Consider the following 57671-nt stretch of genomic DNA (forward strand, 5'->3'; position numbering starts at 1 on the left):
GCCTTGTACACACCGCCCGTCACACCATGGGAGTGGGCTGCACCAGAAGTAGATAGCTTAACCTTCGGGAGGGCGTTTACCACGGTGTGGTTCATGACTGGGGTGAAGTCGTAACAAGGTAGCCCTAGGGGAACCTGGGGCTGGATCACCTCCTTACTGACGCTATTCTTGCGAGTGTTCACACAGATTGCACGGTCAAAATTAAAGAGAGCATCATTGCTTATGATGGGTCTGTAGCTCAGGTGGTTAGAGCGCACCCCTGATAAGGGTGAGGTCGGTGGTTCAAGTCCACTCAGACCCACCAACACATCCCCAAATGTGTTGGTCAAAGCAATATCAATGTGGGGCTATAGCTCAGCTGGGAGAGCGCCTGCTTTGCACGCAGGAGGTCAGCAGTTCGATCCTGCTTAGCTCCACCACTCTTTAAAGGTTTTTCCTTAAGAATCTTTAAAAAGTGGCTTGCCTGATGGCAAACCCATGCTCTTTAACAATCTGGAAAGCTGACAAGTCATTCTTNGCCTTGTACACACCGCCCGTCACACCATGGGAGTGGGCTGCACCAGAAGTAGATAGCTTAACCTTCGGGAGGGCGTTTACCACGGTGTGGTTCATGACTGGGGTGAAGTCGTAACAAGGTAGCCCTAGGGGAACCTGGGGCTGGATCACCTCCTTACTGACGCTATTCTTGCGAGTGTTCACACAGATTGCACGGTCATATTGGAAAGCGCTAACTAATGGCAAGCCATTGGTTAACGCTTTTAGCGTTACTCTGAAAAGAGATGCTCTTTAACAATCTGGAAAGCTGACAAGTCATTCTTTAAAGAATGACAGTAAAGTTCTCAATCAGTGACAGAAATGTCACTCACACAATCAAGTGTGCTTGGGCTTTGTCTTAGTGATAAGCAAAGTCTCTATTTTGAGTCCGGCAAAAACAAAACCTTAGTTGTTTTACATGCAAGACCTTTTGGGGTTGTATGGTTAAGTGACTAAGCGTAGACGGTGGATGCCTTGGCAGTCAGAGGCGATGAAGGACGTATTAACTTGCGATAAGCCCAGATAAGGCAGTAAAAGCCATTTGAGTCTGGGATTTCCGAATGGGGAAACCCACCTGCATAAGCAGGTATCTTARCGTGAATACATAGCGCTAAGAGGCGAACTCGGGGAACTGAAACATCTAAGTACCCGNTAAGCGTAGACGGTGGATGCCTTGGCAGTCAGAGGCGATGAAGGACGTATTAACTTGCGATAAGCCCAGATAAGGCAGTAAAAGCCATTTGAGTCTGGGATTTCCGAATGGGGAAACCCACCTGCATAAGCAGGTATCTTARCGTGAATACATAGCGCTAAGAGGCGAACTCGGGGAACTGAAACATCTAAGTACCCGAAGGAAAAGAAATCAATTGAGATTCCGGCAGTAGCGGCGAGCGAACCCGGAGCAGCCCTTAAGCGGCTTAGGCGTTAGGTGAACAGGTTGGAAAACCTGGCAATAAAGGGTGATAGCCCCGTAACCGACAGCGCCTTAGTCGTGAAAWYGAGTAGGACGGGACACGTGATATCTTGTCTGAACATGGGGGGACCATCCTCCAAGGCTAAATACTCCTGACTGACCGATAGTGAACCAGTACCGTGAGGGAAAGGCGAAAAGAACCCCTGTGAGGGGAGTGAAATAGAACCTGAAACCGTCTACGTACAAGCAGTGGGAGCCTCCATGTGGGGTGACCGCGTACCTTTNGAGTAGGACGGGACACGTGATATCTTGTCTGAACATGGGGGGACCATCCTCCAAGGCTAAATACTCCTGACTGACCGATAGTGAACCAGTACCGTGAGGGAAAGGCGAAAAGAACCCCTGTGAGGGGAGTGAAATAGAACCTGAAACCGTCTACGTACAAGCAGTGGGAGCCTCCWWGTGGGGTGACCGCGTACCTTTTGTATAATGGGTCAGCGACTTAATGTTAGTAGCAAGGTTAACCGCATAGGGGAGCCGTAGGGAAACCGAGTCTTAACTGGGCGTRYAGTTGCTAGCATTAGACCCGAAACCGAGTGATCTAGCCATGGGCAGGTTGAAGGTTGAGTAACATCAACTGGAGGACCGAACTCACTAACGTTGAAAAGTTAGGAGATGACCTGTGGCTAGGGGTGAAAGGCCAATCAAACTCGGAGATAGCTGGTTCTCCCCGAAAGCTATTTAGGTAGCGCCTCGGACGAATACTACTGGGGGTAGAGCACTGTTAAGGCTAGGGGGTCATCCCGACTTACCAACCCTTTGCAAACTCCGAATACCAGTAAGTACTATCCGGGAGACACACGGCGGGTGCTAACGTCCGTCGTGGAGAGGGAAACAACCCAGACCGCCAGCTAAGGTCCCAAAGTTATCGCTAAGTGGGAAACGATGTGGGAAGGCTCAGACAGCCAGGATGTTGGCTTAGAAGCAGCCATCATTTAAAGAAAGCGTAATAGCTCACTGGTCGAGTCGGCCTGCGCGGAAGATGTAACGGGGCTAAGCGATACACCGAAGCTGCGGCAATGTCCTTATGGATATTGGGTAGGGGAGCGTTGTGTAAGCYGTTGAAGGTGTGCTGAGAGGCATGCTGGAGGTATCACAAGTGCGAATGCTGACATGAGTAACGATAAAGGGGGTGAAAAACCTCCTCGCCGGAAGACCAAGGGTTCCTGTCCAACGTTAATCGGGGCAGGGTAAGTCGGCCCCTAAGGCGAGGCCGAAAGGCGTAGTCGATGGGAAACGGGTTAATATTCCCGTACTGCTGCTTACTGCGATGGGGGGACGGAGAAGGCTAGGTGGGCCTGGCGATGGTWGTCCAGGTTCAAGTGCGTAGGCTGATTTCTTAGGCAAATCCGGGAAATYAAGGCCGAGACACGATGTCGAGCCACCAAGGTGGTGAAGTCATTGATGCCATGCTTCCGGGAAAAGCCTCTAAGCTTCAGGTAAGTAGCAACCGTACTCCAAACCGACACAGGTGGTCGGGTAGAGAATACCAAGGCGCTTGAGAGAACTCGGGTGAAGGAACTAGGCAAAATGGTACCGTAACTTCGGGAGAAGGTACGCTGCCCGCGGTGAAGTCCCTTGCGGATGGAGCTATGGGCAGTCGCAGATACCAGGTGGCTGCAACTGTTTATTAAAAACACAGCACTGTGCAAAATCGAAAGATGACGTATACGGTGTGACGCCTGCCCGGTGCCGGAAGGTTAATTGATGTGGTTATCGCAAGAGAAGCCATTGATCGAAGCCCCGGTAAACGGCGGCCGTAACTATAACGGTCCTAAGGTAGCGAAATTCCTTGTCGGGTAAGTTCCGACCTGCACGAATGGCGTAATGATGGCCACGCTGTCTCCACCCGAGACTCAGTGAAATTGAAATCGCAGTGAAGATGCTGTGTACCCGCGGCTAGACGGAAAGACCCCGTGAACCTTTACTACAGCTTGGCACTGAACATTGAGCCTACATGTGTAGGATAGGTGGGAGGCTTTGAAGCGGCGACGCCAGTTGCTGTGGAGCCATCCTTGAAATACCACCCTTGTATGTTTGATGTTCTAACTTAGCCCCGTTATCCGGGGTGAGGACAGTGCCTGGTGGGTAGTTTGACTGGGGCGGTCTCCTCCCAAAGAGTAACGGAGGAGCACGAAGGTGGGCTAATCACGGTCGGACATCGTGAGGTTAGTGCAATGGCATAAGCCCGCTTAACTGCGAGAGTGACGGCTCGAGCAGGTACGAAAGTAGGTCATAGTGATCCGGTGGTTCTGAATGGAAGGGCCATCGCTCAACGGATAAAAGGTACTCCGGGGATAACAGGCTGATACCGCCCAAGAGTTCATATCGACGGCGGTGTTTGGCACCTCGATGTCGGCTCATCACATCCTGGGGCTGAAGTCGGTCCCAAGGGTATGGCTGTTCGCCATTTAAAGTGGTACGCGAGCTGGGTTTAGAACGTCGTGAGACAGTTCGGTCCCTATCTGCCGTGGGCGTTGGATGATTGAGGGGAGCTGCTCCTAGTACGAGAGGACCGGAGTGGACGAACCGCTGGTGTTCGGGTTGTGTCGCCAGACGCATTGCCCGGTAGCTAAGTTCGGCACAGATAAGCGCTGAAAGCATCTAAGCGCGAAGCTGGCCCCGAGATGAGTCATCCCTAGAGCTTCGAGCTCTCTAAAGGGTTGTCGTAGACKACGACGTTGATAGGCAGGGTGTGTAAGCGCTGTGAGGCGTTGAGCTAACCTGTACTAATTGCCCGTGAGGCTTAACCATACAACACCCAAGAGGTTTTGGGTTGGACTTGAAATAAGCCAGTTGATTGTGGCGAGAACGAACAGCTTTCTAGATTTAGGAACGAATTTATCAAATACATCCTTGTATTTGACCCTGACGGGCCGCACTGAAGTGCGTTAAATTTTTTTCCAGACAAAATTTTGCTTGGCGACCATAGCGCTTTGGACCCACCTGAYTCCATGCCGAACTCAGTAGTGAAACGAAGCAGCGCCGATGGTAGTGTGGGGTCTCCCCATGTGAGAGTAGGACATCGCCAGGCTTTGAATACAATTGATTAAAGCAAAGAGATATAAGCCTTTAATCATACAGAATTGGTGCGGAGTGGTAGTTCAGNGCGCCGATGGTAGTGTGGGGTCTCCCCATGTGAGAGTAGGACATCGCCAGGCTTTGAATACAATTGATTAAAGCAAAGAGATATAAGCCTTTAATCATACAGAATTGGTGCGGAGTGGTAGTTCAGTTGGTTAGAATACCGGCCTGTCACGCCGGGGGTCGCGGGTTCGAGTCCCGTCCACTCCGCCACTACTTAGAAACCCTAGCTGAAAAGCTGGGGTTTTTTGTTATTGGGTCGTTGGGGCGATTTGCTTTATAAATAAGCGATCAAACGTCTGAAGCGTAATTGGTGGTGGTAATTTGTAGCGGGATCGCTACAATAGGCACCTATCTACAGGGGTATAGCTCCAATTGGCAGAGCAGCGGATTCCAAATCCGCGTGTTGGGGGTTCGAATCCCTCTACCCCTGCCAAACATCAAAGCATCGACATCGTCGGTGCTTTTTTGTATGTGAATCATCAAGCTTCTCGTAATCCGATAAGAGATAGCTGAGAACATGCAAACGACAAAAAAGGCGTGTTGGGGGCTGGGTCGCCAGCCCGGTCGAATCCCTCTACCCCTGCCAAATACCAAAGCATCGACATCGTCNCCGTCCACTCCGCCACTACTTAGAAACCCTAGCTGAAAAGCTGGGGTTTTTTGCGTTTAAGCTCCCCTGAGCCTGACGTCTTGGTCGCGGCACTTGCAGTGCGCGTTGACTCCCGTCCACTCCGCCACTACTTAGAAACCCTAGCTGAAAAGCTGGGGTTTTTTGCGTTTAAGCTCCCCTGAGCCTGACGTCTTGGTCGCGGCACTTGCAGTGCGCGTTGACTCCCGTCCACTCCGCCACTACTTATAAACCCTAGCTGAAATGCTGGGGTTTTTGCGTTTAAGGCGTCCCTAATTCAAGAGCTTATTCATGTTAGAGAATTGCACGGCGTGGAGTGTTTCGCTCGCCTTTCACTATACGTTTTTACTAACGCATGCTTAGTCGCGGCTTGATGAATGCATAAACTGCGATATGTGCGAGCCTGAGTGTCTCAATGCAACTTCATTACTCTAGACTGTCGTGCATTACTGCTACGCGCTTAGCAATAGTTCACTGTTGTAGGTTGATATAGACATAAAAAAAGCGCCTTGCGGCGCTTTTAATGGTTTAGGCCATCCCTTGAATGACCACAAACTTTTCTAGGAGTTGCTCCTCGGTCTCGACATTATCAGGGTCGGTGATAATGCATTTGGAGATCGGGCAGACTGACTGGCACGTCGGCTTTTCGTAGTGACCTTTACACTCGGTGCATAAATCTGGCTCGATCTCAAAGATCTCTGAACCCATCGAGATAGCCCCGTTGGGACACTCGGGTTCACACATATCGCAGTTTATGCATTTATCCGTGATGAGTAATGCCATACTACTTTCCTGATGGATTACGCGTATCTTGACCTGATTGTAGGTTACGCATCAGTAGTGCGTATTCCAAGTCCATATCTTCTGGCACAGGAATAAACACAAAGTGACCATTACCTTTGGCATCGTCGATAGACTCTGATTTGCGGTTTTCCATGACTTCAAGAGTGAAGTGGACGTTGCCTTTCGGCGTCATGAGCTCAAGGCTATCACCTAAAACAAACTTGTTCTTCACGGCAACTTCCGCTAAATCGCCACGGCGCTTACCGGTAAACTCACCAACAAATTGCTGTTGGTCAGAGACTGAATAGCCGTAATCATAGTTTTGGTAGCTGTCGTGTGTATGGCGACGTAAGAAGCCTTCGGTATAACCGCGGTGCGCGAGGTTTTCCAGTGTGCTCATGAGGCTTTCATCGAAAGGCTTACCGGCCACGGCATCATCAATCGCCTGACGATAAACTTGGGCTGTTCGAGCACAGTAGTAGAAGGACTTCGTCCGACCTTCGATTTTCAGCGAGTGAACGCCCATTTGGGTCAAGCGTTCAACGTGCTGAATGGCACGGAGGTCTTTTGRGTTCATAATGTAAGTGCCGTGCTCATCTTCATAAGCGGCCATTAATTCACCGGGGCGACGGCCTTCTTCAAGCAAAACCACATCGTCGACAGGCTGACCTTCACCCAATGTTGGCGTGACTTCTTGTACTTGTACCACTTGGCCGGCATCGTCTTCTTTGGCTTCGTGAACCTTATAGTCCCAGCGGCACGCATTGGTACAGGTACCTTGGTTAGGGTCGCGCTTGTTGATGTAGCCGGAGAGCAGACAACGACCCGAGTAAGCCATGCACAGTGCGCCGTGCACAAACACTTCAAGCTCCATCTCTGGGCATTGTTTGCGGATCTCTTCGATCTCTTCAAGCGACAGCTCACGTGAAAGGATTACGCGCTCAACGCCTTGCGAATACCAGAACTTCACTGTCGCCCAGTTCACCGCGTTGGCTTGTACTGACAAGTGAATTGCCATATCGGGGAAATGCTCTCGCACCATCATGATAAGGCCCGGATCTGACATGATCAGCGCATCAGGACCCATATCGATGATAGGTTGTAAATCGCGGATAAAGGTTTTCAGCTTGGCATTGTGCGGCTGAATGTTACAGACCACATAGAACTTTTTGCCCTGAGCGTGGGCTTCATCGATCCCGATTTTCAAGTTCTCGTGGTTAAATTCGTTATTACGCACACGTAAGCTGTAACGCGGTTGTCCGGCGTAAACGGCATCAGCCCCATAGGCGAATGCGTAGCGCATGTTTTTAAGGCTACCGGCGGGTGAGAGTAGTTCTGGAGTAAACATAATTCCTAGCTAAAGTCTGAGTGTAAGTCAGGCACCTTCATAGTGAAGGTGAGTGTGGGCGCTATTTTACTGTGACAGTGCCCACACTACCAGCAGGAATTACCTAGTCTTTGTGTGGATTAAGCCTGTTGCATCAGTATGCAAAGGCTCACTCGGGCGACTAGTCGGTTTGTAAACCGCCGAGGGTCGTGAATAATCCATCAAGTAATACATCGAGCTCACCGCACATCAACGACAAGTCAGCATCCAGTCGGGCTGCGATATCTTCGCGGTCGATATCCGCGTTTTGATCGCGTAACTCTTCTGAAAACTTCAGGCGTTTAAGGCTGAGATCATCGCCCAACACAAAATGGATTTGTTCTTGCCAGTCCATGGCGAGTTTGGTGACTTGTTTGTCGGCATCGAGGTGAGCGTGAATTTCTTCACTGGTGAGATCTTGCTGTTTGCATTTAATCACCCCACCTTCTTCAAGCAGTGCTTTGAGTTCAGCCTCATCACCAAGGTGGAAGCCCTGAGGCGCGCTGCTTTGTTTAACCCATTCTGTCATGGCGTGTTCCACCGGTGTTTGGGTTTCGACGGGCACAACCGGTAAGCTACCGATGGATTTACGGAGTAAGGCAAGTAGCTCTTCGGCTTTTTTAATACTGGCCGCATCGACCAGAACCAGCCCTTTTGCCGGCATGAGAAGGGCGCACATCTGGCTTTGGCGGGTAAAAGCGCGCGGGAGCAACTCCATGACAACATCATCTTTTAGGCTGTCTTTCTCACGTTTTTTCAAACGTTGGCCTTGGGCTTGCTCCATGGCATCAACTTTTTCTTCTAGCGCATCTTTGATCACCGAGGCAGGGAGCAGCTTTTCTTCTTTGCGTGCCCGGATCAAAATATTGCCACCGCTGACATGGGTCAGCATGTCGCCGTGCTTACCCAATGCTTTATCCCAGCCGAACTTCTGCATGTCCTGGCTGCCGCAAGGGGTAAAGTCGAACTCTTTGAGTTGGCTTTCGAGCTGTTCGGGATCGAGAGGAATGTCACGGGTGAGGCGGTAGACGAGTAAGTTCTTAAACCAAATCATGGCGAGGCTTTATCCATCCAGTTGTGAGAAAGCCAACATGGTATTGCATTCATCCTCGAATGTCGCTGCAATTAGCGTAGAATTTTACCCGGCTCGCGACATTGGCGAGTGTCCATGAGCTCGTCTTTTTTCAACCAACGGATAACCCCAGCAGTGTTAAAAATCATTCATACCTCAGATTGGCACCTTGGCCACCAATTGCATGGCTATGATCGTCAGCAAGAGCACCAAGCGTTTCTTGATTGGCTACAGCAGCAATTGATAGATGAAGAAGCGGATGCCTTGTTGGTTGCCGGAGACATCTTCGATAGTGCCAATCCGCCTGCCAGCGCTTGGCGTATGCTATACCGCTTCTTAGCGGATGTGGCTAAGGCATTGCCCCAACTGAATGTGATTATTACCGGTGGGAACCATGACTCACCTAGCAAACTCGATGCGCCACACGAGCTACTCAAAGCCTTTGATTTACACTTAATTGGTGCTATCTCACGGCACAGCGATGGTAGTTTAGATACTGAGCGTATGATGGTGCCGGTGACGGACAAACAGGGGCAAACCGCCGCTTGGGTGATGGCTGTGCCTTTTTTACGTAGCAGTGATTTACGCACGGAAGGATTGGGGGAAGACGATGATCGTCTCATCGAAGGGGTGCGACAGATTTATCAGCAAACTGAACAAGCGGCGCGCGCCAAATGCACGGGGAGCCAAGCGCTGATTGCGATGGGGCATGTTTATATGGCGAGTGGGCAGCTATCAGAAATGTCTGAGCGACGCATTCTCGGGGGCAACCAGCATGCGCTGCCGGCTGATATTTTTGCCAAGGATGTTGCCTATGTGGCACTTGGACATTTGCACCTTGCCCAGCGAGTCGCGAAGCAAGAGCGAATTCGCTATTGTGGTTCGCCGATCCCACTGTCTCTGTCAGAGCGACACTATCGCCATCAAGTGCTCGCTGTCACGTTAGAGGGGGCGCAGCTTGCCGATATTCGCTCTCTTGAAGTACCGCGACAGGTCGACTTACTGCGTGTGCCAGACAAGCCTGCTCCGCTTAATGAAGTGATAGAAGCGCTGCAGGCGCTGACCCTTTCCTCACTATCGCTGGATATGCAGCCGTTATTGGAAGTGCCTGTTCTATTGGATGCCCCGCAACCGATGTTGCGTGAGAAGATCCTCGCGGCGCTAGAGGGGCAGCCTATCCGTTTGGCGAAGATAACGCCGCACTATCGTGACCGCACCCACGAGCGCCAATTTCGTGAGCAGCGCTTGTCTGATGTCGAGCCGTTTCAAGTTTTCCGTCACGGCTGGCAGCAAAAATATCAAGGTGAGCCGGATCCGGCTATCGCAGCGACTTTTTCACATTTGCTTGAACAACTGGAACAGGATGAGGACCAATAAACGATGAAAATTCTGGCATTACGTGGCGAGAACCTGGCCAGTATTCAACACCCGTTTGAGTTGGACTTTTCAAAGGGCCCTTTGGGTGATAGCGGTTTGTTTGCGATCACCGGCAAAACGGGGGCCGGTAAATCCACGTTGTTAGATGCTATCTGTCTTGCGTTATATGACAAAATCCCGCGCTTTCAAGCCAACAAAAAGAACGATGCGGATATTGGTCTCGGCGATCCTGCAACCCGAGTTAAAGCCAACGATGTGCGCAGTATTTTGTCGCGAGGAAAAGGTGAAGGTTACGCAGAAGTCGACTTCTTTGCCCATGACGGCAGTCGCTGGCGTGCCCATTGGTCGGTACGTCGCGCGCGAGGAAAAGCCGATGGCCGGATCCAAGCCAGTGAGCATTGGCTCGAAAACCTCACCACCGGCCAACGTTTTGCAGGAAAGAAACAGGAAGTGCTCAGTGAAATTGAGCGTCTGGTCGGGCTCAGCTACGAGCAGTTTCGTCGTGCGGTGATGCTCCCCCAAGGGGATTTCGCGGCTTTTTTGAAAGCGTCAGCAGATGATCGCGCAGCACTGCTGGAGCGGATGACTGGCACCGAAATTTACAGCCGTTTATCCCAAATGGCCCATGAGCGTGCCCGTGATGAAAAACAAGCACTGGATCAGCTCATGCAACAGCTCGGTGACATTCAGCTCCTGAGCGAAGATGAAGAGCAGCAATTGGTGGATGAACAAGCCCAATGCCAACAGGCGGTCAAACATCATCAACACCAACTCAAAATGCTGAACGACTACCGCCAGCAACATACCCACTTAGCGCAGGCGCAACAAGCGCTTGATGACGCGCAAGTGGCACTGGATGAGGCGGAACAAGAAAAAGCGGGTGTGGAAGCGCGCCGAGAGACATTGGCACAGATTGAACGTGCCCAAGCGGCGCGAGAGGATCTCAATGCGCTGCAGCGTTACCAGTGGCAGTCCGTATGTTTGGGGAAGGATCTTGCTGCGCTAGCCCGAGATGAACAGGCTGTTGCAGCCGACTATGAGCAACAAGCGGATCGTTGGCGAGAAGCCAATCGCGCATTGACCGACGCCGAGCAAGCGTGGGCTGATATAGAGCCGAAGGTGCGTGAGGCTCAGCAAATCGAGACCCAATTAGCCAGTCTTGATGAGCAAATGCGCGAGCAAAACATTACCCTCAATGAAGAACAGCAAAAATGGCGTCAAGCGCAACAGACCCTTGAGCAAACCCGTGCCCATGCACAGCATTTGGTGCATCGTGAAACGATCATTGCTGAGCAACTGGCAGCGTTTGGCGATTTCGGTCACGTGGCTGAGCACTATCAGCCGGTGTTTGACAACCTCAAGCAGTTTCTTGATTGCCAAGATGCGCTAGCCGCACTGAGTGATGAGCACAGACAGCGACAGCAGCAAGCCCAGCAATGGCGCCCTCAGCGCGATAAGCTTGAGCAGGATATTGCGCAAGTGGATGCCAGCAGTGACCAGTTAAAAACAAAACGAGCGGCTGCAGAACCCGATCGCCTGATCGCGGAGCAAGAAGCCGAACAAGCGCGCTATAGCCAATTGCAGTCGATCCGTCGTCTACAAGAGGCGGTTTTAAATGAAGCACATAACTGGCAATACTGGGACGAGCGCTGCCAACATAATCAGTTGGAGTTCGAAAAATTTGATGCCATTTTCCGCGATAGCCAAACCCACCTAACGCGTTTGAAAGACACGGTAACGCGCCAACAAGCTCAGGTTGACGAAGCACGTCACAGTTTGCAGCAAGCGATGGCCGTGATGGAGTTGGAAGACTTGCGTCAAGCGCTTAACGAGGGAGACCCTTGTCCGCTTTGTGGGGCGACTGAGCATCCTTACTTACACCATGCGCCTGTAGTGGAAAGCTTGATTGATCAGCAGCAAACGCGTCTTGCTGAGCTGCAAGCGACACTCAATCAAAGCCAAGCAGAATACTTCTACTGGCAAAAGCAACACCAACAAAGTGAGCATGCATGTGCTGAGTTGCGAGAGCAGGGACAAGTGTGGCAGGCGGAGCGTGATCAATACGAAAAAGGGCTGCGTGTTGCCATCGCTGAATTGGATAGTGACATCGACAGGCAGACGCCACTGCGTGATGTGCTCATCGATATTGAAGCTCGTGCCCAACAGACGCAAGCGGACTACGTGGCCTGTTATCAAGCCATGACCGAACGTCAGCAACAGCTTGCCCATATTCAGCAGATTGATGCGGCACTCAGTGAGTTGCAACAAGCTCGAGAGCAGCTTGTTGCCCGTCGTCATCACTTAGACCAAGCGCTAACCGAATGTGAAACACGCCTTAGCGCCATTGACGAACAATGGCACCAGCAACAAGCTCAGCGTGATAGTCGCTGCGAAGCACTCGATAAACAGCTAGGCAAAGGCCAATGGCAGGCCAGCTTACAGCAAGTTGGCTCCGCACGTTACATTCGGCAAATGGAGCAAAAAATCCAGCAATACCGCGCTTTGCAAGCGGAGCGTGAGGGGATGGCGGAAGAAAAGCAGCGTACCGACACCGAGCTTGCCACGCTCACACAGCAGTGTCAGAGCTTGTCAGATGCCATTCAGTCACGTCAGACGCAGTTGGTGAACTTGGCGCAACAACATCAGCAGCGTATGGCGGCGCGGCAAGCGCTGGTGGGGGATCAGGATCTTGCGAGCTTAGAAACTGAGTACAAATCACGCATAGACGCGCAGCGCCAGCGTCGAGCTGAGGCGGAAAAGGCGTATACGCAAGCCAGTGAACAACGCGCCGGCTTGCAAGCCCGTCAGCAAACTTTGCAGCAGCAACGGCAAGATGCTAATCAGCACTATCGTACCGCCGTTAGGCGTTGGATCCAGTGGCAACCTGCGCTGGGAATGAGTCAGTATACTTTGATGGCGCATTTATCATTGAGCGAGGCTTGGCGGGCGGATGAACGCCAAGCTTTAAACCAGATTGAGGCGCGCTATCAGGAAGCAAAAACACGCTTTGAAGAACGTGAACAGCAGCTAAATCATTGTCATCAGGCCATTGCGACCGCCAAAGCGTGGTTTGATGAACAAGCGCTGACAGATGACGAGACAGTCTTGGAGACGCAGCAAGCCGAGTGGCAACACGCGCAAGAGCAGGCTGAGCAGCGTGTGTTCGATATTCGTCATCGGCTGACGCAAGCCGAGCAGGCACGTCAGCAAGCGGGGAGTTTAACGGACAAAATTGATACCCAACGCAGCAAAACGGAACAATGGCTAAAACTGGCCGACTTAATTGGCTCGGCCAGCGGTGCCAAATTTCGTAACCTTGCCCAATCACTCACACTCGCCCAGCTGGTGGAGATTGCCAACGAGCACCTTGCTTCGCTTTCCCCTCGCTACGCGCTGCAAACCGTACCCGACAGTTTGTTAGCATTGCAGGTGGTGGATCATGATATGGGAGATGAAGTGCGCAGCGTGGAATCCCTCTCTGGAGGAGAGAGTTTCTTGGTTTCTTTGTCGCTGGCACTGGCGCTCGCCTCATTAGCGGCAGATACCCGTCAGTTAGGATCGCTGTTTATCGATGAAGGCTTTGGCACCTTGGACCCTGACAGCTTAGAGATGGCGCTGTCGTGTCTCGATACCCTGCAGGCGGATGGACGCCAAATTGGTGTGATCTCTCATGTGAGTACGTTGGTCGAGCGGATTGGCGCCCAAGTTCGCGTAGACAGTCAGGGCGGAGGTGCAAGTCGCGTGCTGGTCACACAGCAAGGTGTTGGCTAGGTCACAGCATGCACAAAGGGTGGGGAATTTGCTCGCGCTGGGTCACAAAAATGTCATAATAAATCCACATAATGGCGCCAGTTAAATGATAACACTAGGTAATTATCATGGTTAGAAGGATTTTAGTTGTTGAGGACGAAGCGCCGATCCGAGAGATGCTGTGCTTTGTGCTGGAGCAAAAAGGCTACCAAACGGTAGAGGCCGAAGACTACGACTCAGCGCTGGCGCAAATTTGCGAGCCTTATCCGGAAATGATCCTCATGGATTGGATGTTACCGGGCGGATCGGGGATTAACTTGATCAAGCACCTTAAGCGCGACGAACTGACCCGACAAATTCCTGTAGTCATGCTGACCGCGCGTGGGGAAGAGGAAGATAAAGTCCGAGGCCTAGAAGTTGGCGCGGATGATTACATTACCAAACCTTTCTCTCCGAAAGAGCTCATGGCACGCTTAAAAGCGGTGATGCGTCGCGTATCACCGACCACACTGGACGATGTGATTGATGTACAAGGCCTCAAGTTAGACCCTGTCTCGCACCGTGTGACGGCCAATGATGAACCGCTCGATATGGGGCCAACCGAATTTAAAATGTTGCACTTTTTTATGACGCACCAAGAGCGTGTCTACAGCCGTGAGCAGCTTTTGAATAACGTTTGGGGTACCAATGTGTATGTTGAAGATCGTACCGTTGATGTGCATATCCGGCGTTTGCGCAAAGCGCTTGAAGCGGGCGGCCATGATAAGTTAGTGCAAACCGTACGTGGCGCAGGATATCGTTTCTCGACACGCAACTAAAAAGATAGAAAGCGCTCCACATACGTTGGGGTGGATGGAGAGTAAATGGTCGAACGACTGTCTTGGAAGAAGCTAGCTTGGGAGCTGGCTTTTTTTTATTTGCCTTGGTTTATTATTGGCTGGCTGTTCGGTGGCCTGCCTTGGTTGCTATTGGGTGCAACGGTTGCCATGTTGCTTTGGCATCTGCATCAACAAATCAAACTGTCCGACTGGCTATGGAAAGATAAAAGCCTGACCCCGCCTTCAGGCACAGGCTCCTGGGAGCCATTGTTTAATGGCATTTATCGGCTTCAAAAACGTAATCGCCGCCGTCGCAAAGAGTTAGCAAACCTGATCCGTCGTTTCCGCAACGGGGCCGAATCCTTGCCCGATGCGGTGGTAGTCTTTGAAAGTGATGGCTCGATTGTGTGGTGTAACAAGCTGGCACAAGAACTCCTTGGCTTGCGAATGCCAGATGATAATGGCCAACATATCAGTAATCTTATTCGAGCGCCTGAGTTTGTCAGCTACATCGCCGAGGCAAATTACGATATACCGTTAGAAATGCGCTCCCACATCAACAGTGCGCGCACCTTAGAATTTCGTACCATGCCCTATGCCGAGGGAGAGTTCTTGATGGTGGTGCGTGATATCACCCAACTCAAACAGCTGGAAGGAATGCGACGCAACTTCTTCGCCAATGTCTCACATGAACTGCGTACGCCAATGACGGTGTTGCGCGGTTATCTCGAGATGACAGAAGATCCTGACATGGTGATAGGGCCGATGTGGCCGAAAGCGCATGGTGTTATGACTGAACAGCTATCGCGCATGGAATCACTGGTTGAGCAGCTCCTGACGTTATCGAAAATTGAGGCGGCCGCAAAACCAGAATTAGATCACGATGTTGATGTGCCAGCCATGCTGGATGTTTTGCAAAAAGAGGCGCAAACCTTGAGTGGTGATCGTGAGCATGTGCTGATGTTTGATGTTGATAAGAGCCTAAAAGTAAAAGGCAATGACGACCAACTCCGCAGCGCGATTTCCAATTTAGTCTATAACGCGGTGAAGCATACCCCAGCGCAGGCGGCGATTTCCGTCAAATGGTATCGCACCGACAAAGGTCCGCGTTTAGAGGTCACGGATAGTGGCGAAGGCATTCCTCCGCAACACCTCGATCGCTTAACCGAACGCTTTTATCGTGTCGATAAGGCGCGCTCTCGTGAAACCGGTGGCAGCGGCCTGGGTTTAGCAATCGTCAAGCACGCCCTGAGCCATCATGATGCGGAGCTCGAGATCCAAAGTGAGGTAGGGATGGGCAGTACCTTTGCATTTACGCTGCCGGAGCGATTGGCATGTTAAGGTGGGGCATACTCTGTGTCAGCCTGCTTTGGACTGCACTGGCCCATAGCCATACGACCCAGTCAATGCTGCCGGAATATCAGCGTATCAGCGGGGTTTCGGGGAACCTAAACTCCGTAGGTTCGGATACCCTAGGCAACATGATGGCGGCGTGGTCCGACGGGTTTAAGCGTTTGTACCCGGGCGTAAATGTCCAGCTGCAAACCCCCGGCTCTGCCTCGGCGGCCCCCGCGCTGGTGGAAGGTACCGCACAACTTGGCCCAATGAGCCGTCCGATGCGGGTTAGTGAAGAAAATGCGTTCCAAGCTCGATTCGGTTATCCACCCACCGCTGTGCCGGTGGCGATTGATGCCATGGCGGTTTATGTCCACCAAGATAACCCGCTACAGAGAATTAACTTCAATCAGCTGGATGCTATCTTTTCGCGAACGCTCTGGTGTGGGGCGAGTGAGCCTATTACCCGCTGGGGGCAGTTAGGGCTTACGGGGCGTTGGCAACATCGCGATCTACAATTATTTGGGCGTAACTCGGTATCCGGCACCTATGGCTACTTTAAACAGGCGGCATTGTGTCGTGGTGACTTTCGCGCCAACGTCAACGAGCAACCGGGATCGGCATCTGTGGTGCAGTCCGTGGCCTCTTCATTAAATGCGATCGGATACGCGGGGATGGGTCACCAAGCGTCGGGGGCGAAAATGCTCGCCGTCGGTCATCCCGGCAAGCCCGCTGTTCTGCCGACTCAGCAATCAATTCGCGATGGTGAGTACCCACTGACACGGTATTTATACCTCTATATCAATAAAGCACCCAACGCGCCGCTGGCTCCGCTTGAGGCCGCGTTTATGGGGTATATCCTCTCTGCTCAAGGGCAAAAGGAAGTGAGCCGAGAAGGGTATATTCCCCTCCCGGCGCAAGTGGTGCATGCGCAGCGCCACGCACTTGGATTGGATTAGTCGCTAAAACAAAGCGACCAGCCGGCCGCTTGCCAGTAGTCTTGCTCTGCGGTCAGGTCGGCCGCAAGTAAGCGATTATCACCCAGCCAGCCTTTGGGAAACTGCAGCTGCCAACCGCCGTTTTTATCGATAGTCACCTTAATCTCGGGGAGAGCTTCGTCATTGCGCTGTGAGTGCAACACACAGGCGAGTCGCAGTGCGCAGATAAGCGTTTCGATCAGTTTGGGTTTAAACAAGGTGAATTTGGGCATTTCTCCCAGCTTTAACGCTTTACGATGAAAGCGCGCGAGGGTTGCCAAGACGGTTTGTTGCTCTTGGTTAAAACCGGGTAGGTTAGTATTGCTGAGAATATACGCCGAATGTTTGTGATAGCCCGGATAACCAATGCTTAACCCTACTTCGTGTAATAAAGCGGCCCAATTGAGTAATCCAGCCAATTCCGCTTTTTTACTGCCTTGTTCGGGCTCGGCTTGTGCGTAGAAGTGGGCGGCTGTCTGTTGCACCCGCCGTGCATGGGCAAGGTCTACATTGTAGCGTGCGGCCATATCATCTGTGGTTCGGCCACGGATGTCGGTGCGTTGGAAGCGCTCTTCCATCTCATACAGCAAGCCCTCACGCAGAGCACCATCTGAGAAGCGCAATTCATCAATTTTGAGCGCGTCGAGAACACCGGATAAAATCGCCACCCCAGCGGCAAAGACAGGCTGCCTGTCTTCGGTCAATCCCGGTAAATCGATGTTATCGTTGTGTTTGAACTTCAATAGCTTTTCAATCACATTATCCAAGCGCTTGCGCGTGATAATGCCATCCTCATCGCCCAACCCAATCACCACCTCTCGAATGGCTTTAATGGTGCCCGATGCGCCTAACGCGACTTGCCATCCTGCTTTGCGATATTGACTCGCCAGACTTTCCAATTTTTGTTGGGTAGCCGTTTGGGCAGCGAGAAACTGCTTTTCACTCAGCGCGCCTTGTGGGAAAAAGCGTTCGTTATAGCTGACACATCCCATGCGTTTGCTATTAACGAGCAGGGGCTGAAAGTCTTCACCAATCACAAGCTCGGTTGAGCCACCACCGATATCAATCACTAAACGGCGACCCAGATTTTGCTGGGTGTGAGAGACCCCCAGATAAATCAGGCGTGCTTCTTCTTCACCCGCAATAATTTCAATCGGGTAAGGGAAGACTTGATTCGCCCGTTCAATAAATTCATGTGCGTTTTTGGCTTGGCGTAACGTATGGGTTGCTGCGATCCGTACGTTGTCTATCTCAATGCCATTAAGGCGTTCGGCAAACATGGCTAAACAGTCAACACCACGTTGTATCGCTTCGTCGCTTAGGCGCTGCTTTTTATCCAGCCCTGCGCCTAATCGCACCCGCTGCTTGTGGCGACTGATAATTTGTAGGCCTTGCCCGACCACGCGGGCAACCACCATATGAAAGCTATTAGAGCCAAGATCGACGGCCGCAATCTCTCGCGGCTTATCATTACTTGCTTGGGGGAGTGTCATGCTGCAACTTTTCCGCGTGTTTGAGTTCTTGTCTCTCCAACTGCTTGAGGAAATCGTAAGTCTCGATTTGCGATCGAATTTTTTTCTTGTTCCCTCGTTTAACATAGGTATTCGACATCTCCTTGTCGATGATACGCGCCTTGGTCCGATCGGAAAATTGGATCTCGAGGATGTCCATGATGCGATCTTTTAAGCGCGGATCGCGGATGGGTGCCCCGACTTCGATACGGTTATCAATATTGCGGGTCATCCAGTCGGCGGAAGAGATATAGACATCACGCTCACCGCCATTTTCAAACGCAAATACACGTGGATGTTCTAAAAACCGATCGACGATACTGATCGCCTTAATATTTTGACTCACGCCTTTTACGCCCGGCACTAAAGAGCACATACCGCGCACAATCATGCGGATTTTTACCCCTTCGCTACTGGCTCGGTAAAGCAGGTTTACCAAGCTTTTATCGACAAGGTTGTTCACTTTTAAGGTGATCCCGGCCTTACGCTTGGCTTTCGCGTGTTCGATTTCGCGCTCAATCAGCTTTTGAATGCGGCGTCGAGAGTTACGTGGTGACACGATCAAATGATTGAACTTGACCGGACGATAAGGGTTTTCGATAAACTCGAAGACCTTACGAATTTCAGACGTGATCTGCTGATCGGCGGTAAAAAGTGCAAAGTCGGTATAAATACGGGCCGTTTTTTCGTGGAAGTTACCGGTGCCAATGTGGCCATAATCACGTAATTCGCCATTTTCTCGGCGTGAGATCAGGCAAAGCTTGGAGTGAATTTTAAGCCCTGGGGTACCAAATACGACCTTGACGCCAGCATCGGTGAGCACGCGCGACCATTCGATATTGGCTTCTTCATCAAAACGGGCTTGTAGCTCGACTACTACGGTCACACGCTTGCCGTTATTGGCTGCATCAATCATGGAGTTAATGATCCGCGAGTTCTTTGCCACCCGGTATACGTTAATGCGAATGCTGCGCACGGAAGGATCAAAAGAAGCCTGACGGACCAGCTCTGTCATATGACGGAAGGTGTGGTACGGATAGTAAAGCAGGATGTCGCGCTCACGAATCGCGTCAAAAGCATTGTTATGTAATTGAAAATCGGCCGATTCGAATGGCGGCAGTGGCGGGTTTTCCAGATATTTTCGCCCGACGTTAGGAAAGCCGATAAAGTCGCGAAAATTATGATAACGCGCACCGGGTAGGACGCTGTCATAATCAGAAATCTTCAGCACTTGGATGAGTTTACTCACCATTTCCGGCGGCATATCCCGTTGGTATACAAAACGCACCGGGAGGGCGGTGAGGCGTTGGTCCAAGCTTTCCGACATATTTTCGAGTAGGCTGTGCTCCACCTCATTGGTGAGATCGTACTCTGCATCTCGGGTCATTTTCATGGCATAAGCATCGATCGTGTCGTAGTCGAAGAAGCCGCTGAAAATTTGGTCGAGACATAGGCGAATGATGTTATCGAGCAAGATGATGGTTTTGCGCTGTCGTTTCCCCTTGGGCTCAGGGACTTTAATAAAACGGTCAAGATCATCTGTTGGGATCTCAATCAACGCATACTTGGGCTCTTCCCCTTCTTTTTTAAGCTGCACGGCGAGGTACGAGTAGGCATCTTTCAGAAAGCTCAATACATCGACGTCTTTGGTCAGCATAATCGGCGTAATGTAGGGCAGAATATTGCTGCGAAAATAGCGCTTTAGCCATTGGGATTGGTTATCGGTGAGCTGACGTTCGTTGACCAGAAAGATATTGCGGCGCGCCATCTCCAACAAGATATCGTTGTAGAGGTGGTCGAAATCTTGGTTTAGCTTGACGACTTTCGCTTGAATTTTACTTAAAAGCTCTTTGGCATGACTGTCGACCCCACGCTCTTCGTCAATGATGATACGGCGTTTAACGTCCGCGAAACGCACTTGATAAAACTCATCAAGGTTGGAGGAGAAAATCCCCAAAAAACGAACACGTTCGATAATGGGTACGCTCTTATCGGCGGCTTCTTGGAGAACGCGTTCGTTAAAAGATAGCCAACTTAATTCTTTGTCGACGTGGTAAGTATCTAATGTCATAAAGCGTGAGAAAATCCTGTTCTACTGGGTGAAATTGCTGTCAAACTCGACGATCAAATCGTCGGACAGTGCTTCAAGGGCTTCGTGTAACATGGAGATATCCGCATCCGGCGGAATATCCAGATAAAAATCAGCAGTAAAAATTTGCCCACCGGTATTGGCTGCGCTTTGTGTTTGCGCATTGAGTTTATTAATAGTGATGCCGTGAGCCGCCAGTAATTGGCTGAGTGTTTGAACAATGCCGCGACGATCGTTGCCCGTAACCGACAAGGTATGTGTGGTCGGGTTAGGGGTGACTGGTTTGGCGTCGGTGATCAGCAGCTGTAAGCCATCCAATTCGCGAAGCGCATGGACGAGCGCATCCGCATGGGTATCAGATACAGATAGATGGATGATCCCTGCGAATTGTCCGGCGAGTTGGCTAAGGCGGCTGGCTTGCCAGCTTCCGTGATGCGTAAAAATGGTCTGTGAGATTTGATCAACCAGCCCAGCGCGATCGGGACCCATCAGTGTGATAACAAAATGCTTCATGCGTGATCCTTACGGCGATTGTCGGGTCAATTATTGAGGCCGGTCAAGGTGTTGTCTATGCTGCTTTGCAGTAAAGTCGCTAAACTGTGCCCAATATCAACCTGCGCCAGCCTAAAGCCCGTTTGTTTCATTTTTATTGCGTACAGCCCTCGGTGGTATCCCTGTTCAGAGTAGGGATGTCATAAAAATGTCATTGTAATGACATACAATTAAGGGCTTGATCTAAAACAAGAGGCACGAATGACTCACACTTCACCATCACTCAAAGATGCCAATCGAGTAAGACGTTTAAAAGACACGTTTACACGGCATACAGTACGTCTTGGTGGCGTGATGGTATTGGTCACTTTACTGCTCTTGTTCTTTTATTTACTGACCGTCGTGTTACCGCTTTTTCATCAAGCGAGTATGACGCCGACCGGCCGTTTTAGTGTGCCAACACCAGCTACGCCGCACTTTATTGGCGCTGACAATCGTGAGCAGCTGGTTTATGCGCTTGATGACAGTGGCACCTTAACCGTAGCTCGTCGTCCTTTACAGGTCGACCAAGTTGCCACTGTGATGTTGGCGCGCAACTTATCAGATATTCCTCGTCCTGCGATGGCGACAGTGCCTGCCACGGCGCCCTTTATGGCTGTAGAAATCAAACCGGGGCAAGTAGGTGTTTGGCAGCTACGTTTTCGCGCTGAGTATGGCGATAGTACCTCGGTATTACCCAAGCTGCGCCGTATGGCGGCATTTCCTTTACCTGTGATACTGGACTCGTCGGCGCTACGCCAATTAGCGCTCGCTGTGCCAGACAGTTTACACGGCGAAAATATAGCCCCTGTTTTGGTGGCGGTGACACACACACAGGAGTTGGTGCTTTATCGCAGTGGACGAATTGAACGGCACTCGCTGAGTGAGCCGGTTGATAATATGGCGCTCTCGCCTGACGGACAGCGCCTCTTTGTTCGCCAAGGCAGCACACTGACGGTGTGGCGAATTCACGGGCAACAGATGGCCGTGCGTGAAACCATTAATCTTGCCAATGTGGTGGAGAGTCCGGTTCAGGCGATGACCTTGCTCGCAGGTGGGCGTTCGTTAATGTTACACCATCAAGATGGCGGCTTGAGTCAGTGGTTTGATGTGGTGAAAAGTGGCCAGCCATCGCTGACCGAAGTGCGGTTATTTCAGCCAGCCAAAGGGAAGTTTGTGGCCTCACCGGAGCTGCATCGTAAAAGTATTGCGGTTGCGGATGAGCAAGGGGGGCTGAGCTTGCTGCATGCGACCAGCGAAAAGCAACGTTATTTTGCGGCCATGCTCGATACCTTGCCGCAAGCAATGGCATTTTCTCCTCGTGCACAGGCACTGATTACCGCCACCGATGGTGTATGGCAATGGTTTGCTGTCGATAACCCACACCCAGAAGTTAGTGTTCACTCACTCTGGGAGAAAGTCTGGTACGAAGGGTACGCAGAGCCCCAATATGTGTGGCAATCCACTTCTGCGGATGACACGTTTGAAGCCAAATTAAGCGTGGTTCCGGTGATTTTTGGCACCCTGAAAGTGGCACTCTTTGCGCTTGCATTTGCCGTCCCGATGGCGATTGGTGCGGCGATTTATACTGCCTATTTTATGTCTTCGGGGTTACGTAAAGTCGTGAAGCCGACGGTTGAAACCATTGAGGCACTGCCAACCGTTATTATCGGCTTTTTAGCCGGGCTCTGGTTAGCCCCTTGGGTTGAGCAACACCTGCCCACGGTATTTTTACTGTTGCTGATGGTGCCACTTTGTTTGCTGGGCCTTAGCATGATTTGGCGAATGATCCCGCGCTATGTACGCCGCCGCTTACCGGACAACGCACAAATCTTGGTGATCATTCCGGCCCTGTTACTGATTGCCTTGGTGGCTTGGCAATTAGGGCCTTGGTTAGAGCACCTATGGTTTGGCGGCGATGCGCGTCGCTTTATCACCCATGAATTAGGGATAGGCTATGACCAGCGTAACGCACTGGTAGTCGGTATTGCGATGGGCTTTGCGGTAGTGCCAACCATTTTCTCGATTGCGGAAGATGCCATTTTCTCTGTACCACCGCATTTAAAAAGTGGCGCGTTGGCCCTAGGGGCCACTCACTGGCAGACATTGACACGTGTGGTATTACTCACCGCAAGCCCTGGTATTTTTTCGGCGGTGATGATGGGACTAGGACGAGCGGTGGGCGAAACCATGATTGTATTGATGGCGACCGGGAATACGCCCATCATGGATTGGAATCTGTTAGAGGGATTGCGCACTTTGTCCGCCAATATCGCGGTTGAAATGCCCGAGTCTGAGGTGGGGAGTTCCCATTATCGCGTGTTATTTTTAACCGCATTTATTCTGTTTGTATTTACCTTTGTATTTAACACCTTAGCTGAACTCGTACGCCAACGCTTGCGTGACAAGTACAGTAACTTATAGGTGGGGATGAGAGCTCTTATGCGCGCATGGATGAAATCAGGAACCCCTTGGGTGTGGATAACCGCAGGCATGGTCAGTGTCAGCTTGATTGCGATCCTTGGTGTGTTGCTTCTTATTGGTGCGCGCGGGTTGGGCTATTTTTGGCCTACGCCCATTACCCAGTTCACGCTCAATACACCCGAAGGCCAAGAAACGGTGATTGGGCAGATTTACCAAACGGACCGTGTCGACGCGACGCAACTGCAAGATGCAGGCATCACATTACCGGAAGATGCTAACCCAGATTATGCCCGTTTAGTGGTCAAGACCGGTAATCGCGAGCGTGAGGGAGTGGACTTCCGGCAGTTGTTGACGTTTAACATTCGCAGCCAATTTACTCCGGCATCGTTAGCCATGATAGAGCGGGTCGAGAATGGGGTTTTCTATGGGTGGCCTGTTGCGTTGGTAGATGAGAAAGGTACGCGCCATCGTTTAGATGAGGCAGATCTTGAAGCGCGCCTTGACGCCTTGTCCGCGCGACGTGATGTGATTGATGACATTGAACGCGTCCACCTAGCCAGTGTCAATTATCAACTGGAACAGCTGCGTTTAGAGGAAAAACGCTGGGCCTTGGCCCATGCCGCAAATCGTGAGCCCCCGGACCATATCGCAGAGCAGCGCGCGCAGCTATTGGACCAATATTCCCAGCTTGAGAAGAAGCTGGAAAGTTTACGCCATCACCAAGATGATGCCATGTTAGTGGTCAAAGATAGCCATCATGAAGAAGTGCTATTGCCACTTCGTAACGTCTTGGCGGTATGGTACCCCAACGCAATGAGCGGGGTTGAGAAGCTGCTCTTTTGGGGCCATCAAATTGGTGCGTTTGTCTCAGAGCCACCACGAGATGGTAATGCTTCTGGCGGTGTGTTCCCGGCCATTTTTGGCACCGTGTTTTTGGTGCTGTTGATGGCTGTGATTGTGACACCGCTTGGGGTGATTGCCGCGGTGTACCTTCATGAATATGCGCCAAAAACCGCGTTTACACGGATGATTAGGATTGCAGTTGTCAATTTGGCCGGGGTACCTTCGATCGTCTATGGCGTCTTTGGTTTGGGCTTTTTTGTCTATTTCATTGGTGGTTCGATTGATGAGCTCTTTTATCAAGCCGCTCAACCGGCCCCTGTCTTTGGAACGCCGGGCGTACTGTGGTCAGCGTTAACATTGGCGATTTTGACGCTGCCCGTGGTCATTGTGTCGACGGAGGAAGGGTTGGCACGTATCCCGACCAGTGTTCGTCATGGTGCGTTTGCATTAGGTGCCACCCAAGCCGAGACACTGTGGCGAGTTGTGCTGCCGATGGCAAGTCCGGCGATGATGACTGGGCTGATCCTCGCCGTTGCGCGTGCAGCCGGTGAGGTTGCGCCTTTGATGCTGGTGGGGGTAGTGAAAGTGGCACCAGCTTTGCCGGTGGATGGTAACTTCCCCTTTTTGCACCTCGAACGTAAGTTCATGCATCTGGGATATCATATTTATGATCTTGGCTTTCAGAGTACCCATATTGAATCGGCACGCCCTCTGGTATATGCCACCTCGTTTTTACTGGTGTCTGTGATTGTGGCGTTAAACCTTGCCGCTATCGGGATCCGCCATTACTTGCGTGAAAAGTATCGCGATTTGGAACAATAATGATGAGGCTCGACAACCTATGTTTTYGATAAACTCCCGAATTGGCCTGACGCCCGAGCTCGATTTGGCAAATTTGCCTGAAGAGCAAACCGCGCTGTCGATCCGTCATCTCAATTTGTACTATCAGCAAACACAAGCCTTGTTTGATATTAATATGCTGATCCCTAAGGGAAAGGTCACGGCGTTTATCGGCCCGTCCGGCTGTGGTAAGTCGACCTTGCTACGCTGTATTAATCGGATGAATGATCTGGTTGATGGCTGTCGTGTTCGCGGGGAAGTGACCCTGCATGGGCAAAATATTTACGATCGCGACGTTGATGTGCCCGCATTACGCCGCCAAGTTGGTATGGTGTTTCAGCGGCCCAACCCTTTTCCTAAATCTGTTTATGAAAATGTGGTGTTCGGGTTACGCCTGCAGGGTATCAATGATCCGCGGGTGCTCGATGATGCGGTAGAGCGAGCGCTGCGAGGGGCGGCTTTGTGGAATGAGGTAAAAGACAGACTCAATGATAATGCATTTGGCTTGTCAGGCGGTCAGCAGCAGCGTTTGGTTATCGCCCGTGCGATCGCGATTGAACCAGAGGTATTGTTGCTCGATGAGCCCTCATCAGCGTTGGATCCGATTTCAACGTTGACGATTGAAGAGTTGATTAATGATTTGAAAAGCCAATACACCGTGGTGATCGTCACCCATAATATGCAACAAGCCGCGCGTGTCTCGGATCAAACCGCATTTATCAATATGGGGCGTTTGGTGGAATACGCGGACACGGACACCTTGTTTACGACGCCGAAAAATAAACAAACTGAAGACTATATAACTGGTCGCTACGGATAAGGAGCAGGCCTTGGACAACCATAACATCAGTCGCCACATTTCAGGGCAGTTTAATGCCGAGCTTGAAGCCATTCGAACCCATGTTTTAACCATGGGGGGGTTGGTCGAACGCCAACTGACCGATGCACTGCGTGCCATGCATAACCAAGATGTCGATCTGGCGCGTCATGTTATTCGTGAAGATCACAAAGTCAATGGCATGGAAGTAGCGATCGATGAGGCGTGCACGCGAATTATTGCCAAACGTCAGCCGACCGCCAGTGACTTGCGACTGGTGATGGCGATCATCAAAACCATTACCGATCTTGAGCGCATTGGTGATGTGGCGGACAGCATCGCGAAAATGGCACTGGATAACTCCAGTCACTCTCAGCAGCCTTTTCTCGTCTCATTGGAAGCGCTAGGGCAACGTGCGGCGAAAATGCTGCACGAGGTACTGGATGCGTTTGCCCGTATGGATATTGAGGCGGCGATGCGGGTGTATCGTAAAGATGACTCCCTAGATCGTGAATACGAAGGGATCTTGCGTCAACTGATGACCTACATGATGGAAGACCCACGCTCAATTCCTAACGTGCTGAAAGTGATGTGGTCAGCACGCGCCATTGAGCGTGTTGGCGACCGCTGTCAGAATATTTGCGAATACATCATTTACTTTGTGAAAGGAAAAGATGTTCGCCATATTCAAAAAGAAGAGCTGGAAAAACTGCTTAAATAAGGGTTAATCGTCTGGCTCATTATTGAGCCACTCACTAACTTGATCGGGCACAAAACTTTGCTCTTCAAGTGGCATGCGTACATAGCCTTCTTTATTGATTTCAGGTAGCTCGACCTCGGGGTAGGTGATTTCTTGATACGGGATCTGCGATAACAAGTGCGCAATGCAATTGAGCCGTGCGTGCTTTTTATTGTCCGCTTCGACCACCCACCACGGACTGTCTTTGGTGTCTGTGTAAGCAAACATACGATCTTTGGCCTCGCTATATTGCACCCAGCGGCTGCGAGACTCTAAGTCCATCGGGCTGAACTTCCAGCGCTTAATGGGGGTGCTAATACGTTCGGCAAAGCGTTTTTCTTGCTCGTCATCAGAAACTGAAAACCAATATTTAATCAAGATGATGCCAGCACGCATTAACATGCGTTCAAACTCGGGACAGGTACGTAGAAACTCTTCGTATTCTTCGTCGGAGCAAAATCCCATCACTCGCTCAACCCCCGCCCGGTTGTACCAGCTGCGGTCAAACAGAACGATTTCACCACCGGCAGGCAGGTGCTCAACATAGCGTTGGAAATACCATTGGGTACGCTCGCGCTCGGTGGGCTTATCTAGCGCGACGACGCGACATACACGTGGGTTGAGTTTTTCGGTAATACGTTTGATCACGCCACCTTTGCCCGCGGCGTCTCGCCCTTCGAATAACACCACCACTTTGAGGCGCTCTTGCTTGACCCACTCTTGCAGTTTGACTAGCTCGGTTTGTAGCTCCGTCAGTTTCTTTTCGTAGTGCTTTTTGCTGATTTTGCTTGATGTTTTATCCGACAAGGGAAACTCCTTTTCACACCATTGTGCTTTTACGGTAGAAAACTCGCCTTTACGATGCAACGCTACCGCCTCGAGGACGGCGCTCGCGCATCAAAATATCCGAGTCAGTCACAGTTCAATGTTGTGTCATAGCCTGTTGCACACACTTACAAGTGTGCGGAAAGGGCTTTTATTTGTCGGATAATGGCGGGGTTGGTCATTGGGTAACAGGCATCATCACCTTCGCCCATGGTGGCCCCTGCGCGGTGTTGCATGGCACTGGGTTGATCCATACGGGCAGATAAATGAATTTCACGCGCGCCGCAGTGGGAGAGGATCGCGGCAGCATTATCAGGCGTGACCCCCGCGCCAGGCATGATCTGTAAAGCAGCCTGTCGGGTCATTTCTACCCAGCGTTTCAGTGCCTCTTTACCTTGCTCTGCGCTGCTGGCTTGGCCCGAAGTAAGTACCCGCTCAATCGCGGGACGCGCTAAAAGCGCTTCCAGTGCTGATTCAGGATCGGCGCAGTGGTCAAACGCGCGATGAAACGTCACGCCCATGCCTTTGGCTTCTGCCAACATGTCATCGATAAGTGGCAAGTCGAGCCGTCCTTGGGCTGTCAGTGCGCCGATCACCACGCCTGCACATCCAGCTTGGCGTGCCATCGCAATATCCTTGAGCATGACTTCTGCTTCGTCACTGCTGTATAAAAAGTCTCCCTCACGTGGCCGGATAATGGCATAAATGGGAATATTCGCTTGTTGGACGGCAAGTTGCATATAGCCGTAACTGGCCGTGAGTCCACCAAGGCGCAGTGCACTACACAGCTCGATGCGGTCAGCGCCAGCGCGCTCTGCCACCTTTAAAGAGCCAATACTATCAATACAAACTTCGACCAAGACAGACATACCACCCCTTAGTGAGCAACACAGTGTCAATAATAAAGGCTGTATTGTGACAGCAGGCAGGGGAATTACCTAGTAGAAGCGGTAGAAAGGAAAGGGAAGCGTGACAATCCAAGTCAGGTGTCATGGGGGAATAGATACAAAAAGGGCCCGGTTTAACCGGGCCTCATTATTATCTCACATTGTCCAGTGCGTAGGGCACGTCACCTTTTGACCGTTAATAATTACAGGTCAGCAGAGTGCTCAGACAGGTATGCAGCAACACCTTCTGGTGAGTCTTTCATACCTGCTTTACCTTCTTCCCACTGTGCTGGGCATACTTCACCGTTCTTTTGGTGGAAGCTCAGTGCGTCAACCATGCGCAGCATCTCGTCGATGTTACGGCCAAGTGGCAGATCGTTCACGACTTGGTGACGTACAACGCCTTCCTCATCGATGAGGAAAGAACCACGGAAAGCAACACCTGCTTCTGGATGCTCTACGTCGTACGCTTTGCAGATTTCGTGTTTAACGTCTGCAACCAGTGGGTATTTAACCGCACCGATACCACCGTCTTCGATGGCAGTTTTACGCCATGCGTTGTGTGAGAACTGAGAGTCGATTGACACACCGATAACCTCAACGCCCTTCGCTTGGAAGTCTTGGAAACGCTTATCGAATGCAATCAGCTCTGATGGGCACACGAAAGTGAAGTCGAGTGGGTAGAAAAAGACAACAGCTTTTTTGCCTTTGGTGAACTCTTTCAGGTTGAAGTTTTCAACGATTTCGCCATTACCTAGAACGGCTGCGGCAGTAAAATCTGGTGCTTGACGACCTACGAGTACCATAACTCAGCTCCTAATTAAAAAGTTTGCCTGAAGATCAGGTTCCTATATAAGCGAGACAAACTATAGCTGACTTGCTACATTGAAAAAAGTGGAATTAATAGATTGTTATAATCGAAAAAAACGATTGTATAAAGTTTGACAGAATGAACAAATATCCATCACTTAAGCAGCTACACTATCTGGTTACCTTGTCAGAAACTCGCCATTTTGGCGAGGCGGCGAAACTGTGTTTTGTTAGCCAATCGACCCTCAGTGCCGGGATCCAAAACCTAGAAGAGTTGATTGGTGCCCAGCTCATTGAAAGAGACAATAAAACTTTGGTGCTGACTGGCATGGGAGAGGAAGTAGTACGCCGCAGCCGCGAAATTCTTGCCCGAAGCCAAGATTTAATGGAGCTCACCCACGTTCAGTCTGATCCTATGCATGGCAAAGTCCGTTTAGGCTGTATTCCGACTATCGCTCCGTTTTTACTCTCCGACGTCGTCCAGCAGGTTAACCAGCGCTATCCCAATTTGGATCTCTTGTTACGAGAAGATACCACCGCGAACTTGCTTACCGCGCTCAAACACGGCGAAATGGATGTGCTGATTTTGGCCTTACCGATGGATATCGGCGCCATGACCAGCCGCATTGTTGGCCGTGATCCTTTCAAGATGGTGATGAGCCGCAAGCAAGCCGCGCAATTAACGCTGCCGGTGGATTACGATGCCTTGCCCGATGAGTCGGTGTTTTTGCTCGAGCGCGAACACTGTCTCACGGATCATGCGGTATCTGCCTGCCAAATGACGGCCTCACAGAAGATTAACCCGTTTATGGCGACCAGCTTACATACCTTGATTCAGATGGTCGCCAACGGCAATGGCGTCACATTTATTCCGCAAATGGCGATTGATCATGGCTTAATCGATAATCTCGACGTGCACCTAGAAATTCCCCCCGGACGCGCCGCGTATCGTGAAATCGGTATGGTGTGGCGTCCATCATCGAGTCGTATTGACATCTTTTGTCGCTTAATGTGTAATTAAATTACGTAATGAGTTACAAAGAGGTGACAAAAATATGATCTGCGTAGCAGGTTTATATCCTCCTAATAATTCGTACAAAAAAATCAATTCGAGCTAATGCTCTATTTTGTTTAAATGTCTGTTTTATTTATGTTTATGTGTTTTTTGTTGCGAGGTTGAAATGAATCTCTAGTTGATTTTTACGCCAAACTACGCCAACTTGATTAAACAGTGACCACATTGTCTAGAAAAGTTGCAGTGTGGCGGAATAATCATTTTTGTTGTGATTGGATTACAACTGAGGCCAGGGAGGCAACATGACTGAAGCGTGTTCAACGTTACGTGAATCGCTGGTGCTGACAGAAGCGTTATCACCGGAACAAGCTGAAATACTCACCGATGATGCGTTATGTTTCGTGGCGAGTCTCGCTGATAAGTTCGCATCACGCGTGCCTGAGCTGCTCGCGGCGCGAGAAGTCCGTCAGCAGCGCATTGACGCAGGCACCTTGCCAGACTTTTTACCCGAAACCGAATCAATTCGCCAAGGGGACTGGACCATTCGAGGGATCCCCAGCGATCTGCAAGATCGCCGGTTAGAAATCACCGGACCTGTCGATCGCAAAATGGTGATTAACGCACTGAATGCGAATGTGAAAGTCTTCATGGCAGACTTTGAAGACTCATTTGCACCTGCGTGGCCGCAAGTGGTTGAGGGGCAGCGGAATTTGCGTGATGCGGTCAACGGCACCATCAGTTATACCCACCCTGACACTGGTAAGCGTTATCAGCTCAATGATAATCCGGCTCGGCTGATCTGCCGCGTGCGTGGCCTTCACCTCACTGAAAAGCATGTAAAGTGGCAGGGCAAACCCATTCCAGGCGCTTTATTCGACTTCGCTTTGTATTTTTTCCACAACTATCGTCGCTTATTGGAGACCGGCTCGGGTCCGTACTTTTATGTGCCGAAGTTACAAGCCTATCAAGAAGCCGCATGGTGGAGTGACGTCTTCTCATTTGCTGAAGATGAATTTGGTCTAAGCCGTGGCACCATTAAAGCCACCGTATTGATTGAGACTCTACCTGCCGTGTTTGAGATGGATGAAATTCTTTACCATCTTCGCGACCACATTGTGGCTCTAAACTGCGGCCGCTGGGATTACATCTTTAGCTACATCAAAACCTTGCGTAATCATCCGGATCGCGTATTGCCGGATCGCCAAGTCGTGACCATGGATAAACCTTTCCTCAATGCTTACTCCCGTTTGTTGGTAAAAACTTGCCACAAGCGCGGTGCATTAGCGATGGGCGGTATGGCTGCGTTTATTCCCAGTAAAGATCCGGCTGAAAACCAGCAGGTGCTGGATAAGATTGAAAAAGATAAAACCCTCGAAGCCAATAACGGCCACGACGGTACATGGATTGCGCACCCGGGGCTGGCAGATACCGCTAAAGCGGTGTTCGACCGCGCACTGGGTGACAAGCCTAACCAGTTACATATCTCCCGCGAGCAAGACGCGCCGATTACCGCCGCCGATCTCCTTGCTCCTTGTGACGGAGAGCGCACCGAAGCGGGAATGCGACACAACATTCGGGTCGCGGTGCAATACATCGAAGCATGGATCTCAGGCAATGGGTGTGTGCCGATTTATGGATTAATGGAAGATGCGGCCACTGCCGAGATTTCACGTGCGTCGATTTGGCAATGGATCAAACACCAAAAGCCATTGAGCAATGGCCAAGTAGTTACCAAGGCATTGTTTGAGCAATACCTCAGTGAAGAGATGAAAGTACTGGAACACGAGTTAGGGGCCGATGTCTTTGCCCGCGGGCAATATCAGCAAGCAGCCGCCTTGATGGCACAGCTGACGACCAGTGATGAGTTGGTCAACTTCTTAACCCTACCTGGGTATCAGTATTTGCCATAGTGGCACGGAAGCAACACAACAAAATGGATTGACAGGACTGGGCTTGCGCCCGAGAAATAAGAGGAATGGAACATGACTTTAACTCGCCAACAACAAATCGCTCAACTGGAAAAAGAGTGGGCAGAAAATCCACGTTGGAAAAACGTAAAACGGACTTACAGCGCGGAAGAGGTGGTGAACCTACGCGGCTCTTTTGTCCCAGAAAACACCATTGCCAAGCGCGGTGCCGCTAAGCTTTGGGATCTTGTCAATGGTGAGGCCAAAAAGGGCTATGTGAATTGCCTTGGTGCACTCACTGGTGGGCAAGCTGTCCAGCAGGCCAAAGCGGGGATTGAAGCCATTTACCTCTCCGGCTGGCAAGTGGCGGCGGATAACAACACTGCCTCAAGCATGTATCCAGACCAATCACTGTATCCCGTCGACTCTGTGCCTGCGGTGGTGAAGCGCATTAATAATGCTTTCCGCCGTGCCGACCAGATCCAATGGTCGAAAGGGGGTAGCCCGGAAGATGGCATTGATTACTTTTTGCCGATTGTTGCCGATGCAGAAGCAGGCTTTGGCGGCGTACTCAACGCGTATGAGTTGATGCGCAGCATGATTGATGCAGGTGCCGCTGGGGTGCACTTCGAAGATCAGCTCGCGTCGGTAAAAAAATGTGGCCACATGGGGGGCAAGGTATTGGTGCCGACCCAAGAAGCGGTGCAAAAACTGGTGGCAGCGCGTTTAGCAGCGGACGTTGCAGGGACAGATACCTTAGTCATTGCGCGCACCGACGCCAATGCGGCAGACTTGCTGACGTCGGATTGCGACCCCTACGATAAGGACTTTATTGTCGGCGAGCGTACGGCCGAAGGCTTTTACCGTGTGCGTGCGGGGATTGAGCAAGCCATTTCTCGCGGCTTGGCCTATGCGCCGTATGCCGATTTAGTTTGGTGTGAAACGGCAAAACCTGATTTAGAAGAAGCGCGTCAATTTGCCGAAGCCATTCACGCCAAATACCCCGATCAATTGCTGGCTTATAACTGCTCTCCGTCATTTAATTGGGAGAAAAACTTGGATGCAGACACGATTGCCCGTTTCCAACAAGCGCTTTCAGACATGGGCTATAAGTATCAGTTCATCACCTTAGCGGGTATTCATAACATGTGGTACAACATGTTTGATTTAGCCCACGCTTATGCGCAAGGTGAGGGGATGCGTCACTATGTCGAAAAAGTGCAGCGCCCAGAGTTTGAAGCGGCTGAACGAGGCTACACCTTTGTGGCGCACCAGCAAGAAGTGGGCACGGGTTACTTTGACCAAATGACCAACACCATTCAAGGTGGTCAATCGTCGGTGACAGCGTTGACTGGCTCAACTGAAGAAGATCAGTTCTAACCCATGCGGATGGGACGAAACGGGGAGTGGCGACACTCCCCTTTTTTATTCGTCGGCCTCCATGGGCTCAGTTTCTTCTTGGATTTCCAACAAGGTTGAGGCTATGGCGACAAAATCGCTGTCGGTAATAATGCCAACCAACTTCTGATTTTTAATCACAGGCAAACAACCGATTTTGCGCTCTAGCATGGTCAAGGCGGCTGCACGTAGAGAGGCTTCTGGATCCACCGTCACCAGTTGACGATGAGCAAAATGCGACAGGGGCGTATTCATTTCGTTGTCCCCGTTAGTCGCTTTACCTAGCGAAGAGGCTTGAGCGGATAGCACGTCGCGTTGCGTCACGAGTCCTACCAGTCGCTGCGCATCATCAACCACAGGTAAATGACGAAAGCGTTCGGCACTCATCAGCGTATGAGCGTCGGCCAAGGTGTGTTCCGGGGAGAGCGTATGTGGATGCCGGGTCATCATGTCATCAACGATAAACATGGCACCTCCTTACAGTCAGACAGGGAAGGGAAGCTATACTTACACTCTAGTCTACCTAGCACTAATTCGACGTGATACGCATCAAGGATAGTTGTTATAAAAGGCAGGCGAAGTGCAATAAGATGTGACAGTTTAAGCGGCGACTAATCCTCCACCTTGCTTGATATTCACCGTGGTGAACCTATACTAGCGGCCTGCTTTTTATCTAGGCAAATGTCATGCAATTATCCGATTTTCACTTTGAACTTCCCGATGAGTTAATTGCACGCTATCCGCAGCCGGATCGCAGTGCAAGTCGCTTATTGTCACTCGATGGCACAAGCGGTGAGGTGGTACATCGTCAGTTTAAAGATATCCTCGAGCTGGTTGAGCCTGGGGATTTGATGGTGTTCAACAACACACGAGTGATCCCCGCGCGTGTGTATGGCCGCAAAGCGTCGGGCGGTAAAATAGAGGTGCTAGTGGAGCGCGTGCTCGACGAACGTCGCTTCCTCGCCCACGTGCGCGCGTCTAAAGCCCCCAAACCCGGTGCCGAATTATTCCTTGGCGATGACGGACAGATCCCTGCAGAGATGGTGGCACGCCACGATGCTCTGTTCGAAATCCAGCTAAACGGCGATAAAGGCGTGGTAGATACGCTTAACGACATCGGCCATATGCCGTTGCCGCCATACATCGACCGCCCTGATGAAGAGAGCGATAAAGAACGCTATCAAACTGTGTATAACCAAAAGCCCGGGGCAGTTGCTGCGCCAACGGCGGGGTTACACTTTGACGATGCCATTATGGCTGCGCTTAAAGAAAAAGGCGTCAATATAGCGTTTGTTACCTTGCACGTCGGCGCCGGAACATTCCAGCCCGTGCGCGTTGATAATATCGAAGAGCACGTAATGCATGCAGAGTATGCGGAAGTGCCACAAGAGGTTGTTGATGCGGTGAACCACACACGTGCGCAAGGTAAACGCGTGATTGCGGTGGGAACCACCTCGGTGCGTTCACTGGAAAGTGCGGCACAAGCGGCGAAGCAAAACGGTGAGCCGTTGGCGCCATTTTTCAACGATACTCAGATTTTTATCTATCCTGGTTATCAATGGCAGCTGGTGGACGTGTTAGTGACCAATTTTCACTTGCCGGAATCAACCTTGATCATGCTGGTGAGCTCTTTTGCCGGTTACGAACATACGATGGCCGCTTATCGTACGGCAGTTGAAGAGCGTTATCGCTTTTTCAGCTACGGCGATGCCATGTTTATTACCCGTCAGCAAGACGCTGACTCATCTACAACGACACGAGATTAACTGCTCGTGCGATGCTTGCGGCAGGATAAACCTTGCACGCATAAGACACACGCCAGACTGTTTCTCTGGCACTGAGGAGGATTCGTGGAATACGAACTGAAGAAAACCGACGGACGCGCCCGCCGTGGCCGTTTGATCTTTGAGCGCGGGACTGTAGAAACCCCAGCATTTATGCCGGTAGGAACGTACGGGACCGTAAAAGGAATGACCCCAGAAGAAGTCAAAGGAACCGGTGCCGAAATCTTGCTTGGCAACACCTTCCACCTTTGGCTGCGTCCGGGTCAAGAGGTAATGCGACTGCACGGGGATTTGCATGACTTTATGCAGTGGCAAGGACCCATCTTGACCGACTCTGGCGGCTTCCAAGTCTTCAGCTTGGGCGATATCCGTAAAATCACCGAAGAAGGGGTTCATTTCCGTAACCCTGTGAATGGTGATCGCATCTTTATGGATGCGGAAAAATCGATGGAGATCCAATATGACCTTGGCTCAGACATCGTGATGATTTTTGATGAGTGTACCCCTTACCCAGCGACGCACGCGGAAGCGAAAAAGTCGATGGAGATGTCACTACGCTGGGCAAAGCGCAGTCGTAACCATTTTGACAAATTAGGTAACAAAAATGCGCTGTTCGGTATCGTGCAAGGTGGTGTATATGAAGACCTGCGCGATGTATCGGTCAAAGGGCTCACTGAGATTGGCTTTGACGGTTATGCTGTCGGTGGTTTGGCCGTGGGTGAGCCAAAAGAAGACATGCACCGCATCTTGGAGCATACCTGTCCGCAACTACCAGAAGATAAGCCCCGCTATCTGATGGGCGTGGGTAAGCCTGAAGATTTGGTGGAAGGCGTTCGTCGTGGCGTAGACATGTTTGATTGTGTGATGCCAACCCGAAATGCCCGCAACGGCCACCTCTTTATTACCGGCGGTGTGATCAAGATCCGTAATGCGAAACATAAAAGTGATACCTCGCCACTGGATCCAGAGTGTGACTGTTACACTTGCCGCCATTACAGCCGTGCTTACTTGCACCATTTAGACCGCTGTAACGAAATTCTTGGCGCGCGCCTCAATACCATCCATAACTTACGTTACTATCAACGAGTGATGGAAGGTTTGCGTCACGCGATTGACGAAGGTAGATTAGATGCCTTTGTAGAGGATTTCTACGCGCGTCGTGGCAAGGAAGTGCCGCCGCTCGACTGATTTCGAATTCAACAACTAGAACGAGGACGTGATTGAATGTTTATCTCACAAGCTCACGCAGCCGCTGAAGCCGGACCACAAGGTGGTGGTATGCAGCTATTTATCATGCTTGGCCTTTTTGCGGTGATTTTCTACTTTATGATTTACCGCCCGCAAGCCAAACGTGTTAAAGAGCACAAGAACTTGATGGCTTCTATGAGCAAAGGGGACGAAGTACTGACCGGTGGTGGTTTGGTGGGTAAAATCACCCAAATCGCTGAAGACAATGATTTTATTGTCATCGCCCTGAACGACGACAACGAAGTGACGATTAAAAAAGACTTCGTGACCGCTGTTCTACCTAAGGGTACCATCCAGTCTCTTTAATTCTCGCAACCATAAAGGATGCATGCTGTGCTAAACCGTTATCCTTTGTGGAAGTACATCATGTTGCTGGTAATCTTGGTTACCGGCATCGTGTATGCGCTTCCCAATTTATACGGTGAAGATCCAGCAGTACAAATTTCCGGGGCGCGTGGCGCCTCGGTAGATATGACTGCGCTGGACTCCATCAAACAAACCCTCGAATCCAACGATCTCTCCTATCAATCTATCGCGCTCGAAGACGGCACCGTGTTGGCCCGCTTTAAAGACACTGAGACCCAAATCAGTGCTCGCGATCTTCTGATGTCCCGTTTTGATAGCAACGACTATGTGGTGGCGTTAAACCTGGCTCCGGCGACGCCGACTTGGCTAGACGCGCTGGGTGCCACGCCAATGAAGCTTGGTCTTGACTTGCGTGGCGGTGTGCACTTTCTCATGGAAGTGGACATGGACGCGGCACTCGAAAAGCTGATGACGCAGCAGGAAGACAGCTTCCGTACTGACCTGCGCGAAGCGCGTATTCGCTACCGCGGCATTCGAATTGAAGATAATACCCGCGTTGTGGTGCTGTTGCGTAATGCGCAAGACACGGACAAAGCACTTGAGCTACTGTCGAACAACTATCTGGATATGAACTTCTCGGTAGATGACGATCAAGGCAAACTGACTGCCGTCTACAAAGAAGAACGCCTGAAAGAAATTCGTAATTACGCAGTGGCCCAAAACATCACCATTTTGCGTAACCGTGTGAATGAGTTAGGTGTGGCCGAGCCATTGGTGCAACGTCAAGGCGCAAGCCGGATTGTGGTTGAGCTTCCGGGTGTACAAGATACGGCGCGTGCGAAAGAAATTCTTGGCGCGACGGCGACCTTGGAATTTCGCGAAGTGGATCAAGACGCCGACTTGTCTGCTGCCATGGCTGGCCGAGTGCCGCCGGGTAGCGAGCTGATGATGACCCGTGATGGTCGTCCAACCGTGTTGAAAAAGCGCGTGATCCTGACCGGGTCTCATATTACCGATGCGAGCTCGTCGCGTGACGAATACAGCCGTCCTCAAGTCAATATCTCGCTAGATAGCGAAGGTGGCGACAAGATGTCGGACTTCAGTAAACGCCATATTGGTGAACTGATGGCAACGGTTTTCGCTGAGTACAAAGACAGCGGAGAGCGCGACGAAAACGGTAAAGTGATCTTGGAAAAACACGAAGAAGTGATCAACCAAGCGACGATTCAATCGGCGTTGGGGCGTAACTTCCGGATTACTGGCATCGACTCGCCTGCAGAAGCACACAACCTCGCGTTGCTGTTACGTGCAGGTGCCTTGATTGCTCCCATATCTATTGTTGAAGAGCGCACCATTGGTCCATCTATGGGGCAGCAAAACATCAATATGGGAGTACAAGCCTGTATCTGGGGATTGGTCGCGGTGATGATCTTCACCTTGATTTACTACCGTCGCTTTGGCCTTTTTGCTAACTGTGCGTTGTTTGCGAATATCGTGCTGATCATCGGTATCATGTCTTTGATTCCTGGGGCGACCATGACGCTACCCGGCATTGCCGGCATTGTCCTCACCGTGGGGATGGCCGTGGATGCGAATGTACTTATCTTTGAGCGTATCCGCGAGGAGCTGATTGAAGGGCGTAATCCACAACATGCGATTGATCGGGGTTACTCCAATGCCTTCAGTACCATTGCTGATGCCAACATCACTACATTGATTACTGCCATCATCTTGTTTGCAGTGGGTACAGGGGCAATCAAAGGCTTTGCTGTGACGCTGTCGATCGGTATTTTGACCTCAATGTTTACGGCCATTATCGGTACACGTGCGCTGGTTAACCTGGTGTACGGCGGTAAACGCGTCAAGAAACTGTCGATTTAAGGGAGCCAAGCATGTTTCAAATTTTTAAACCAGACATGTCGATCAACTTTATGCGTTGGTCCAAGTTGGCCTTCGTTTTTTCGCTTRTCATGATTGCCGCGTCTGTGGTCACCCTGTCAACCAAATGGTTGAATTGGGGGCTGGACTTTACTGGCGGAACCCTGATTGAAGTCGGCTTCGAACAGCCGGCAGATTTGCCTGCAATTCGTGAAGCCTTATCCGCTGATGGGTTTGACGATGCGGTGGTGCAAAACTTCGGCAGCGCTACGGATGTGATGGTCCGTTTGCGTCCGCGCGATGATATGCAGGGCGAAAATCTGGGTAACGAAGTGCTCCGTGCGATCAAAGAAGGCACGGGTGAAGCAGTTGAAATGCGCCGGATTGAGTTTGTGGGTCCAAACGTCGGGGACGAACTGACCGAAGCGGGTGGTCTGGCGATCATCATTGCCTTGGTTTGTATTTTGATCTACGTCTCATTCCGCTTTGAGTGGCGTCTGGCTGCCGGTGCGGTTATGGCGTTGGCGCATGATGTGATCATCACCTTAGGGATCTTCTCACTGTTCCAAGTTGAAGTAGACTTGACCATTGTTGCTGCGTTGCTAACGGTGGTGGGTTACTCGTTGAACGATACCATCGTGGTATTTGACCGGATTCGTGAAAACTTCCGTAAGCTGCGTAAAGGCGAGTCGGATGAGATCATCAACGCCTCTATCTCACAAACCTTAAGCCGGACCACGATTACATCCGGGACCACGTTGTTTGTGGTCATCGCCCTATTCACCTTGGGCGGTTCAATGATCCACGGGTTTGCCATGGCATTGCTGATTGGTATCACGGTAGGTACGTATTCTTCGATTTACGTTGCGTCAGCGTTGGCACTGAAACTGGGGATTACTCGCGAGCACTTGCTGGTACCCGAGGTGGAAAAAGAAGGTCAAGAGTTCGACTCTATGCCTTAATGCTGTCGGCTACCGACTCGGTGGCCGCGGCTTTACCATTCAGTTTGGTAATAAAAAAAGCGGCGCTCGATGAGCACCGCTTTTTTCTTGTTTCGTCTGTCGTGTCGATTATTTCTTCATCGACTCAGGCGCATTCTCACGCACTTTTGCCAGCATACCTTTCACGATACGTGGGTTACCACTGACAATGTTGCCTGAGTGCATGTAATCGGTGCCGCCACTAAAGTCGGTACAAATCGCACCCGCTTCACGAGCAATCAGCTCACCGGCCGCAAGGTCCCACGGCTTAAGGCCAAGCTCAAAGAAACCGTCCACACGGCCAGCGGCCACGTAGCACAGATCCAAGGCTGCTGAACCGGTACGACGGAAGTCTGCGCAATCAACAAACAAAGCACTGATCACGGCCATAAAGCCTTCAGCATGTTGCTTCGCTTTGAAGGGGAAACCCGTCGCGAGGATAGTGCCGTTCAGATCTTTTGCGCTGCCGGTACGGATACGTTTGTTGTTAAGTTGCGCGCCAGCACCGCGTTGTGCGGTGAATAGCTCGTTACGCATTGGGTCATACACGCAGCCGATTTCGGTGCGGCCTTTAATGCGCACAGCGATAGAAACGCTGAAGTGAGGTAAGCCATTAACGAAGTTAGTGGTGCCATCCAGTGGGTCGATGATCCATTGATAGTCGCTATCTTTACCTTCCGCAACGCCAGATTCTTCACCAACGATGGTGTGGTCAGGGTAGGACTTTTTGATGATGTCGATGATGATTTGCTCAGCACCTTTGTCCACATTGGTGACAAAGTCATTGGTGCCTTTTTGCGCGGTTTCGATGTTGTCTCTGTGTTCTGCAGATTTAGCGATAAAGTCGCCAGCCTTCCGTGCAGCACGGACGGCGATGTTTAGCATCGGATGCATACGATTTTCCCAACGGATGTTAAAGAACGAAAGCGGGCGCGAGTATAACAGAGCTGGATGAAAAGGAAAGTGGTTATTTTTTCATCGCCACGGATCAGGCAATTAGCGCGGTAACATGTTTTTCGTCAATAGTCGCTCTTGTCCTAGCTGAGAAGTATTATCGATTGCACTGTGATAAACTGCGCAGATCTTTCAGACCTCTGCTTGCGGGTAGTCAAAGCCAATAATTACCCCAGTAGTGCAAGAGACGACGATAACACCATGCTAGATCAAATTCGCGTAGTGCTAGTGGGCACTTCCCACTCCGGCAATATCGGCTCGGCGGCACGAGCCATGAAAGTAATGGGCTTAAGCCGTATGACCCTAGTGGCACCTCAATGTGACGTTGATGGGCAAGCCATTGCACTGGCTGCCGGTGCCAGTGATATCGCCAATAACGCGCGAGTGGTGGACACGCTTGAAGAAGCCGTGGCCGATTGTGGCTTGGTGATTGGGACCAGTGCACGCAGCCGAACGCTAGAATGGCCGATGCTAGATGCCCGCGAGTGTGGGAAAAAGGCCTTGTCTGAAGCACCGTCTCATCCGGTTGCGATTGTGTTCGGCCGTGAGCGCACAGGACTCACAAATGAGGAGTTGCAAACCTGTCATTATCATGTCGCCATTCCTGCCAACCCAGATTATAGCTCGTTGAATTTGGCCATGGCGGTGCAAACACTCTGCTATGAGCTGCGTATGGCATGGTTAGAAAGCCAAGCGTATCAAGGCGAGAGTCAGGTTCAAGACTATCCGCTTAATGAAGAGCTGAGCCGTTTTTACCAACACCTTGAAAAGGTGTTAACCCAAACCGGTTTTATTCGTAAACAGCATCCTGGCATGGTAATGACCAAATTGCGTCGTCTGTTTAATCGTGCAAGGCTGGAGAGCCAAGAGCTTAATATTCTGCGAGGCGTCTTGTCGTCGGTTGAAAAAGGGACCCAGCCAACAGGCGCATCACCATCCAATAAAGAGAATTCATAACGGCATTGATCGATTTCATTGGCACGACGTAATAGGGCAAATAAAACCTGACTAAATTACTCAGGTAAATACTTGACCAAAACACTCAAGTATGTAACCATTTGACCATCTATTCACCACAGGTAGCGTGTTATGAGACTGACTTCGAAAGGCCGTTATGCGGTAACCGCGATGCTCGATGTCGCCCTTCATTCTGAGCAGGGCCCGGTGCCACTGGYGGACATTTCTGAGCGTCAAGGCATTTCATTGTCTTACCTTGAGCAACTTTTCTCTCGCCTACGCAAGGCGGGGCTAGTGAGCAGTGTTCGTGGCCCAGGCGGTGGTTATCGTCTTGGTGTAGAAGCCACTGATATCGCGGTAGGTGCCGTGATCGCGGCGGTTGACGAATCCGTAGACGCCACTAAGTGCCAAGGTAAAGCTGATTGTCAAGGCGGTACTCGCTGTTTGACGCATACCTTGTGGCGCGATTTAAGTGCCCGTATAAGCGGTTTTCTAAATGACATCACGCTCGGTGAGCTGATGCAAGATAACGAAGTGAAGCAAGTAGCAGATCGTCAGGACGCTAAACTGGATGCCACCTTGGCGCCCAGACATTCTTTTAGCTCACAAGTAAAGCAAGACAGTGCCACCATTGGTGTCAATGTTCGCTCCTGATGACCATGTCGGTGTAATTGGAGAAAAACATGAAATTGCCCATTTATTTTGATTACTCAGCCACGTGTCCGGTTGACCCGCGTGTGGCTGAAAAAATGAGTCAGTACCTGACTATGGACGGGTTCTTTGGTAACCCGGCCTCTCGCTCGCACCGTTTTGGCTGGCAGGCAGAAGAAGCGGTGGATACCGCTCGTGAGCACATCGCGAACTACTGTAATGCTGATCCTCGTGAAATCGTCTTTACCTCTGGTGCGACCGAGTCTGACAACTTGGCAATTAAAGGCATCGCTCACTTCTACGCGAAAAAAGGCAAGCACGTCATTACTTGTAAAACCGAGCATAAAGCGGTGTTGGACCCATGCCGTCAACTCGAACGTGAAGGTTTTGAAGTTACCTACCTTGAGCCAGAAGAAAATGGCTTGGTAGACATGAAAAAGCTCGAAGCAGCGATGCGTGACGACACAATCTTAGTGTCTATCATGCACGTGAACAACGAGATCGGTGTGATTCAAGATATCGCGGCCATTGGCGAACTGTGCCGTGAGCGCAAGATCATGTTCCATGTCGATGCGGCGCAATCTATCGGTAAACTGCCTATCGATGTGCAAGAAATGAAAGTGGACCTGATTTCATTCAGCGCCCACAAAGCCTACGGACCTAAAGGTATCGGGGCGCTGTATGTTCGCCGTAAACCTCGCGTGCGTATCGAAGCGCAAATGCACGGTGGTGGCCACGAACGCGGTATGCGTTCAGGTACACTCCCTACCCACCAAATCGTGGGCATGGGTGAAGCGTTCCGTATTGCCAAAGAAGAGCGTGAAAAAGATTACCAACACGCACTGGCATTGCGTAACCGCTTCTACGAAGGCGTTAAAGATCTGGAAGAAGTCTACGTCAACGGTGATATGGAACAGCGTGTTCCACACAACCTAAACGTAAGCTTTGCGTTTGTTGAAGGCGAATCTTTGCTGATGGCATTGAAAGACCTTGCCGTTTCTTCAGGCTCAGCCTGTACGTCAGCAAGCCTTGAGCCTTCTTACGTATTGCGTGCACTGGGACGTGACGATGAGCTTGCACACAGCTCACTGCGTTTCTCATTTGGCCGCTTCACCACCGAGGAAGAAGTGGACTACGCGGTTGAAAAAGTCCGCGAAGCGGTTAACAAACTGCGTGAAATGTCTCCATTGTGGGATATGTACAAAGACGGTATCGACCTAAGTACCGTTGAATGGGCGCACCACTAATTCAAAAAACGCGCCAGCTGGCAACAGTGAGCAATCATATTTGAGGAAACGATTATGGCTTACAGCGATAAAGTAATTGACCACTACGAAAACCCACGTAACGTCGGTGCGTTTGAAAAAGATGATCCGTCTGTCGGTAGCGGCATGGTGGGTGCGCCGGCTTGTGGTGACGTTATGAAGCTACAAATCAAGGTGAACGACCAAGGCATCATCGAAGACGCCAAATTTAAAACCTACGGCTGTGGGTCAGCGATTGCATCAAGCTCGCTGGTGACTGAGTGGGTAAAAGGCCGCTCAATTGATGATGCCGCCGCGATCAAAAACTCAGAGATCGCTGAAGAGCTAGAACTTCCGCCGGTAAAAGTGCACTGCTCTATCTTGGCAGAAGACGCTATCAAAGCGGCAGTGAGTGATTACRAGAAAAAACACCAGCAGTAAAACCAAGGGGTTGTTGTAACTATGGCGATTACCATGACACAAGCGGCATCTGATCGCGTCAGAGCTTTTTTGGATAACCGAGGCAAAGGCATTGGCCTGCGACTGGGTGTCAGAACGTCAGGTTGCTCAGGCATGGCTTATGTCCTTGAGTTTGCTGATGAGCTGCAAGAAGGCGATCAGGTGTTCGAACGTGACGGTGTAAAGGTGATTGTCGACAGCAAAAGCCTGCTTTATCTCGAAGGGACAGAGCTGGACTTTGTGAAAGAAGGCCTAAATGAGGGCTTTCAGTTCAACAACCCTAACGTGAGCAGCGAGTGTGGTTGTGGCGAAAGCTTTAACGTGTAATTCGTGAGAGCACATGAATCATTTTGAACTCTTCGAGCTACCGTACCAGTTTGAGCTGGACGGTAGCTCGCTTTCTTCCACATTCCGGGAACTGCAACGTCAGTACCACCCCGACAATGTGGCTAGCCAAGACGATAAGACTCGTCTTCAGGCGGTACAGAAAGCATCCCAAATAAACGATGCGTTCCAGACCTTAAAAGATCCGGTGAGTCGCGCAGAATACATGCTGCTCCTGCAAGGCATTGACTTGAAAGACGAGCAACAGACCATGCAGGATCCGGAGTTTTTAATGCAGCAAATGATGCTGCGCGAAGAACTTGAGTCAATCACCGACAGTCATGACGACGCGGCATTGTTTGATTTTGGTGAGAAAGCCCAAGCGCTTTACGACAGCTTGATTGCGGATGTTAAAACCGCGCTAGCACAATCGCAGTGGCAAGATGCTGCGGTGATCGTTCGTAAGCTCAAGTTTGCGGTCAAACTTCGTCAAGAAGTCGAACGCGTTGAAGATCAGCTCATGGGCTGATGTTGCACTTATTCGCCTGTCAACGCAGTAAAGTTTAAGGATTCGACATGGCACTGTTACAGATTTCAGAACCCGGTCAAAGTGCTGCGCCGCACGAGCACAAACACGCGGTGGGCATTGATTTAGGGACCACCAACACCTTGGTAGCGTCGGTGCGAAGTGGCAAGGCGACCACCTTGAACGACCATCAAGACCGACCTTTGATCCCCTCCGTCGTCCACTACGGTGAAGAGACTGTTTCTGTCGGTTACGATGCGCTAGACAAAGTGCAGACAGACAGCGCGAACACCTTGGTGTCCGTGAAACGTATGATGGGACGCTCATTGGAAGATGTCCAAGCCCGCTACCCTAATTTGCCTTATCAGTTTTCTAAAACCGAAAACGGTCTTCCACAAGTCGAGACACGTCGAGGGGCGATTAACCCAGTTCAAGGTTCGGCCGATATTTTACGTGCCGTTCGTGAGCGCGCAGAGGACAGCCTAGGCGACGCCTTAGAAGGCGTGGTCATTACGGTGCCTGCTTACTTTGACGATGCGCAGCGCGCAGGGACCAAAGATGCGGCCAAACTTGCAGGCCTTAATGTCTTGCGCCTGCTTAATGAGCCAACTGCAGCGGCGATTGCCTACGGCCTCGACTCTGGTCAAGAAGGCGTGATTGCCGTTTACGACCTTGGCGGCGGTACCTTTGATATTTCTATTTTGCGCCTTTCGAAAGGGGTGTTTGAGGTCATGGCCACGGGCGGTGACTCGGCACTGGGTGGCGACGATTTTGACCACTTGGTTGAACAGTGGATCTGCGAGCAAGCCGGATTTGAAACCCTGAGTGGTGATGAGCGTCGTACGGTGCTTCACGCGGCGACACAAGCCAAAATTGCGCTATCGTCGGCGGACACCACTGCCATTGATGTGCTTGGTTGGCAGGGCGTGCTGACGCGAGAAACGTTCGATCAGCTGGTGGCGCCACTGATCAAGAAAACCTTGATGTCGTGCCGTCGTGCACTGAAAGATGCCAGTGTCAGTGCTGATGAAGTGCTGGAAGTGGTTATGGTGGGCGGCTCAACCCGTGTGCCTGCGGTTCGTGAGCAGGTTGGCCAATTCTTCGGTCGTGAGCCCCTCACTAGCATTGACCCAGATAAAGTGGTTGCCATGGGCGCGGCCACTCAAGCGGATATTTTAGTTGGCAACAAGCCAGACTCTGACATGTTGTTGTTGGATGTGATCCCCTTGTCACTCGGTATTGAGACCATGGGTGGCTTGGTGGAAAAAATCATTCCACGTAATACCACGATTCCTGTCGCCAAAGCGCAAGAGTTTACGACCTTCAAAGACGGCCAAACCGGCATGAAAGTGCATGTAGTACAAGGCGAGCGTGAGATGGTCGACGACTGTCGCTCACTGGCCCAGTTTAGCCTGAAAGGCATTCCACCCATGACGGCTGGCGCCGCACATGTGCGCGTTACCTATCAAGTGGATGCTGACGGCTTGCTGTCTGTCACCGCGATGGAAAAATCAACCGAGGTTGAAGCGTCCATCCAAGTGAAGCCGTCTTATGGGCTCAGCGATGACGAGATCGCTACGATGATCAAATCATCGTTTACCCATGCGGCAGAAGACAAAGACGCGCGCTACTTAGCGGAGCAGCGTGTTGAAGCTGACCGCGTGATTGAAGGGCTGCTTGTTGCGATGCAACAAGATGGCGATACCTTGCTTGATGCCGATGAGCAACAAGCAGTGGTGAATGAAATAGAAAAACTGATCGCTCTGCGCAACGGTGATGATGGCGCTGCGATAGAAGCCGGAATCAAAGCGCTGGATAAAGCAAGCCAGACCTTTGCGGCACGTCGCATGGACCAATCGATTCGTCATGCGTTGGCCGGCCAATCCATTGATGAGGTGTAATCATGCCTAAGATTATTGTTCTGCCACACCAAGATTTGTGTCCAGAAGGCGCAGAATTAGAGGCCAAAGAAGGTGAAACGGTTCTCGACGTGGCGCTAAAAAACGGTATTGGGATCGAACATGCCTGTGAAAAGTCCTGTGCCTGTACCACATGTCACATCATTGTTCGTGAAGGCTTCGACTCACTCGACGAAAGTGACGAGCTAGAAGACGATATGCTGGATAAAGCGTGGGGGCTGGAGCCTGAATCGCGTCTCGGCTGTCAGGCAAAAATCACGGATGAAGATCTCGTGGTCGAGATCCCACGTTATACCCTCAACCATGCGGCAGAAAACCATTAATCCAAGCCGCTAAGGACGGAGAAGCAAGATGAGCTTGAAATGGACAGACTCACGCGATATCGCGATTGAACTGAGTGATACCTACCCAGATGTAGACCCTAAAGCGGTACGGTTTACGGATTTACACCGTTGGATCACTGAGTTAGAGGATTTTGATGACGATCCGGAGCGTTCCAATGAGCGTATCCTAGAAGCGATCATCATGTGTTGGATGGATGAGCTAGACTGAGGGTTAACTCTCGTGAGTGGCTGATAATACTTGTATTTTAGCCACTGCCTCGGCACAGTATCTGTGGCCTAATATCTAACACATTATTAAAAGCGGGCCAATCGGCTCGCTTTTTTACATTCAACTGGCTGTCATCGACCTCGATTAAGATAGCCGGATGACGCTGCGCAGCAAAAAGCAGCGCGATAGTACAAGGAGTGCAACTATGTCTGAAACATTAATGGTTACTTTGTCGCATGAACCGGCAGCCGCGCATTGGGGCGAGAACGCCTTGGTCTCATTTGAGGCGGATAAAGCGGTTGTACACGCGCCAAAAGGCGAGACGCAACGCGATAGAGTACAGCAAGCCGCTCGCAAGCTTGAAGGGCAAGGCGTACCAGCATTAACGCTTGGTGGTGACCAGTGGGACTTGGAACTGGCGTGGGCGTTCTATCAAGGTTTGCGCGGCCCGAAAAATACCGTCGCATTAGAACAGGCGGTGCTCAGTGGCGCCGATGCCGATGAGTTCGTCCTGCGCCAGCAAGTGGGCGATTGGGTGCGCGACATTATCAACCAAACTGCAGAAGAAGTGGGTCCTCACCAACTAGCCGCCCGTGCGGGGGAGTTTGTTAAATCCATGGCCCCGGAAGCGGTCAGTTATAAAATTATTTCTGGCACCGATTTGCTTGAGCAAGGCTGGAACGGCATTTACACCGTTGGACGTGGTTCGGCGCGTAAACCGACCATGCTGCAGCTTGACTTCAACCCAACTGGTGATGAATCTGCCCCTGTCTATGCGTGTTTAGTGGGGAAAGGGATCACCTTCGACTCGGGCGGTTACAGCATTAAGCCGTCTGACTTTATGGCGTCGATGAAAGCCGATATGGGGGGGGCTGCCACCGCGACCGGCGCATTAGCGATGGCGATTGCTAAAGGGCTGGATAAGCGCGTCAAACTGATCCTATGCTGCGCAGAAAACATGATCTCAAGCAGCGCCTATAAGCTTGGGGATATCATTACCTACAAAAACGGTGTGACGGTCGAAGTGCTCAACACTGATGCGGAAGGCCGATTAGTCTTAGCCGATGGTCTGATGTACGCCAGTGAACATAAGCCTGAACTCTTGATTGATTGTGCGACCCTAACCGGTGCAGCGAAAGCCGCGCTGGGTAATGACTATCACGCTTTATTCAGTTTTGACGACTCGCTGGCGCATCGCACCCTTGAAGCGGCGCAGCAAGAAGGTGAAGGCATGTGGCCGCTGCCACTGGCAGAATTCCACCGTAAACTCTTGCCTTCATCGTTCGCGGACATTGCTAATGCGTCTTCTGGTGCATACATGCCAGGCGCGAGCACCGCGGCTGCGTTCTTGTCCTACTTCGTGGATGATTATCAAAAAGGTTGGATGCACGTTGATTGCTCCGGTACCTATCGTAAAGCCGCGAATGACAAATGGGCGGTGGGCGCGACCGGTATGGGTGTGAAAACCCTCGCTCGTGTGTTGTTGGATGAGGCGAAATAATCGCTCATTGACTGAAAACAGGCGAAGCATGTCACTGATTTTTTGTGCCAGTTAACGCTTCGCCTGATTAGGCTTAGGGCGCACGGATAAAGTCTGCTAGGGTAGGCCCTTATCGTCCCTTGAGGCCCATTATAGAGAGTGAAAGGAAAAGCGAATGACCATTGAACGCACTTTTTCTATCGTCAAGCCTGATGCCGTAGAGCGTAACCTCATTGGTGCTATCTATCAGCGTATCGAAAGTGCTGGTTTGCGTATTGTCGCAGCGAAAATGCTGCATCTGACCAAGGAGCAAGCAGAAGGGTTTTATGCCGAACACCAAGGCAAACCGTTCTTTGCGTCACTGGTCGAGTTTATGACCTCGGGTCCCATTATGGTCCAAGTGCTAGAAGGTGAGGGCGCGATTAGCCGTTATCGCGAGCTAATGGGGAAAACCAACCCAGAAGAAGCGGCCTGTGGCACCTTGCGCGCCGATTTTGCAGAAAGCATGCAATACAACTCAGTGCATGGCTCGGATAGCCCCGCGTCTGCTGAGCGTGAAATTGCTTACTTCTTCACGGCCGATGAGATCCATCCTCGTTGCTAATCCCGCTTTTAGCGCACGGGTGTTTTAAAAAGAGGCGTTGGCCTCTTTTTTTACGTCTTAAGTGCAAATAACCCTGCTCGCTGAGAGTGGAAACTGTGATCTAAAGCTTGTACAATTTCGCGCCTTGAGCGCGCACGCCAGCTCCTTGTTAGCACAACAGGGTGGACAAGCAGCGTGCCGCAATGGCGAATATACTTGTCTTTACCACACAGCTAGTTCTTACGAGGCAACCCCCAATGACAACAGAGAAAGTTAATCTGCTTGATTTTGACAGGCAGGCACTCCGTGCATATTTTGCTGACGAGCTCGGCGAAAAGGCATTCCGTGCCGACCAAGTCATGAAGTGGATCTATCACTTCGGTTGCGACGACTTCGATGAGATGAACAACATCAACAAGAAGTTGCGTGAGAAACTCAAGCGTGTGGCGGAGATCCGCGCACCAGAAGTGGCATCGGCCCAGTACTCAAAAGATGGCACCATTAAATGGGCCATGCGTGTGGCTGGTCAAGATGTTGAAACCGTCTATATCCCAGAAGATGACCGGGCTACCTTGTGTGTGTCTTCGCAGGTTGGTTGTGCGTTGGACTGTAAATTCTGCTCGACCGGTGCCCAAGGCTTTAACCGTAACTTGCGCGTGTCTGAGATCATCGGTCAGGTATGGCGTGCGGCGAAAGAAATCGGGATTGAAAAAGAAACTGGTCGCCGTCCGATCACCAACGTGGTGATGATGGGCATGGGCGAGCCGTTACTGAACATGAAAAATCTGATCCCAGCGTTGAACCTGATGCTAGATGATAACGCCTACGGCCTATCGAAGCGTCGCGTGACGGTCTCAACCTCAGGGGTTGTGTCAGGTCTTGAGCAAATGATCGGTAAAATCGACGTGGCGTTGGCGATTTCTCTGCATGCGCCGAATGATGAGCTTCGTAGCCAGATCATGCCAATCAATGACCGCTGGGACATTGAGGCATTCCTTGATGCCGTGCGCCGTTATATTGCGACATCGAATGCGAACCGTGGTCGTGTCACGGTTGAGTATATTTTGCTCGATCATGTCAATGATTATATGGAGCATGCGCGTCAGCTCGCAGAGCTACTGAAAGATACGCCAGCGAAGATTAACCTTATTCCATTTAACCCGTATCCTGAGTCTCCGTACAAGAAACCGAGTAATTCTCGTATCGATAGGTTTATGAAAACCTTGATGGAATACGACTTTACCGTGACGGTACGCAAGACGCGTGGAGATGATATTGATGCCGCTTGTGGGCAATTAGCCGGCGATATCATTGATCGAACCAAACGCGCCGAGAAGCGACTGGGTGCACAGGAGGTTATCCCTGTTCGTCCAGTCTGACCGATAGGCTCAGAAAAAAGGATAGGGACATGCACCGTACTGGCTGTGTACTCTTACTCATCATGACGTTGGCTGGATGTGCCACGCCAGTAGAAAAGCAAAAAAGTTCAGAATTTGATAGTATTCGGGCAGCGGATGCCCGAATATCACTGGGATTAGGCTACCTAAACAGTGATCGCTATCAACAAGCGCAGCAAAACTTACAACAAGCGCTACGATATGCGCCAGACTACTATCGTGCCTTGCTGTCAATGGCGTATTATCAACAACGTGTCGGAGAAAGTGAAAAAGCCGACCGTTTTTATCAACAAGCATTGCGCCAGGCGCCCGATAATGGCGACGTATATAACAATTACGGTGTATTTTTGTGTGAGCAGCGGCGTTTTGCTGCGGCGAAGCAAGCATTTTTGCAAGCCATTGCGCAACCGTATTATCATCGGGTGTCAGACAGTTATGAAAATGCCGCCTTTTGTCAGCTAACGGCTGGGGAAAGGCAAAGTGCAAAAGCCTTGTTTGAAAAAGCCGTCGATCATGACCCACTTCGAGTACGGTCAGGATTGCAACTTGCCAAACTTGAAATCGAAGATGGGCAAGAGACGCGTGCTATCGCACGTATTCAACGTCTGCAAAGACAGGTCGGCGAGCGCCCTGCGGGGTTGCTGCTTTTAGTGAAGGCACATCAACAACAAGGCAACGCGGAGCAAGCTGCCCATGATGCACAACGATTGGCGCAACAGTTTCCAGAATCCAAAGAATATCAATTGTACCTAGCGAATGAATACTGAACAGACGGAAGAACAAGCGCAAACGCATACTCAACCTGCGCCCGGGGAAGTATTAAAGCAAGCGCGTGAAAAAATGGGCTGGAGTGTTCGCGATGTTGCCGACAGGCTGAGATTGCGCGTGAGCGTGATTGAAGATCTCGAAAACAACAATCCAGATACCGATCAATTGGCCACGTTTACACGTGGCTATTTGCGATCCTACGCCAAACTGATGCAAATTGACGCCGATAGCCTGATTGGTACCAGCGATATGGAAGCCAGCAGTGCTGAAACGGTGCAAAAAATGCAGAGCTTTTCACGCAAAACACGTCGTCAGAAAAGCGAGAGCCGTTTGATGATGCTCTCAGGAGCGATTGCGCTGATCTTGGTTGGGATCACGGGTGCTTGGTACTGGCAAAATCAACAAACCGTTGAACCGTTAGTGCCACAGCAAGCAGCGGACGAGTTGGTAACCACGCCGAATGACACCGATACCATGCCGGTGGCTGAGCCACTTCCAGAAGCCGCGCCGCAAGAAACACAAAGCGATGAGCCTGCACAAGCACCTATCTCGGACGCTGAACCAGAGCCATCGGTGCCGGCCTCTAGCGAAGGACAACAAGCGACACAAGCCGTGGCGCCAGAGTCAACGACCAGCGAACCGAGCATCAGCGAACAAATCGATGAAGCCCAGCGCGCTGCCAATGACAGTGTCGGCAATGATAACGAAGCGCCGGTCGCTGCGGACAACACATTGGTCATGCGCTTTAGCAGCGATTGCTGGATTGACGTCCGTGATGCCACCGGTGCGCGCTTGGCCACGGGCATTAAAACCAACGGCGATGCACTGACTTTAAACGGTGAGCCGCCTTATCAACTGGTATTGGGCGCCCCGAGTGCGGTGACCATTACTTTTAATGGCGATAATATTGATCTTGATGGCTATCCAACCGGCCAAGTGGCACGGTTGCGCCTTCCGCAGTAATCAGAGAACGTCGACATGCATACCGAATCCCCGATTAAACGCCGTCCGTCTAAACGTATTTACGTCGGTAATGTTCCCATTGGTGATGGTGCGCCGATAGCGGTGCAATCGATGACCAATACACGCACCACAGATGTAGATGCCACAGTAGCGCAAATTAAAGCGCTAGAAAAAGTGGGCGCCGACATTGTACGTGTCTCGGTACCGACGATGGATGCGGCTGAAGCCTTTAAATTGATCAAGGCGCAAACCTCGATCCCGTTGGTCGCGGATATCCACTTTGACTACCGTATTGCCTTAAAAGTCGCAGAATACGGTGTGGATTGCTTGCGCATCAATCCCGGTAATATAGGCCGTGAAGAACGCATTCGTGCCGTGGTGGATGCTGCGCGAGATAAGAATATCCCGATCCGTATTGGCGTGAATGGCGGCTCACTGGAGCGTGATTTACAAGAAAAATATGGCGAACCGACCCCAGACGCGCTAGTTGAGTCAGCGATGCGCCATGTCGATATCCTGGATCGGCTCAACTTTGATCAATTTAAAGTCAGCGTGAAAGCCTCAGACGTATTCTTGGCCGTCGAGTCATATCGAAAATTGGCGCAGCAAATCGATCAACCGCTGCACCTTGGCATTACCGAAGCGGGTGGCGCCCGTGCGGGTGCGGTTAAATCTGCGGTGGGCCTAGGGATGCTATTAGCGGAAGGCATTGGTGATACCTTGCGTGTATCCCTTGCCGCTGATCCGGTAGAAGAAATCAAAGTCGGTTTTGATATTTTAAAATCACTGCGGATCCGTTCACGCGGGGTGAACTTTATTGCCTGCCCAAGCTGTTCGCGTCAAGAATTTGATGTGATAGGAACCGTGAATGCGCTCGAGCAGCGCCTTGAAGACATCACCACGCCGATGGATGTTTCTGTCATTGGCTGTGTGGTGAATGGGCCCGGTGAAGCCGAAGTCTCTCACCTAGGCTTGGCGGGTGGCAACAAACGCAGCGCCTATTACCTCGATGGCAAGCGTCAGAAAGAGCGTTTTGATAACGAGAACCTTGTCGACGCACTTGAGGCAAAAATTCGCGCGAAAGCGGCGATGATGGATGAAAAGAACCGCATCGACGTCTCACAAATTGAAAAGGAAGGCGAAGCCTAACGGCCGCCTTCTCCATTCTCACTCTTTAATCGGTAACGGAAGTTAACGTGGCTAAAACAATTCAAGCAATTCGAGGCATGAACGATTGCCTCCCGTCTCAGTCTCCCCTATGGCAAAAACTAGAGAACACGGTCAAGCAGGTGGTCAGTGCTTACGGGTATAGCGAAGTACGCATGCCTATCGTGGAAGCAACCCATCTTTTTAGCCGCGCCATCGGTGAAGTCACCGACGTTGTCGAAAAAGAAATGTACACCTTTGATGATCGCAATGGTGACAGCCTCACACTGCGTCCTGAAGGGACAGCGGGTTGTGTGCGTGCCGGTATTGAAAATGGCTTGCTTTATAACCAAGAACATCGCCTTTGGTACACTGGCCCAATGTTCCGTCACGAGCGTCCACAAAAAGGCCGCTATCGTCAATTCCACCAATTTGGCGTGGAAGTGTTTGGCATCGATGGCCCAGACGTCGACGCTGAACTTATCATGATGACGGCGCGTCTCTGGCGTGAGCTAGGCATTGCCGATCACGTCCGTTTAGAGCTTAATTCAATTGGCTCGCCACAAGCGCGTGCTGACTATCGCCAAGCCTTGGTGAATTTTTTGATGCAGCATGAATCTGTTTTGGATGAAGACAGCAAACGCCGCATGAAAACCAACCCATTACGTGTGTTGGATACCAAAAATGCTGACATCCAAGCCATTCTGGTGGATGCTCCTAAGCTGAGCGACTACCTCGATGAGGAATCGAAGCAGCATTTTGCCGGCTTGTGTGAACTCTTGGACGCAGCAGGCATCCAATACGAGGTTAACCACCGTTTGGTCCGTGGCCTTGATTACTACAACCGCACCGTGTTCGAGTGGATCACAGACAGCCTTGGCGCCCAAGGTACAGTATGTGGCGGCGGTCGCTATGATGGTCTGGTTGAACAACTCGGCGGTAAAGCGACGCCTGCGGTTGGATTCGCGATGGGCCTCGAGCGTCTCGTTCTGATGCTCGAAACCCTGAACCAAGATGATGTGCGTCCTGCTGTGGATGTGTATGTTGTCACGGTTGGAGAAGGTAGCCTCGTTGCCGGTATGCAGCTGGCTGAGCGCTTACGTGAGCAAGTCCCGGGCCTACGTGTTATGTCGCACTTTGGCGGGGGTAACTTCAAAAAACAATTTAAACGTGCGGACAAAGTCGGTGCGTCTGTGGCACTGGTGCTTGGCGAAGATGAAGTCGCGAATGGCACCGTGGCAGTAAAAGATTTGAAAGGCGGCGAGCAGCAAACCTTGAAACAAGACGAGGTCGCCGCGACACTCGCAGATTTGATTTAGAGAGGACAGATCGTGGACGTCTACACCACAGAAGAACAGCAAGTTGAAGCGATTAAAAAGTGGTGGCGAGATAACGGCAAAGCCGTTGTTATTGGCGCTGTAGTCGGATTGGGTGTGCTATATGGATGGCGTTACTACCAAGCACACGTGACTGAGAGCAAGGAACAAGCCTCACAGCAATATGTTCAAGCGCTTAGTGGTCTGGACAAAGGCGAAACCGCCGCCCTTGAGAACGTGGTTAAAAGCGAAGACCACGAAGGCTATCGTGCGTTAGCTGCCATGCAATTGGCGAAAAAACTGGTTGAACAAGGGGAGCTTGCGCAAGCGAGCGAACAGCTGCGCCAAGCCAGTGCTTGGGTTAAAGACGATGCCATTCATGGTTTAATTGCCACTCGTCTTGCGCGGATTGAGGCGGAGTTAGGTAATTATGACACCGCAGTGACTGAGCTCGATAGCGTGAAGGCACCAAGCTGGCACGCGAAAGTGGAAGAGATCCGTGGTGATATCATGCTGCTTAAAGGCGACAAAGATGCGGCACGTAGCGCCTATGCGGCGTCACTTGCAGCGGCAGAGAACCCAACCGTCAATATGAAGCTTAACAACCTCAGTCAGTAAGGTCGCGGTATGACAAAAGGATTATGGCGTGGGGCGGCGATGGCAGCTGCCTTGGCGTTGCTCGCCGGTTGTGCCGGTGAAGAAGATGTGGTGCAAATGGCACCATTGCCGACGGTGAATAGCCAATTTACCCCAAGCTTGCAATGGAAAGCACAAGTCGGTGATGGCGTCGGTCATTATTACTCTGCACTGCGTCCGGTCGTGGCTTATGACAAAGTCTTTGCCGCAGATCGTAACGGCCTTATCGGCGCGTATGATTTACAGACCGGTCAGTCGGTATGGGAACAATCAGTGCAAACCGATGTACCTGCGTTGCTCTCGGGCGGTTTGAGTGCGTCTTACGGGAAAGTCTATGTCGGCGCGGAAACTGGGGTGCTTTATGCACTGGATGCCGAAAACGGTGAGCTCGTTTGGCAACAAAACGTCAACGGCGAAATCCTGTCAAAACCCTTGGTTGAAGCTGGACTGGTCGTGGTCAATACCAGCCGCGGTGAGCTAGTTGCGTTGGACGCCGAATCGGGTGAAGTGCAATGGAACAACACCAACGATGTGCCCAATCTCAGCTTGCGTGGCGACAGTGCGCCCGTCACTATCTCCGGCGGTTTATTCTGGGGCATGGCCAATGGTCGATTGGGCGCGGCGATGATCCAAGATGGTCGCTCGCTCTGGCAAATTCCAATTGCCACGCCGAAAGGGGCGACCGAAATTGATCGTCTGGTCGATGTGGATGCCACTCCGGTGATTGAAGGCGACCGCCTGTACGCGGTGGGGTATAATGGTCAGTTGGTGTCGATTGATTTGCGCTCTGGCCAAGCGGCGTGGAAGCGTGATTTTTCGACAGCGACAGACTTTATGGTTGCGGGCAACACCGTTTATCTGATTGATGATAAAGACGATATCGTGGCATTGGATGCGCGCAACGGCCTAGAAAAATGGCGTAACACTGAACTGGAATACCGGATTCTCACGCCACCTTCGGCGAGCAGTGGTTACATCATGGTGGGTGACAGCCAAGGTTATTTGCACTGGCTTGATCCACAAACCGGTGAGTTTGTTGCTCAGCAGTCACTGGAAGGTAATGGCATCGCCGTTGCGCCAGTACAAACGGATAACGGCTATATTGTGATCACACGTGATGGTCAAATGAGAAAACTGACCATCGAGTAGAATTAGCCAACATAACTATTTTGGGCTCCTGACTGCTCTGACAGTGAGGAGCCTTGTTCATTGATAAGAGAATGAAAGAGAAGAGGTCTACATGATTCCTGTTATTGCCCTTGTAGGGCGCCCGAACGTGGGGAAATCGACGCTCTTTAATCGTCTAACCCGCACGCGTGATGCGCTAGTAGCGGACTTTCCGGGACTGACCAGGGATCGAAAATACGGTAAAGCGATGCTGGGTGAACATGAGTTCATCGTGATCGATACCGGCGGCATTGATGGCACCGAGGAAGGCGTAGAAACCAAAATGGCTGAGCAGTCTTTGGCCGCCATTGAAGAAGCAGACGTTGTCCTGTTTATGGTTGATGGTCGTGTGGGTTTAACCCCGGCCGACCAAGAAATTGCGCAGCATATTCGCACCCGTGAAAAAACATCTTTCTTGGTGGTGAATAAGGTCGACGGGATGGATCCGGACACCGCCGCGTCTGACTTTTGGCAATTAGGCATGGACAACATGTACCAAATTGCGGCCGCACATGGTCGCGGTGTAAGTACCTTGATCAATCGTGCGCTGATGCCGTTCGCGGAACAAGCTAAAGAAGACCAAGAAGCTGGCTTGGTTGATCTCACCGGTGAGGATGATATCGAGCCGGTAGACGAAACCACCATGACCGAAGAGGAAGCGGAAAATGAGTACGCCCGCCTCCAAGCCCAGCCGATTAAAATCGGCATTATTGGCCGTCCAAATGTGGGTAAATCGACCCTAACCAACCGCATGCTCGGCGAGGAGCGCGTGGTGGTTTACGATATGCCGGGCACCACACGCGACTCTATCTACATTCCTATGGAGCGTGATGGACGCGAATACGTGATGATTGACACCGCCGGTGTACGACGTCGTAAGCGCGTGACGGATAAAGTCGAGAAGTTCTCGGTCATCCAAACCCTTAAAGCGATTGAAGACGCCAATGTGGTGTTGCTGGTGATTGATGCGCGCGAAAACATCTCTGACCAAGACTTAAGCCTACTGGGCTTTGCCTTGAATGCCGGACGCTCTATTGTGCTGGCAGTTAACAAGTGGGATGGATTGGATAGCGAAGTGAAAGAGCGCGTCAAATCAG

The 57671-nt window shown here is 51.2% G+C and carries 47 protein-coding genes, 4 tRNA genes and 3 rRNA genes (1 of these 54 running past the window's edge); 43 read left to right on the top strand and 11 right to left on the bottom strand.

Annotated elements, in window-relative coordinates; translation table 11 throughout:
• The 7 genes from BZJ18_RS09910 to BZJ18_RS09940 form a co-directional block, all read left to right on the top strand.
• A 16S ribosomal RNA gene (locus BZJ18_RS09910) occupies positions 1-156 on the top strand; the annotation flags it as partial.
• Positions 157-227: 71 nt separating this feature from the next.
• Positions 228-304, top strand: a tRNA-Ile gene (locus BZJ18_RS09915).
• A gap of 39 nt (positions 305-343) precedes the next feature.
• Positions 344-419, top strand: a tRNA-Ala gene (locus BZJ18_RS09920).
• A gap of 753 nt (positions 420-1172) precedes the next feature.
• Positions 1173-4261, top strand: a 23S ribosomal RNA gene (locus tag BZJ18_RS09925).
• 164 nt (positions 4262-4425) lie between these two features.
• A 5S ribosomal RNA gene (gene rrf / locus BZJ18_RS09930) occupies positions 4426-4541 on the top strand.
• Between the two features lie 186 nt (positions 4542-4727).
• A tRNA-Asp gene (locus tag BZJ18_RS09935) sits at positions 4728-4804 on the top strand.
• A 146-nt stretch (positions 4805-4950) separates the two neighbouring features.
• Positions 4951-5027 (top strand) — tRNA-Trp (locus BZJ18_RS09940).
• 723 nt (positions 5028-5750) lie between these two features.
• On the opposite strand, the gene BZJ18_RS09945 is transcribed toward BZJ18_RS09940, so the two are convergent.
• The 3 genes from BZJ18_RS09945 to rdgC all read right to left on the bottom strand — a co-directional run bounded on the left by BZJ18_RS09945 (position 5751) and on the right by rdgC (position 8422).
• Positions 5751-6005 carry a YfhL family 4Fe-4S dicluster ferredoxin gene (locus BZJ18_RS09945; protein ID WP_069590579.1) on the bottom strand — a complete coding sequence of 85 codons (255 nt, stop codon included), beginning with the start codon at positions 6003-6005 and terminating at the stop codon, positions 5751-5753.
• Between the two features lies 1 nt (position 6006).
• A complete protein-coding gene (trhP, locus tag BZJ18_RS09950; RefSeq protein WP_077456401.1) occupies positions 6007-7353 on the bottom strand; it encodes a prephenate-dependent tRNA uridine(34) hydroxylase TrhP in 1347 nt (448 codons plus the stop codon).
• Between the two features lie 160 nt (positions 7354-7513).
• Entirely contained in the window at positions 7514-8422 is a 909-nt protein-coding gene (rdgC, locus tag BZJ18_RS09955; RefSeq protein ID WP_198532228.1) for a recombination-associated protein RdgC, read from the bottom strand.
• A 117-nt stretch (positions 8423-8539) separates the two neighbouring features.
• On the opposite strand from rdgC, the gene BZJ18_RS09960 reads away from it, so the two are divergent.
• The 5 genes from BZJ18_RS09960 (at position 8540) to BZJ18_RS09980 (ending at position 16682) form a co-directional block, all read left to right on the top strand.
• The gene (locus tag BZJ18_RS09960) at positions 8540-9820 is read left to right on the top strand and encodes an exonuclease SbcCD subunit D C-terminal domain-containing protein (protein WP_077456405.1); all 1281 of its coding nucleotides are present in this window, start codon (positions 8540-8542) and stop codon (positions 9818-9820) included.
• A 3-nt stretch (positions 9821-9823) separates the two neighbouring features.
• Complete coding sequence (locus BZJ18_RS09965) at positions 9824-13591, top strand: AAA family ATPase (protein ID WP_077456407.1); 3768 nt, start codon at positions 9824-9826, stop codon at positions 13589-13591.
• 107 nt (positions 13592-13698) lie between these two features.
• Complete coding sequence (gene phoB, locus BZJ18_RS09970; protein ID WP_069590589.1) at positions 13699-14388, top strand: phosphate regulon transcriptional regulator PhoB; 690 nt, start codon at positions 13699-13701, stop codon at positions 14386-14388.
• A 45-nt stretch (positions 14389-14433) separates the two neighbouring features.
• A complete protein-coding gene (gene phoR / locus BZJ18_RS09975; protein ID WP_077456409.1) occupies positions 14434-15729 on the top strand; it encodes a phosphate regulon sensor histidine kinase PhoR in 1296 nt (431 codons plus the stop codon).
• Positions 15723-16682 carry a PstS family phosphate ABC transporter substrate-binding protein gene (locus BZJ18_RS09980; RefSeq protein ID WP_077456411.1) on the top strand — a complete coding sequence of 320 codons (960 nt, stop codon included), beginning with the start codon at positions 15723-15725 and terminating at the stop codon, positions 16680-16682. The genes phoR and BZJ18_RS09980 overlap by 7 nt, the downstream gene beginning before the upstream one ends.
• On the opposite strand, the gene ppx is transcribed toward BZJ18_RS09980, so the two are convergent.
• Genes ppx through BZJ18_RS09995 form a run of 3 tightly spaced genes read right to left on the bottom strand, consistent with a single transcriptional unit; the run spans position 16679 to position 20813 of the window.
• Positions 16679-18193, bottom strand: a complete 1515-nt coding sequence (gene ppx / locus BZJ18_RS09985) for an exopolyphosphatase (protein ID WP_077456413.1) — start codon at positions 18191-18193, stop codon at positions 16679-16681. The two genes, BZJ18_RS09980 and ppx, sit on opposite strands and share 4 nt — an antisense overlap.
• Positions 18171-20282 (bottom strand): polyphosphate kinase 1, encoded by a 2112-nt coding sequence (gene ppk1 / locus BZJ18_RS09990; protein ID WP_077456415.1) that lies wholly within the window; start codon positions 20280-20282, stop codon positions 18171-18173. The genes ppx and ppk1 overlap by 23 nt, the downstream gene beginning before the upstream one ends.
• 21 nt (positions 20283-20303) lie before the next feature.
• Positions 20304-20813: a glycine cleavage system protein R gene (locus tag BZJ18_RS09995; protein WP_077456417.1), complete on the bottom strand. Its 510-nt coding sequence runs from the start codon at positions 20811-20813 to the stop codon at positions 20304-20306.
• 240 nt (positions 20814-21053) lie between these two features.
• Here BZJ18_RS09995 and BZJ18_RS10000 point away from each other — a divergent pair, with 240 nt between their 5' ends.
• From BZJ18_RS10000 to phoU, 4 genes are read left to right on the top strand one after another with little or no spacing between them, the layout of a single operon-like run.
• A complete protein-coding gene (locus BZJ18_RS10000; protein WP_077456419.1) occupies positions 21054-23255 on the top strand; it encodes an ABC transporter permease subunit in 2202 nt (733 codons plus the stop codon).
• Positions 23256-23273: 18 nt separating this feature from the next.
• Positions 23274-24920 (top strand): phosphate ABC transporter permease PstA, encoded by a 1647-nt coding sequence (gene pstA, locus BZJ18_RS10005; protein ID WP_077456421.1) that lies wholly within the window; start codon positions 23274-23276, stop codon positions 24918-24920.
• 19 nt (positions 24921-24939) lie between these two features.
• Positions 24940-25758, top strand: coding sequence for a phosphate ABC transporter ATP-binding protein PstB (gene pstB / locus BZJ18_RS10010; RefSeq protein ID WP_077456423.1), 819 nt, complete (start codon positions 24940-24942; stop codon positions 25756-25758).
• A gap of 10 nt (positions 25759-25768) precedes the next feature.
• The gene (gene phoU / locus BZJ18_RS10015) at positions 25769-26476 is read left to right on the top strand and encodes a phosphate signaling complex protein PhoU (RefSeq protein WP_069590609.1); all 708 of its coding nucleotides are present in this window, start codon (positions 25769-25771) and stop codon (positions 26474-26476) included.
• A 3-nt stretch (positions 26477-26479) separates the two neighbouring features.
• On the opposite strand, the gene ppk2 is transcribed toward phoU, so the two are convergent.
• From ppk2 to BZJ18_RS10030, 3 genes are all read right to left on the bottom strand, one after another.
• Positions 26480-27301, bottom strand: coding sequence for a polyphosphate kinase 2 (ppk2, locus tag BZJ18_RS10020; protein WP_077456425.1), 822 nt, complete (start codon positions 27299-27301; stop codon positions 26480-26482).
• Between the two features lie 146 nt (positions 27302-27447).
• Positions 27448-28188 (bottom strand): copper homeostasis protein CutC, encoded by a 741-nt coding sequence (locus BZJ18_RS10025; protein ID WP_077456427.1) that lies wholly within the window; start codon positions 28186-28188, stop codon positions 27448-27450.
• Between the two features lie 221 nt (positions 28189-28409).
• On the bottom strand, positions 28410-29012 hold the full coding sequence (locus BZJ18_RS10030) for a peroxiredoxin C (RefSeq protein ID WP_069590615.1): 603 nt from the start codon (positions 29010-29012) through the stop codon (positions 28410-28412).
• A 143-nt stretch (positions 29013-29155) separates the two neighbouring features.
• On the opposite strand from BZJ18_RS10030, the gene BZJ18_RS10035 reads away from it, so the two are divergent.
• The 3 genes from BZJ18_RS10035 (at position 29156) to aceA (ending at position 33318) form a co-directional block, all read left to right on the top strand.
• The gene (locus tag BZJ18_RS10035) at positions 29156-30037 is read left to right on the top strand and encodes a hydrogen peroxide-inducible genes activator (protein ID WP_077456429.1); all 882 of its coding nucleotides are present in this window, start codon (positions 29156-29158) and stop codon (positions 30035-30037) included.
• Positions 30038-30333: 296 nt separating this feature from the next.
• Positions 30334-31941 (top strand): malate synthase A, encoded by a 1608-nt coding sequence (gene aceB, locus BZJ18_RS10040; RefSeq protein ID WP_077456431.1) that lies wholly within the window; start codon positions 30334-30336, stop codon positions 31939-31941.
• Between the two features lie 72 nt (positions 31942-32013).
• Entirely contained in the window at positions 32014-33318 is a 1305-nt protein-coding gene (gene aceA, locus BZJ18_RS10045) for an isocitrate lyase (protein ID WP_069590620.1), read from the top strand.
• Positions 33319-33363: 45 nt separating this feature from the next.
• On the opposite strand, the gene BZJ18_RS10050 is transcribed toward aceA, so the two are convergent.
• Positions 33364-33804 carry a CBS domain-containing protein gene (locus BZJ18_RS10050; RefSeq protein WP_069590622.1) on the bottom strand — a complete coding sequence of 147 codons (441 nt, stop codon included), beginning with the start codon at positions 33802-33804 and terminating at the stop codon, positions 33364-33366.
• Between the two features lie 218 nt (positions 33805-34022).
• On the opposite strand from BZJ18_RS10050, the gene queA reads away from it, so the two are divergent.
• The 5 genes from queA (at position 34023) to secF (ending at position 39514) form a co-directional block, all read left to right on the top strand.
• Positions 34023-35102: a tRNA preQ1(34) S-adenosylmethionine ribosyltransferase-isomerase QueA gene (gene queA / locus BZJ18_RS10055; RefSeq protein WP_069590624.1), complete on the top strand. Its 1080-nt coding sequence runs from the start codon at positions 34023-34025 to the stop codon at positions 35100-35102.
• A gap of 84 nt (positions 35103-35186) precedes the next feature.
• Positions 35187-36308, top strand: coding sequence for a tRNA guanosine(34) transglycosylase Tgt (gene tgt / locus BZJ18_RS10060; protein ID WP_069590626.1), 1122 nt, complete (start codon positions 35187-35189; stop codon positions 36306-36308).
• Positions 36309-36344: 36 nt separating this feature from the next.
• Positions 36345-36674 (top strand): preprotein translocase subunit YajC, encoded by a 330-nt coding sequence (gene yajC, locus BZJ18_RS10065; RefSeq protein WP_069590628.1) that lies wholly within the window; start codon positions 36345-36347, stop codon positions 36672-36674.
• A gap of 27 nt (positions 36675-36701) precedes the next feature.
• Positions 36702-38555, top strand: a complete 1854-nt coding sequence (gene secD, locus BZJ18_RS10070) for a protein translocase subunit SecD (RefSeq protein ID WP_077456433.1) — start codon at positions 36702-36704, stop codon at positions 38553-38555.
• Between the two features lie 11 nt (positions 38556-38566).
• A complete protein-coding gene (secF, locus tag BZJ18_RS10075; protein ID WP_077456435.1) occupies positions 38567-39514 on the top strand; it encodes a protein translocase subunit SecF in 948 nt (315 codons plus the stop codon).
• Positions 39515-39622: 108 nt separating this feature from the next.
• Here secF and suhB read toward each other — a convergent pair whose 3' ends face one another.
• Positions 39623-40426 (bottom strand): inositol-1-monophosphatase, encoded by an 804-nt coding sequence (suhB, locus tag BZJ18_RS10080; RefSeq protein WP_069590632.1) that lies wholly within the window; start codon positions 40424-40426, stop codon positions 39623-39625.
• Positions 40427-40687: 261 nt separating this feature from the next.
• On the opposite strand from suhB, the gene trmJ reads away from it, so the two are divergent.
• From trmJ to der, 19 genes are all read left to right on the top strand, one after another.
• Entirely contained in the window at positions 40688-41443 is a 756-nt protein-coding gene (trmJ, locus tag BZJ18_RS10085) for a tRNA (cytosine(32)/uridine(32)-2'-O)-methyltransferase TrmJ (protein ID WP_077456437.1), read from the top strand.
• A gap of 132 nt (positions 41444-41575) precedes the next feature.
• Positions 41576-42097: a Fe-S cluster assembly transcriptional regulator IscR gene (gene iscR / locus BZJ18_RS10090; RefSeq protein ID WP_077456438.1), complete on the top strand. Its 522-nt coding sequence runs from the start codon at positions 41576-41578 to the stop codon at positions 42095-42097.
• A 29-nt stretch (positions 42098-42126) separates the two neighbouring features.
• Complete coding sequence (locus BZJ18_RS10095) at positions 42127-43341, top strand: IscS subfamily cysteine desulfurase (RefSeq protein WP_077456440.1); 1215 nt, start codon at positions 42127-42129, stop codon at positions 43339-43341.
• Between the two features lie 54 nt (positions 43342-43395).
• Complete coding sequence (iscU, locus tag BZJ18_RS10100) at positions 43396-43779, top strand: Fe-S cluster assembly scaffold IscU (protein WP_077456442.1); 384 nt, start codon at positions 43396-43398, stop codon at positions 43777-43779.
• A gap of 21 nt (positions 43780-43800) precedes the next feature.
• Positions 43801-44124, top strand: coding sequence for an iron-sulfur cluster assembly protein IscA (iscA, locus tag BZJ18_RS10105; protein WP_069590643.1), 324 nt, complete (start codon positions 43801-43803; stop codon positions 44122-44124).
• A 13-nt stretch (positions 44125-44137) separates the two neighbouring features.
• Positions 44138-44650, top strand: a complete 513-nt coding sequence (hscB, locus tag BZJ18_RS10110; protein ID WP_069590645.1) for a co-chaperone HscB — start codon at positions 44138-44140, stop codon at positions 44648-44650.
• A 47-nt stretch (positions 44651-44697) separates the two neighbouring features.
• A complete protein-coding gene (hscA, locus tag BZJ18_RS10115; RefSeq protein WP_077456444.1) occupies positions 44698-46548 on the top strand; it encodes a Fe-S protein assembly chaperone HscA in 1851 nt (616 codons plus the stop codon).
• A gap of 2 nt (positions 46549-46550) precedes the next feature.
• A complete protein-coding gene (gene fdx / locus BZJ18_RS10120) occupies positions 46551-46889 on the top strand; it encodes an ISC system 2Fe-2S type ferredoxin (protein ID WP_069590648.1) in 339 nt (112 codons plus the stop codon).
• 34 nt (positions 46890-46923) lie between these two features.
• Entirely contained in the window at positions 46924-47118 is a 195-nt protein-coding gene (iscX, locus tag BZJ18_RS10125; protein WP_175418670.1) for a Fe-S cluster assembly protein IscX, read from the top strand.
• Positions 47119-47323: 205 nt separating this feature from the next.
• Positions 47324-48619: an aminopeptidase PepB gene (gene pepB, locus BZJ18_RS10130; RefSeq protein WP_077456446.1), complete on the top strand. Its 1296-nt coding sequence runs from the start codon at positions 47324-47326 to the stop codon at positions 48617-48619.
• A gap of 154 nt (positions 48620-48773) precedes the next feature.
• On the top strand, positions 48774-49202 hold the full coding sequence (ndk, locus tag BZJ18_RS10135; RefSeq protein WP_077456448.1) for a nucleoside-diphosphate kinase: 429 nt from the start codon (positions 48774-48776) through the stop codon (positions 49200-49202).
• 236 nt (positions 49203-49438) lie between these two features.
• A complete protein-coding gene (locus tag BZJ18_RS10140) occupies positions 49439-50560 on the top strand; it encodes a bifunctional tRNA (adenosine(37)-C2)-methyltransferase TrmG/ribosomal RNA large subunit methyltransferase RlmN (protein ID WP_077456450.1) in 1122 nt (373 codons plus the stop codon).
• Between the two features lie 29 nt (positions 50561-50589).
• Positions 50590-51345: a type IV pilus biogenesis/stability protein PilW gene (gene pilW / locus BZJ18_RS10145; protein WP_077456452.1), complete on the top strand. Its 756-nt coding sequence runs from the start codon at positions 50590-50592 to the stop codon at positions 51343-51345.
• Entirely contained in the window at positions 51335-52309 is a 975-nt protein-coding gene (rodZ, locus tag BZJ18_RS10150) for a cytoskeleton protein RodZ (RefSeq protein WP_077456454.1), read from the top strand. The genes pilW and rodZ overlap by 11 nt, the downstream gene beginning before the upstream one ends.
• A gap of 15 nt (positions 52310-52324) precedes the next feature.
• Positions 52325-53458 carry a flavodoxin-dependent (E)-4-hydroxy-3-methylbut-2-enyl-diphosphate synthase gene (ispG, locus tag BZJ18_RS10155; RefSeq protein WP_069590662.1) on the top strand — a complete coding sequence of 378 codons (1134 nt, stop codon included), beginning with the start codon at positions 52325-52327 and terminating at the stop codon, positions 53456-53458.
• 47 nt (positions 53459-53505) lie between these two features.
• On the top strand, positions 53506-54774 hold the full coding sequence (gene hisS / locus BZJ18_RS10160; protein ID WP_077456456.1) for a histidine--tRNA ligase: 1269 nt from the start codon (positions 53506-53508) through the stop codon (positions 54772-54774).
• Positions 54775-54786: 12 nt separating this feature from the next.
• Positions 54787-55389, top strand: coding sequence for a YfgM family protein (locus tag BZJ18_RS10165; RefSeq protein ID WP_077456458.1), 603 nt, complete (start codon positions 54787-54789; stop codon positions 55387-55389).
• A gap of 9 nt (positions 55390-55398) precedes the next feature.
• Positions 55399-56556, top strand: coding sequence for an outer membrane protein assembly factor BamB (gene bamB / locus BZJ18_RS10170; protein WP_077456460.1), 1158 nt, complete (start codon positions 55399-55401; stop codon positions 56554-56556).
• Positions 56557-56647: 91 nt separating this feature from the next.
• On the top strand, positions 56648-57671 hold the 5' portion of the coding sequence (gene der, locus BZJ18_RS10175; RefSeq protein ID WP_069590670.1) for a ribosome biogenesis GTPase Der. It continues 470 nt past the right edge of the window; the window shows 1024 of its 1494 coding nt (coding positions 1-1024); the start codon lies at positions 56648-56650; the stop codon falls past the right edge of the window.

Source organism: Salinivibrio sp. IB872 (genome assembly GCF_001995345.1).
GTDB lineage: Bacteria > Pseudomonadota > Gammaproteobacteria > Enterobacterales > Vibrionaceae > Salinivibrio > Salinivibrio proteolyticus.

Bases quoted from the DNA above. Each gene is read 5' to 3' on its own strand.
- ndk (WP_077456448.1), top strand. From the start codon at position 48,774: ATGACCATTGAACGCACTTTTTCTATCGTCAAGCCTGATGCCGTAGAG.
- aceA (WP_069590620.1), top strand. From the start codon at position 32,014: ATGACTTTAACTCGCCAACAACAAATCGCTCAACTGGAAAAAGAGTGG.
- ppx (WP_077456413.1), bottom strand. From the start codon at position 18,193: ATGACACTCCCCCAAGCAAGTAATGATAAGCCGCGAGAGATTGCGGCC.
- BZJ18_RS10025 (WP_077456427.1), bottom strand. From the start codon at position 28,188: ATGTCTGTCTTGGTCGAAGTTTGTATTGATAGTATTGGCTCTTTAAAG.
- suhB (WP_069590632.1), bottom strand. From the start codon at position 40,426: ATGCATCCGATGCTAAACATCGCCGTCCGTGCTGCACGGAAGGCTGGC.
- hscB (WP_069590645.1), top strand. From the start codon at position 44,138: ATGAATCATTTTGAACTCTTCGAGCTACCGTACCAGTTTGAGCTGGAC.
- trmJ (WP_077456437.1), top strand. From the start codon at position 40,688: ATGCTAGATCAAATTCGCGTAGTGCTAGTGGGCACTTCCCACTCCGGC.
- pstA (WP_077456421.1), top strand. From the start codon at position 23,274: ATGCGCGCATGGATGAAATCAGGAACCCCTTGGGTGTGGATAACCGCA.
- ispG (WP_069590662.1), top strand. From the start codon at position 52,325: ATGCATACCGAATCCCCGATTAAACGCCGTCCGTCTAAACGTATTTAC.
- pilW (WP_077456452.1), top strand. From the start codon at position 50,590: ATGCACCGTACTGGCTGTGTACTCTTACTCATCATGACGTTGGCTGGA.
- BZJ18_RS10095 (WP_077456440.1), top strand. From the start codon at position 42,127: ATGAAATTGCCCATTTATTTTGATTACTCAGCCACGTGTCCGGTTGAC.
- BZJ18_RS10000 (WP_077456419.1), top strand. From the start codon at position 21,054: ATGACTCACACTTCACCATCACTCAAAGATGCCAATCGAGTAAGACGT.
- ppk1 (WP_077456415.1), bottom strand. From the start codon at position 20,282: ATGACATTAGATACTTACCACGTCGACAAAGAATTAAGTTGGCTATCT.
- BZJ18_RS09965 (WP_077456407.1), top strand. From the start codon at position 9,824: ATGAAAATTCTGGCATTACGTGGCGAGAACCTGGCCAGTATTCAACAC.
- bamB (WP_077456460.1), top strand. From the start codon at position 55,399: ATGACAAAAGGATTATGGCGTGGGGCGGCGATGGCAGCTGCCTTGGCG.
- BZJ18_RS10050 (WP_069590622.1), bottom strand. From the start codon at position 33,804: ATGTTTATCGTTGATGACATGATGACCCGGCATCCACATACGCTCTCC.
- BZJ18_RS09945 (WP_069590579.1), bottom strand. From the start codon at position 6,005: ATGGCATTACTCATCACGGATAAATGCATAAACTGCGATATGTGTGAA.
- BZJ18_RS10140 (WP_077456450.1), top strand. From the start codon at position 49,439: ATGACAACAGAGAAAGTTAATCTGCTTGATTTTGACAGGCAGGCACTC.
- rodZ (WP_077456454.1), top strand. From the start codon at position 51,335: ATGAATACTGAACAGACGGAAGAACAAGCGCAAACGCATACTCAACCT.
- pepB (WP_077456446.1), top strand. From the start codon at position 47,324: ATGTCTGAAACATTAATGGTTACTTTGTCGCATGAACCGGCAGCCGCG.
- phoB (WP_069590589.1), top strand. From the start codon at position 13,699: ATGGTTAGAAGGATTTTAGTTGTTGAGGACGAAGCGCCGATCCGAGAG.
- BZJ18_RS09995 (WP_077456417.1), bottom strand. From the start codon at position 20,813: ATGAAGCATTTTGTTATCACACTGATGGGTCCCGATCGCGCTGGGCTG.
- phoR (WP_077456409.1), top strand. From the start codon at position 14,434: ATGGTCGAACGACTGTCTTGGAAGAAGCTAGCTTGGGAGCTGGCTTTT.
- BZJ18_RS09960 (WP_077456405.1), top strand. From the start codon at position 8,540: ATGAGCTCGTCTTTTTTCAACCAACGGATAACCCCAGCAGTGTTAAAA.
- BZJ18_RS09980 (WP_077456411.1), top strand. From the start codon at position 15,723: ATGTTAAGGTGGGGCATACTCTGTGTCAGCCTGCTTTGGACTGCACTG.
- iscA (WP_069590643.1), top strand. From the start codon at position 43,801: ATGGCGATTACCATGACACAAGCGGCATCTGATCGCGTCAGAGCTTTT.
- BZJ18_RS10030 (WP_069590615.1), bottom strand. From the start codon at position 29,012: ATGGTACTCGTAGGTCGTCAAGCACCAGATTTTACTGCCGCAGCCGTT.
- yajC (WP_069590628.1), top strand. From the start codon at position 36,345: ATGTTTATCTCACAAGCTCACGCAGCCGCTGAAGCCGGACCACAAGGT.
- BZJ18_RS10035 (WP_077456429.1), top strand. From the start codon at position 29,156: ATGAACAAATATCCATCACTTAAGCAGCTACACTATCTGGTTACCTTG.
- aceB (WP_077456431.1), top strand. From the start codon at position 30,334: ATGACTGAAGCGTGTTCAACGTTACGTGAATCGCTGGTGCTGACAGAA.
- hscA (WP_077456444.1), top strand. From the start codon at position 44,698: ATGGCACTGTTACAGATTTCAGAACCCGGTCAAAGTGCTGCGCCGCAC.
- fdx (WP_069590648.1), top strand. From the start codon at position 46,551: ATGCCTAAGATTATTGTTCTGCCACACCAAGATTTGTGTCCAGAAGGC.
- queA (WP_069590624.1), top strand. From the start codon at position 34,023: ATGCAATTATCCGATTTTCACTTTGAACTTCCCGATGAGTTAATTGCA.